The organism is Streptomyces sp. NPDC001903 (assembly GCF_042891345.1).
In the GTDB taxonomy this organism is placed as follows: Bacteria; Actinomycetota; Actinomycetes; order Streptomycetales; family Streptomycetaceae; genus Streptomyces.
On record NZ_JBIASZ010000030.1, the window covers coordinates 1 to 57,375 of the forward strand.

Below are 57,375 nucleotides of genomic sequence, written 5' to 3' on the forward strand. Positions count from 1 at the left end.
AAGAAGATCTCCTCGTGGGCCGCCATCCTCTTCGCCCCCACCCTGGTCGGCACCATCTACGGCATGAACTTCGAGACCATGCCCGAACTCCACTGAGCCGCGGGCTACCCCTTCGCCATCCTCCTGATGGCCGTCGTCTGCACAAGCCTCTACGTCATCTTCAAGAAGCGCGACTGGCTGTAGGGGCCGGGGTGGGGCCCGTGGTGTTGTGCCAGGTTGCGCGGTGTTCGCGGGCGGCCGATTCGGCGCGGCGGATCGCCGATGCCGGCAGGGGGACGCGGCACAGGGCGTCCAGGGTCTCCAGCATCCGGCCGGCGAAGCGGCGGCCGAGCGGGGTGAGGCGGCCGGAGTCCAGGATCACGGCCGTCGCCTCCCGGGCTCCCGAGCGCCAGCGGGCGAAGCGGGTGTGGGCGACGGCCCGCAGGGCCGGGTCCGGCTCCGTCTCCCCCCGCCTGCCCCAGAACTGGGCGACCGCCAGGTGCGCGTACGCCCCGTGGAAGAGGCCGAGCAGCGGGCGGGGGTCGGGGCGCCACGGCGCGTAGTACCGCTCCTCGGGGTGCTGCCGACCCTCCTCGAACAGGTCGAAGAGGTGCAGCAGGGCCGCGAACTTGTTGTGCTGCATCTCGTGCGCCAGCGTCACGGCGAGGACCGTGCCGCTCGGCGGCAGCGACAGGGCCATGGAGCCGAAGGTCTCCGCACTGCTGCCGCTGACGATGCCCCGGGCCGGGGCGCGCAGGGGCACCAGGAGCCAGGATCCGGCGGCCAGTTCCGCGTAGGCCTCCGGGTGGTCGGCGCGCAGCAGCCCGCAGGCCGCCTCCGCCTGCGTCGCCCAGCGGCGCGCCTCCTGGGCGTCGGGGTGGGACGCGCGCCCCGCGGCAGCCGGGAAGGAGGGCGGGTCGAGGGTGTCGAGTACGAGGGCGGCGCCCGGGCCGAGCGTGGCCAGCGGCCTCGCCCCCCGCCAGCGGTCGCCGCCGTGGTACGGATCCCCGGTCACCGGCACCGGGGCCTGCGGGACCGGGGCGTCCGGGATCGCGAGCGAGGCCCGGCCCGCGGTCCCCACGCGCAGCTCGACCTGGTCCCCGGGGCGGGCGCCGGGGAAGTGGGCCCGGCCGAGCGAGGGGAGCGGCACCCAGGGGCCCGGCGCCGTCAGCGGCCATCGCACGCGGGCGGGTACCCGGGCGCGTACCGCCGCCGCGGCGGCGAGCGCCGTGAGCCGGTGCACCGGGGCGCCGGCCCCCTCGGGCCGCCGCGTGAGGCGGGCGAGCAGGTCGACGAGCGCGGGGCCCGCCGCGGGGTGTGTCAGTACGGCCGTCGCGGCGCCGGGATCCGCCCGGTGGGCCCTGTCCAGCAACTCCCATGCACTCTCCGACCGTTCGGCCGGCTCACCCCCGGCCTCCAGGGCGGCGCTCTTGATCGCGTACAGGCAGGCGAGGCGCCGGCTGTGCTCGGCCCGGGCGAGCAGGCGCATCGCCTCCGCTCCGCCGCCGCCCGCGGCGAGCCCGTCGAGCAGTTCGCCCGGCAGACGGTGCGGCGACGGCGTCATACCGCCTCCGCCGGCGCCGGACGGGCGGAGGCCAGGCCCGTCACGTCCCCGGCCAGCCGCCCTCGTACCCGCCCGATCAGGGCCGTCAGGTCGGCGCAGTACACGCTCGGGTTGGCGAAACCGGTGTCGTGGCGATAGCGGTTCGCGTAGTGGCCGCCGCCGCACACGGGGTGCAGCGGGCAGGCGCGGCACGTGGCGCACAGCCCGTCGGCGCCCCACTGGCGGGCGGCGATCCCGGGGTGGCGCAGCAGTTCGTCCAGGGAGTGGCGCCACACGTCGAGCCCGGTGCGCGCCGCTCCCTGGTACACGGTGCGCAGGGTGTCGTCCTGGGCGAGGGAGCCGTCGGTCTCCACCACCGCGTAGCGCACCGGGGCGAGCCCGAGGGCCTCCGTCTGGGGGGCGGCTCCGAGCAGGAGGGCCATGAGGTCGTCGAGGAGGCGGACGTTGGTCTCGCGTACGGGGGCGCCGTACCAGCGCTCGAAGACGGTCCACAGCCAGTTCGCGTACGGGGTCCGCCGCCCGGCGGGATCCACGCCGGGCGGCGGCGTGTGCCAATTGCCCAGCGGCAGCAGGAAGTCGACGGTGGGCGGGCGGTGGACGAGCAGTTCCTCGTAGGTCCGCACGGGGTCGTTGCGCAGATCGATCGTGCACAGCAGCGCCGCGAACAGCGGCCGGTAGCGGTCGGTGTCGAGCAGGCGCAGTGCGGCCTGCACCCGGGCGTGGCTGCCGCGGCCGTCGGCGCTGCGGCGGTGCCGGTCGTGGGCGGCGCGCCCGCCGTCGGTACTCACCCCGATCCGCAGGTCCAACTCGCTGAAGAGGGCGAGCCGTTGCTCGGTCAGCCGCACTCCGTTGGTCTGCAGGGCCAGGTGGAGCCGGACCCCCGCGCCGACGGTCCGGCGCAGCACGGCGACGGTGCGGGCGAGCGCCTCGTCGCCGGCCAGGAGGGGTTCACCGCCGTGCAGGACGACGCCGGCCTCCGTCAGTCCGTGCGCGGCCAGGTGCTCGGCGATCCGCTCGGCCGTACGCGTGAGGGTGGCCGGCGCCATGGCGCGCGGCTGCGTACGCCAACTCTGGTCCTGCGAGCGGTACATGTAGCAGTAGTCACAGGCCAGGTCGCAGCGGCTGTGCACCTTGAGGACGAAGGAGTGGAGCGGGTACGGAACCCAGCCGGCCGCCTCGCGCGCCAGCACGTCGGCGGCGCCCGGCCAGGGCGGCCGGCCCGGGCGCAGTGACGGTCGACTCATCCGCTCCCCCCCGAAAGCGTGCGCCGATCGGTCGCGCATCGGTACGTGCGCACTCCGTTCGTCCAGTATTCGGTTGGGGTGCGCCGACCGTCAACATCACGAACGAGCCAACGGGGGGCACGGGGAGCAGAGTTGGCGCAGTTCCGGCGCGTTCGGCGGTTGCCCCGGGGGCGAGTGGCGGCGCTACCCTGGGAAGGACACCGGCGAGCCGGTCCGCAGCGACCTCCGGGAGTGGACGTCATGACCGATGCCGAGGGCGCCGCCCCGACCCCCGCGGACCGCGACGTGGAGTCCGTCGTCCTGGACATCGCCGGGCTCTCGCCCGAGGAGGTCGCCGCCCTCCCCGACTCGGCGCTGGGCGCGGTTCTGCGCCGGGTGCGCGACACGGCGGGCGACCCCTTCGTCACCGGGTTCTCGGAGAGCCTGTGACCGGTCGCCATGCGGTGCGGCCGGCCGCGTACCGGAGCGTGCGGATCCTCCGGACGCCACGGGCGTCCGACGGGGAACGAGGGGGCGCGGCCCCTATACTTGCACCCCTGCATGCCCGTTTTGTCCACCGTCATTCGCTGTCACCTCGCCGAGCGGAGAGGTCATGCCAGACGCCAACCCCCAGCGCCACGCGGGTTCGTTCGCCGTCTTCTACACCACGTCCGAGAACCTCGGGCTGAGCACCACCCTGCGCAACGCGGCGGACATCCTCGCCGAGGGCAACCGCAGCGTGCTGCTCGTCGACGGCCGCCCCGGTGCCTCGGGGGACGGGGCCGCGGTGCCCGAACCGGGGGCCGGGCAGGTCGCCGCAGTGGGGCGCTGCGCCCCGCGCGAACTCACCGCGCTCTTCGACGACCCCGTCGCGGCACGTTACGACCACGTCCTGATCGAGGCGCCCGTCCCGGCGGCTCCCGGCGACGAGGCTCCCGGCAGGCTGGTGGAGTTCGCCGACGCGCTCGTGGTCTGCTTCGCCCTCACGGCCTGGTCCATCGACGGCGCCGCCGCCCTCGCCGAGGAGCTGTCCGGCCGCCGCGCCGACCGGCCCGTACGGCTGCTCACCCTCGGCCTCAAGAGCGACATCGGGGTGCACGACCGGCTGCGCGAAGGGCGCGAGCGGGTGCGCCGCAAGTTCTCGGCGCTCGCCCTGGCCCGCGGCGCGGCTGAATACCCCTTCCTGGAGATCCCGTACAACCCCCTCTACCTGGACAGCCGAAGCCTCGCCGTCGAGACGGAGGACGCGGGCAGCGTCGTGGGCCTGCGCCCCGCCTACGAGCAACTCGCCGACTGGCTCCGCGCCCGCCGCGAGGCCCGGCTCACCGAAGCCACCGTCGTCCACTCCGGGCGGCACGTCGCCTGGGCGGCCTGGCTGCGCGACCGGCTCGGCGAGCGCGGGGTGCGCACCGAGCTGCGCAGGGTCGACACCTACACGGGAGAGCGTCCCGGGACCGGCACGGCCCTGCTCTTCCTGTCACCGGGCGACGCGGACGACGCCCTCCTCGCGCAGATCGGCGCCCTCTCCCACACCGACGTGCGGATCGTCCTGGTCGACGAGGCCTTCCCGAACGCCGAGGCCTCGCACCACGAGCGCATCGACCTGCGCGACACCACCGAGGACGAGGCGCTGCGAATCCTGTACTCCGGCCTCGGACTGGGCCCGGGGCGGCCCCGCGAGGGCGCCACCGGCGCGCGTTTCCCGCGGCTGCCCGAAATCACCAACATCACCTCGCGCCGCGGCGGCTTCACCGACCGCGACGACCTGCTCACCTCCCTCGAAGAGCAGTTGCGGGAGGCCGGCCGCGACGGCGCGGCCCTGGTGCTGCACGGTCCCAGCGGCTGGGGCAAGAGCGAGACCGCCCGCGAGCTGTGCCATCGCCACGGCCCCGGGTACGACGTGGTGTGGTGGGTGCGCTCCTGGGACCCGCAGCGCCTGCGCAGGAGCCTGATCCGGCTCGCGGGGCGCCTCGGCACGGCCGAGGACCGGCTCGGAGCCGTCGCCGCCGAAGGGGACATCTCCCCGCTCCTCAACCGCCTCTCGCGCCCCGACACCGAGAACAGCTGGCTGATCGTCTACGACGGGGCGACGGACCCCGCCGAACTGAACGGGCTGCTTCCGATCCCGCACGAGCGCGGCCATGTGCTGGTCACCAGCCGCGTCTCCCCGGCCCGGGACGAGCCCGACGACACGCGCCCGCCGTACCTGACGTCCTGCGCCATGCCGGCCATGACCCAGGCCGAGAGCTGCGACCTGCTGAGCGAACGGCTGCCGGAGCTCACCACCGACCATGCCCAACAGGTCGCCGGGATCGTCGACTTCGTCCCGCTCCCCCTGCAGCTGGCCGCCCGCTGCCTCGCCGAGCGGGCCGCCTCCCACCGGCGTGAGGACCACATGACGCCGGACGCGGCGGCCCGCGCGGCCGTCGCGGACCTCCTCGCCCAGTACCGGGCCGGCAAGACGGAACTCCTCGGCGAGAGCGCGACCGGGGCCGTGTCCTCCCTCGCCGTCATGGTGCACGTCGCCCGGCAGTTCGCCCGGTTCACCCCGGGCGCCGCCGCCTGGCGTACCGAGCGTCCCGCCGCCGACGCGCTGGACTGGCTGCTTCAGGCCGCCTCCCTGCTCACCGGGCGCGGCATGGGCCTGGAGCTGCTCCGCTCGCGCCGCCTCCTGTCCGAACTGGCCCGCGACGACTCCTCCGGACCCCTGCCCCCCGATGGCGACGGCGGCGTCCGCCACCCCGACCAGGTGCAGCTTCCCGACGAGCACATGGTGAGCGTCGCCCTCTGGGCGCTCGCCCAGGTCGGCCTGCTCGACGTCGAGTTCGACCGCCGGGACCAGCCCCTGACGCAGCACCACGCGCTGCGCGACCTGATCCGGGGCGGCATGGACGCGGAGGCCCGGGAGCGCATCGAGTCCGTCCTGCGCGGTGTCCTGGCCGAGTACGTGCGACAGGACGAGGACCTGCCTCCCGACTGGGCGCGCGAGGTGTACTCGCTCAGACTGTGGGAGGACGACCGGCCCCGCGTGCGCCGCTCGCTGCTCCGGCACCTGCAGGCGCTCGGCGCCCGCGCCGAGAGCACCGACCTCGCCCGCCTCCTCGACATCGCCGGACGGGCCCGCGAAGCGTGGTGGACCGACGGGGACGAGCCGACGCCCGAGTACCTGCGCCTGCTCAACCTCACCGCCCGCGCCCACCGCCTCGCCGGTGCGTACGACACGTCCCGCGCGCTCTCCCGGGAGGCCCTGCGCGGCCACCGCAGGCTCCTCGGCCTCGTCCACCCCCGCACCCTGCTCTCGGCCGACTCGCACGCCGCGACCCTGCGGGCCCTGGGCCGGTTCCAGGACGCCTTGATGGAGCTCCGGCCCTCCGTGGAGGGCCTGACCCTGCTGCTCGGACGCCAGCACCCCGCGACCGTCCAGGTCGAGCACAACCTGGCCCTCAACGAGGCGCTCACGGGACGCGTCGCCGCCGCCCTCGGCAGGGTCCAGGAGCGCTTCCGCTACCAGCAGGCCGTCAAGGGCAAGGACGACCCGGCCGCCTGGGCCGAGGCGGACCTGCTCGCCTACCTGTACCGGGCGATGGGGCGTGACGGCGAAGCCCGGGACCTGCTGCGCCAGCGGCTGCGCCGGCACGGCGACGTCTGGGACGGGGCGCGGCTGAGGACGGAGGTCGGCCTCGCCGTCAGCGAGCGCCGCCTCGCCGACGGCTTCCCCGCCGCCAAGGACCCCCGCTACGGGTACGAGATGGCCCACGAGCGCGATCTGCGCGCCTTGAAGCTGTACGTCAGCCGCTTCGGCGCCGACCGGATCGACACCCTGCGCTGCCAGTTCAGCTACGCGGCCGACCTGCACGCCCTCGGCAAGGCGGACGAGGCGGAGCTCCAGGCGCGGCTGTGCGGCAACTCGCTGGCCGAACGGTTCGGCGTGGCGCACCCCTACACCGCGCTCAGCGACGTCCGCCACGGCGTCTACCTGCGGGCGACGGGCGACCTGGCGTCCGCGGAGGCGACCGGCCGCCACTCCCTGACCCGGCTCGCCTTCAAGCTCGGCCAGGCGCACGCGTGGGTGGCCGCCGCCGAGAACTCCCTCGCCGCCACCCTCGCCGCGGCGGGCCAGACGGAGGAGGCCGCCGAGCTCGCCCGCAGCGCCCTGGACCGGCTCCGCGACCTGGGCATCGCCCACCGGCCCGACGGTCGGCGGGTGAAGGCGCACCACGCCCGCCTCACCGCGTCGGGCACCTCCCGCCCGGTCCCGCAGTCGGGCTTCGACATCGATCTGGAGCTGCCCGGACTGTAGGACTTCGAAGGGACCTGTAGGAACCTGAACACCCATAGGAACCCGAACCGAAAGGCGACGTGCACGTGGCAGCCCCCGCACCGCATGGCACCCAGACGCTGACGGAGCACCACTGGGCTCCCGAACGGCACGGCCGGATAACCTCGTTGTGCGAGGAGGCGGTCGCCTCGACCCCCGGGATCAGGTCGCTGTCCCACTTCGGCAACGGCATCCTCGACTTCGTGATCTGCCGCGCCGAACGGAGCCCCCTCGGCGCCATGATCGGCGACCCCGGCGACGAACGGGACGAGGAGTCGCTGTCCGGCAGCCGGCTGCTGCTCTCCGCCCAGGACGTCGGCGTTCTCCTGCAGCCGCTCGGCACCGGAGAGCTGATGCGCACCGTCGTCGCCAACAGGGGGGGCTCCCTGTGGGGCGGGCGCGTCAAGCCCGGCGAGTACCTGGCCGCGGTCGCCGACACGGCCGACAGCACCGACGCCATGGACACCGCCATGAACGCCCTGGTCACCCGGATCCGTACCGAGGTGCACCGGCTCTCCGACGAGCTGCCCGGCGGAGACCCGGCGGCCAAGCCCGGTCTCTCCTCCGTCGACGGCGGACGCACCCCGCTGCGCGTCGACTTCGGTACGGCCGCCACGCCCGAGCCCGCCTACGAGGAGCGGCTGCGCGCCCTGTGGCTCGGCCATGTGAACACCACCGACCTGCAGTACGCCGCCTACTACCGCGACTGGACCCTGGTGTGCGCGGGCGACGTCTTCGAATCGGACGACCTCGGACCGAAGTTCCTGAGCGTCAGCGTCCGCACCCGGCGCAGCGCCTACCGCGAGCTCTCCAGGAGCCTGCGCGGCCATCTGATACGCCTCGCCGACGCGCTGGGCCTGGTCGCCCCGGCTCAGGCGGGCCTTCCGGCCGTGGAGCGGCTGATCCTGGACGTGCAGGAGGGCGCGGTGTACCTCGTCTGGATCTCGCCCCGCGAGTTCCTCGTCGGTGTCACCCTCGACCAGACCCAGGTCGCCAACGCCGACGCGCAGCTGCAGCGGCTCGCGGGCGCGGTACGGGGGCTCACGACACCCCCGCCGCGCTGAGCGTGCCCCACACCTCCTCCGCGAGCACTTCGACGGTACGGGCCGCCGTCAGCGGGTGAGGGGGGCCCGGGCTGCCCAGCAGATGCACCGGAAGGACCTCGACCGCGCTCTCGTACTCCCGGCAGATCCTGCGCAGTTCGTTCCACTGGCGCTCGGTCGGCGCACCGGGCACGGCGGCGCGGTGCCAGGCCGCCACCGCGCCGCGGAAGTTCTCGGTCAGCGCACGGACCAGCGTGGCGCAGCCGAGCACGCCGAGCTCCGCCGAGGTCGCCGTCGTACGCCGTTTCACGGCCTTGCCGGCGACGCGCCGGGTGACGGTGTCGAGCACCGCGAGCGCCTCCTGGAACCGGCTCCGTACCGGTCCCGGCAGATCCAGGGCGGCCGGCTCCGGCTCGGGCGGGCCCTCGACGAGCAACGGCGCCGGCGCTCCCGGCGAGGACGCGGTCCGCTCGCCGGCGGCCGGCAGGGCACGCCGCCGGGGCTCCGGGGCCCACGAGGTCATCGCCCGGCGCAGCTCGGCGAGTTCGGCGGTCTGCTGCTCCAGGTCGCGGCGCATCCGCTCGCCGAGCTGGACCAGGCCCTCCTCGCGGCGCCCGTCCGCGAGCCGCCCGTCCAGCTTCCGCAGCGCCTTGTCCACGCTCTCCGCGAAGCCGCCCTGCCGGTACACCAGCGGCCGCGAGCCCAGCGAGCGCCCGAGGCGGTCCTGCATGGCCTGCGAGACGTGGCCGTTGACGACGAGCAGCACCTCGCACCGCCCCGGACGCACCGCACTGCGCAGGCCGTGCACCTGGGCGGCGATCCGCTCGGCGTCGTCGGCGACGAGGACGGAGCGGGTGAGGATCACCGCGAGGTAGGCGTTCGGCGCGGGAGAGAGCCAGTGCAGCACCTCCTCGCGGCTTCCCGGCGGGGACGACAGCCGGACCGGGACCGGATCGCGCGAGGCGATCCGCCACTGGCCGATGTCCAGGGCCTTGCGGACGTCCGCCTCGACCTGGCGCCGGGCGACCCCCTCGTGCAGATCGCGCACCGCCTGCAGCACCCTGGCGGCCGGCACCTCCCGTACCGCGCCCGGGCCGCCTTCGAGCCGGTCCTTGTCCTCGACGAGCTGCCAGGCCTGGCGGCAGGTCTTGAGGACCTCGCGGGGCACCCCTTCCGTCAGCTCGTACAGCAGCCGCAGGGCCTCCGCGTCGAACGGGCCGGCCGACCCGTCGGGCGACGCGCCGCGGGACCCCCCGCGGGACCCTCCGGGGGACGCGCTCCCGCCCCGGCCGGCGTGGACGTACGCGGCGACCAGTTCGCCGGTGAGCCGTTCGTCGAATCCGCTCGGCCACAGCTGCACCAGCCGCTCGTGCACGCTCTGCCGGAGCTCCCCCAGCCCGCTCGGAGAGACGCAGAAGACCAGCAGGCCGCCGCGGCTCGCGTAGATGTTGACGAGCCGTTCGAAGGCGTCCATGAACGTGCGCCGGTGCTCGTCGCGCCACTCGAGCACCTTTTCCAGGGAGTCGATCAGGAGGGCGTACGGCTTGCCGACCCGGCCGTGCAGGACGGCCTGCACCGCCAGCGTGTCGAACACCCGGTCGATGCCGGCGGGGTCCTCGTGTCCGCCCTGTCCCGCGGCGGGTCCGATGGCCTCGGTGATGCCGCGCTCACGCAGCGGCTCGGCGGGCTCGCCGCCGTTCAGCCACTCCCACACCATCCTGTTGAACGACGGGTCCTGGAGCAGCGCCAGTGCGGTGGCGAAGCGGCGGTGCTCGGTGACCTCGCCCAGCGTGCCGCGCAGATCCGCGTGGATCACCTCGGGGTCGTAGCGCAGTGCCGACACCACCTTGTCCGGGTCGAGACTGCCGCCCCGCAGCCCCGCCGCGATCTCGCCGAGCGCGCCCAGTCGCGCATCGCTGCCCTGGGTGTCGACGCGGTTGGCGGTCGCGTACGCGTAGTAGTTCCGGACCAGTTCCTCGAAGGCGCGCTTTCCCTGGGGCGTGTCGCCGGGGCCGCGTAACCGGTCCCGGTACATCCGCCCCATGTCCTGCACCGGCTCGTCCATGATCCACATGGCCAGTGGGTCCGGCAGCCCGCTCAGATCCGCGTACACCTTGCGCAGCGCATGGCTCTTGCCCAGACCGAACTCGCCCACCAGGGCGATCACCCTGCCGCGCCGGCCCCCGGTCGGCCGGCTGCCGAGGTAGTCGTCGACCAGAGCGGTGAGCTCGGCGGTGGTCGGCGTCCCGATCGTCGCGTTGCCCGAGTCCGCCGCCTCGACGGGCACGTTCCCGAGGTCGGCCGATGGGCCGAGGCGCACGACCGGACTGAGGGGGAAGGGGTTGCTGTGCCAGATGTCTCCACTGTCTGGGGCCACGGCGGGCACTCCTCGTGTTTCCGATGACGGCGATCCGAGCGGCGGGCGGGTGGGGACGCGGGGGCGGGTCAGGGGCTCGCCGGCGGGGCGGGACCGTCGGGCGGGGAGTCGTCGGCCGGCGCACCGAACAGGCTCTCCCTGGCCTCGCGTCTGAGCCGCTCGGCGTGGTGGCTCAGCTCGTGCGCCGTGATCCGGACCGGTTCGCCCGCGCGTATCTGGTGTTCGGCCGCGGCGTGGTAGACGAGCCGCAGCTCCCTCACGTCGACGGGCTCCCACTCGGTCAGGAGCGTCGCGTCCGGGTCGGGGTGGCCGGAGCGGGCGGCCTGGCTGAACGCCACCCTGTCCTCCCCCTTCAGGTGGCCGAGTTCGAGGTGCGTGACCGCGGGATGCCTCACCACCTCCTTGACCACCTCCTTGGCCCGGTAGGTCGCTCCGTGGCTGATCTCGACGAAGAGGACGATCCGGCTGCGCGCGTGCTTCAGGCACGTCAGGAGGAACTCGCTGCGCACGCCCGGGTCCTTCCAGGCGATGTGCGGCACGATGACGAAGAGGAGCGCGTCCTGCTGCTCCAGGAGCTCGCTGATCGCCTCGAACGCCTCGCCCGGGGGCCATTTGGAGATGCCCGTGTCGACGTGGGTGAGTTTCGCGCGCAGCTCGCCGACGACCTGCTTGACGATGCCGGCGTTGATGGCGGGAATGGTGGCGAACCGGCCGTTGTCGTCCAGGCTGATGACGTCGCCGATGTTGTCGTAGCCGGCCGTCATCGCGACGACCTGGTTCAGGGGCGGGTCCGGGTCCATCCGCTCGATGTGCTTCTGCGCCTCGTGGACGCACCGGTGGATGAGGGTGGTCTTGCCCATGCCGATCGGGCCCGTCACCACCACCAGGGAACCGTAGTTCACCCCGCTGTCGACCACGTCCGGGAGCCTCTCCAGCCACTTCCGGAAGACGTCCACCTGCGCCTTGGCGTGATCGACGTCCACCCACTGCTCGCAGTGGCTCGTTTCGCTCCAGGGCACCAGCGGGTAGTCGACCCGGGGCGGGGACTCGGCGTTGCGCAGGGCCTGCCTCTTCTTCGGTACGCGCACGCTGTACGGGTTGTGCTGCGGAGGCACCGTCATGCGGCCGCTCCCGGGGTCGTGCGAGCCAGCCGCTCGCGTGCGGTACGCCATCTCCAGTGGAACGCGCGTCTGTTGAGGTCCGACACGTCGCTCAGCTTACGGTCCACGGACTGCCGTTCCTCCTGCGCCCGCCGGGTACGCGCATCGGTTCCCAGCCGCCGGTCGCCGCTGAACTCGGGCAGCGGCGAGGCCAGCGGCAGTTCGTCCGCCAGCCGGCGGGCCTGCGCCCGCCGCGCGCCGGGCGCGCCGACCTGGGCGAGGGCTCCGCTCAGCGCCTCGCGCGCGGCCAGCACCGCCGTGTGGTCCGCCGCCGGATCGTCCTCGTAGTTCCTGAGGTATTCCCGGGCAGCCGACCGGAAGGAGGTCCTGCCGCTCTCCAACTGCTGCTTCAGCAGGCGGCGTTCGGTGGAGACGCGCTCCCAGGCCTGTCCGCCGAGGGGCAGCAGGGCGCCCACCGCGAGGAGGGGGAGCGAGGTCAGGAAGGTCTCGAGCCAGCCACCCTCCGCCTTCTTCTCCTCGGCTGCGGCCCCCGGGGTGTCGGAGGCGGCCCCCATCAGCGCCGAACAGGCCCGGGCGAAGTCGCCCTGGCGGTGCACGGACCACTCCTGCGGTGTCATGCGCCGGGAGGAGGCCGCGGGCAGGACGGATTCCGCGGCCATGGCGGAGCCGGGGGCCGACGCCCCGGGCTGGAGGAGGCCGAGGCGGGTGGCGGCCGTGACGAGATCCGCCCGGTGGGAGGCGTCGAGGCAGTACACGAGCTGGACGTCGCGCTCCTTGGACCCGGCGGGCGCGGCGAACGCCGGGGCGGCCGCCGCCAGCACGAGGACCACGGCGGCGATCCCGAGCCCCCTCCGTCCGTGACGCGTTCCCTGCCTCATGCGCACCCTCCCCGTCCGGCCGCTGCCCCGCGCCGCTCCTCGACTCTTCCCCTGGGCCCCGCATGGTCGCCGCCACCGCCCCGGCGGTGGTCAGGCGGGCGACCGCCCCTTGGCCAGCGGCTCCCGCTCCGCTCTCCCGGAGGGACGCTCCCCGCCCGCGCCGAGTTCCGGGCCGAGTTCCGGGCCGCCGCGCCGGCGCCACAGCCGTGGTGGATGGTCGAGCAGCACCTGCGAGGTGCCGTGGAGCAGGTTGACGACCAGCACGGCGGGGCCGACGACCGAGACCGTGCCGGGGAAGTCGCGTTCCAGGGCGAGGGCGATGAGAACGGCCGTGATGCCGTTCTGCTGGCCCAGTCCGAGTGCGATCCGGTCCCGGCGCTCCAGTCCCCGTACGAACAGGGGCATGACGCCCAGGGCGACCACCGCCTGCGCGCCGAACGCGGCCACGCCGAGGGCCAGTCCGGGCAGGAGCGCCACTCCCTGGGCCAGGAACAGGCCGAGCGCCAGGAACGCGGCCAGATAGGCTCCGGCGACGGCCCGGTCGACGATCTTGTCGAACGCCCCCGTACGGACGACCAGACCGGCCAGCGCCACCGCGAGCATCAGCATGCCGGCCGCGGCGAGCGCGAGCATCGCCACCACCAGTGCTCCGGTGAGGACGGCCTCGGTGCGCCGGCCCGGCGGCGTGCCCGCGAGCGCCGCGGCCGCCTCCCTCGAACCGGCGAGTGCCCGCAGCGCCCGGCGCCCCGCCCACCACAGCAGGAGCACCCCGGCGAGCAGCGCGGCGTTGAGGAGCAGGCCGCTCACATAGCCGCCGGCCCCGCCGCCCGCGACGGCCGGTGCGCCCTCGTGCCCCGCAGCCGTGTAGGCGTAGGCCGCGACGTACAGCGTCAGCAGCACCGTCATCGGGTCGTCGAACGAGGCCCATGCCGTGAGCAGCGACCGGGCGCGCGGCGACATGCGCTCGCCCTTGGCGAGGGCCGCGACGGACAGCGGATCGATCTGGGCCACCGCGATGCCGAGCACCAGGTACTCGGGCCGGTCGAACACCAGCACCATCACGCCCGCGATGAGGGAGGCCTTCAGCACGACGCCGAGCGTCACGGCCGCCACCACGCCGGACAGGTCCGAGCGCAGGGCCCCGAGATCGATCGAGTACGTGGATCCGTACAGGCCGACGGCGAGCAGGAGCCCCGTGCCGTAGAGATAGCCGCCGCCGGCGACCAGTGCCGCCGGCTGCGTGAACAGCCCGATCGTCACGCCGACCACCAGCGCGCCGAGCCCCCCGATCACGACTCCGGGGACCGCTTGCGGCAGCTGCCAGGAGCGGACACGTCCGAATCTCGCCACAGCCTCTCTCCCCCCTCGCGGCCCACGAACGTCGCTCTCCACCCCCACGCGTCGGCGCCGCGGAGCCAGGTAAATCGTAGGGGGCGCGGGCACCGGATCGATAGCCGGACTCCCGCCTTCTGTACGGGAGTTGACTCTTCGAGCCGAACGGACGACACAAGATGGCGCACCCCGACCGATTCCGCGCGCTCTTGCCAGGAAGATGCCCGGTCCGGGGCGTCGCCGAACGCCGGCCCGAAGGCCGTCTCGGCGCCGGCGCCGGCGTCTACGGGAACGGGGGACGGCGCAGGGCGTCCACCTTTTCCTCCAGGATGGCCAGGGCCGCTTTCAGGGCGGCGATGTCGGACTTGTCCGCCGACTGTTCGGGTTCCGCCAGTTGGACCACCAGGGCGCCGCCCGGCTCCAGGGTGACCTCCTTGGTTTCCGTGACGTCGTCGCCGCCCTGGTGGCGGACCGCCGCGTCCAGGTCCGCGCGGCGCAGGCCGTTGCGGCGGATCACCGCGGTGAGCCAGTGGCCGTCACGGGCCAGGGTGGTGGGGGTGCCCTCCAGGAGGCGGCCCAGCCACTCGTAGCGGGCGGCCGCCCTGACCACCACGTTGTTGGCCGCGAGCAGTACGGCCGCGCCGAAGGCCGCCCCGAGGACCGAGTCGTCCGGGCCGATCACGGCGTTCTGCACGACGTTGGCCAGCAGCAGCATGACCACCAGGTCGAAGGTGCTGAGTTGGGCGAGCTGGCGTTTGCCGACGATCCGGAGCAGCACCAGGATCAGTACGTAGACCCCGATGGTGCGCAGCGCCTTCTCCAGGTACGGGATGTCGCCGTGCAGGAAGGGCGTGAGGGCGTCGTGGGCGGCGTGCACCCCGCCCACGCTGGCACATCCGGCACGGCCGCTGCGTCAGCGACCCGCCGTGGCCGAACGGACCAGGACCTCGGCCGCGGTCAGCCCGCTCTCCCCGCCCCAGGTGAAGGTGAGGCCGCGCTCCTGCGCGGCCTCGGTCAGCCGCCTGCCCAGCACGTCCGTGGCCAGGGCCAGGGCCTGGATCCCGTCCACCCCGTGGATCTCGTACGTGCTCTCGTACAGGCCATCGAGCCGGCAGGGGCAGATCCAGTCGCCGGCCGGGTCCGGATCGGGGTACGGGGCGCCCAGCCGGAGGGTGACGGGGAAGGTTTCGCCGTCCGGCGTGACCGCTTCGAGGGGGCGGGTCGCGATGGTCGCGTGGTTCTTCATGCGTTCGGCCTTCGGTCGACGGGTCGGCTGATCGACTGGGTGGGGCCAGTTTCCCTCGGTCTCCGTCGGTTGCGCGTATGGCCGGCCGCCCGCCCCGGCGAGGAGGCGGGCGGCCACGCGGCCCTCCCGCCTTACGGCTTCGGCAGGGTGCAGCCCGCGCGGGTCAGGTCGATCTTGTTGCCCGCGCCGACGCACGCGGCGATGATGTAGGTCTCCTGGGCGTAGTTGATGCCCTGCCGGACGGTGACCTTGCCGGTCTCGTCCACCTCGCACGGGTTGTTGTCCGTGCAGCGCTGCCCGTCCTCATTGCCCGTGTTGTTGACCGCGACGACCTTGCCCGTCGCCGTGTCGATCACCGGGGAGCCCGAGGTTCCGCCGATCGTGTTGCAGGACGAGGTGTAGCGGACCGAGTCCTTCCAGGTCCACTCGCCCTCCTTGAGGCGGTACGCGAAGCCGTCCACGTTGCAGCTGTAGGTCCGCTTCCAGTACCCCGACACGACCTTGATCGCCGTGCCCTGCACCGGGTGGGCGTCGTTCAGGGTGAGCGCGGCGATGCCGTACTGGCTCTGGATCTGCGCGTACGTCTTGGTCAGCTGGTAGATCGAGATGTCCGTGTCGGTCATCGTCGCGTACGCGATCTTGCTGGCCCGCAGCGTGGCCACGCGCGATCCCGACGCGTTCAGCAGCGAGAACGAGCGGCTGGACGACTGGTCCTTGATGACCTCGCCCGGCCCCGGGAAGCCGGACTCGATGCAGTGCCCGTTGGACAGGACGAGCGCGGGGTCGTTCGGCTGGGAGCCGGGGACGCGGACGACGGAGCCGGAGCAGTTGCTGAGCGCGACGGTGCCCGCGTAGTTCACGGCGACGGCCGCCGCCGCCTTGTCCTGGGGTGTTGACGCCACGGCCGGTGCTGCCGCCGCTCCTATCAGGAGCAGCGAGAGCACGGCGCCGACGAGAGGCTTGCGCATGTGGGGGTTCCCCTCTGATGACGATGCAACCGAAGATCCTCCGGTTGTCATGTGCATTGTTGGGACACGCGCATCAACAGGCAAGGATGTGGCCAGAGTTGGCGGGTTTCAGGCTTCGCAGGACGCCCGTCAGCGCAGGAGGCGGTCCCGGAGCAGGGCCGCCGTCGCCGGGGTGATCCCGACGCGCGTCGTGAGGTACTCGGCCGGGGAGCCGTAGCGCGTGGTCAGGTCGGCGAGGACGAGGGACAGGATCCGCGCCGGGGCGCGGCCGTACGAGGGCCAGCGCATGGTGCGGCCCGGGTTGGCGGCGTGCCAGTCGGCCGTGAGGCGGGCGGTCGCCAGCTCGGTGAGCGCGAAATCGGCCAGGATCTCCTCCTCGGACACGTCGAGGAGGGTCAGGACGAACGCGGCGATCAGACCGGTGCGGTCCTTGCCGGAGGTGCAGTGGAAGACCGTCGGGCCGGGACCGGCGGCGATGAGCTCGAGGGCCCGGCGGATCTCGTCGGCGCCGTCCTCGGTCACCTCGGCGAACCGGTCGGCCAGGTACCGCCAGGGGTCGATGTCCGGGTCGATCGCGGCCTGGTCGTACGGGCGGTGCTCGATGCTGAGGTTGGCGTACGTGAACCGCTCGGGCTCGGGGATCCGACCCTTGGCCTCGATCTCCCAGGGGTAGCGCAGGTCGATGACCGTGCCTATGCCGAGGCCGAGGAAGCGGTCCCAGTCGGCCCGGGCCTCGGCCCCCGCCAGTTTGCCCAGGGAGTCGGACCGGTAGAGCGCGCCCCAGGCGACCGTACGGCCGTCGGCGGAGCGGTAGCCGCCCAGGTCGCGGAAGTTGTGCAGGCGTTCGAAGTCGATGTGGCGGCGGTGCGGGGGCGTGCGCGTACCGGTGTTCGGGTCGGACAACTGGGGCTCCTCCGTGTGCGGTTGAACCCCAGGATGCCCGATCGCCCCTCAGTGCTTGCGCGCGAGCGTGAGGCCGTCCGCGATCGGGAGCATCACCGACTCCATGCGCTCGTCGGCGCGCACGTGCGCGTTGAACTCCCGGATGGCCAGGGCGTTGCCCTCGGCGCCGGCGTCCACCGCCTCTCCCCCGTACAGGACGTTGTCGGCGAGGATCAGCCCGCCGGGCCGCAGGCGCGGCACGAGCTCGTCCCAGTACGCGCGGTAGCCGGGCTTGTCGGCGTCCAGGAACACCAGGTCGATCACCGGCTCCTGCGGGAGCGCGCGGAGCGTCCGAAGCGCCGGGGCGATCACGAGCTCGATCCGGTCGCCGACCCCCGCCGCCTTCCAGGCCTCCTGGGCGATCGACGTCCACTCCTCGGAGACGTCGCAGGTCAGCACCCGCCCGCCCGGAACCAGGCCCGCGGCCAGGGCCAGCGTGGAGTAGCCGGTGAAGGTGCCGACCTCGACGATCCGGCGGGCGCCGATCATCTTGCCCAGCAGGGTGAGGAGGACGGCCTGCTCGTGCGGGACCTGCATCTGCGCCTCGCGGCCGAGCTCGCGGGTCCGCTCGATCAGCTCCTCCTGGACGGGGCTGCGCGGCTCGGCCTGCGCGATCAGGTACGCGTACACCTCGGGGGTGAGGTGCACCGTCTTCACTTCGTCGACGTCCCTGTCCATGCCGTACGTCCCTTCACGAGTCCCGTGTGCAGGCCTTCGGGACTGCCCAACGACACCGCACCCGCCCGGCAACGGCCCGTCCTCCCGGGCAGCCGCCCTGCCGGCCGGCCGTCAGGCCACCGGGTGGAGGGCCGCGTACTCCAGGGGGGCCGACGGGTCGATCGTGACCGTGAGCGGGGCCGGCCGCGCGTCCGCGCGGACCAGGAGGTCGCCGATCGCCGCGATCATCGCCCCGTTGTCCGTGCACAGCGTCATCGGCGGCACCCGCAGTTCGATCCCCGCCGAGGCGCAGCGCCGCTGCGCCAGGGCCCGGACGCGCGAGTTGGCCGCCACCCCGCCGACCACCACCAGCGTCTTCACCCCGTACGCCGTGCAGGCCTCGACCGCCTTGCGGGTCAGCACGTCGGCCACCGCCTCCTGCAGCGAGGCCGCCCCGTCGGCGACCGGCAGCCGCTCCCCGCGCTGGCGGTGGCCCTCGGCCCAGCGGGCCGCGGCCGTCTTCAGCCCCGAGAAGGAGAAGGAGTACGCGTACGGGTCCTGCCCGCGCGGCCCGCCCGTCAGCGGACGCGGGAACGGGACCGCCTTCGGGTCGCCGCCCCGCGCCGCCCGGTCGATGGCCGGCCCGCCCGGGTACGGCAGGCCGAACACCCGGGCCACCTTGTCGAAGCACTCCCCGGCCGCGTCGTCCAGGGTGTCCCCGAGGTGCAGGATCGGCTCGCGCACGAGGTCCCGCACGAGCAGCAGCGAGGTGTGGCCGCCCGAGACGATCAGCACCACGCAGGGTTCGGGCAGCGGCCCGTGCTCCAGGGTGTCGGCGGCGACGTGCCCGGCCAGGTGGTGCACCCCGTACAGCGGCACGCCCAGCGCGTAGGCGAGGGTCTTGGCCCCGGCCAGTCCGACCTGGAGCGCGCCGGAGAGGCCGGGGCCGGTGGTGACGGCCACCGCGTCGAGCTGATCGGCCCGCAGCCCGGCCTGCTCCAGGGCCCGTCGCACCACCGGGCCGAAGGCGTGCAGATGGGCGCGGGCCGCGATCTCGGGGACCACCCCGCCGAAGCGGGCGTGCTCGTCCATGCTCGACGCGACGGCGTGCGCGAGGAGCCGGCCGCCCCGCACGATGCCCGCGCCCGTCTCGTCGCAGGAGGACTCGATGCCGAGCACCACCGGAGAACCCGCCATCACACCTGCACCCGACCCTTATTGCGAATAGTTCGCAATAAGGGTACTAGCCGCGCGGGACCACCGTGGCCAGTACGGACGGCAGCGGGTACCAGTCCGCCGAGGCGATGGACGCGTGGTGCGCGGCCATCAGGTCGACCCGGTCCCGGGCCTGCGCCTCGGTCGGGTGCACCCCGTCGATGGCGGGCGCCACGCCGGCGGCGTCGGTGGCGATCAGCAGGTAGTGGTTGCGGTCGTACCAGGCGGTGTCGATCGAGCCGCCCGCGTACGCGCTCGCGTCCCCGTCGAAGACCACGAACCAGGGGCGCAGCGCCGCGTCCGCGTACCGGGCCCGCGGGTCGCCGGCCTCGGCCCGGTGCACGGCGGGGAAGGCGGCCGCCTGGTCGAGCCGGCCCGCGGCGGCGAGGGAGCGCAGGTACTGGGCGTACTCCCGGTCGGTCCACAGGGTGTCGTTCGCGTTGCCCTCCTCCAGCGTGCCGGGGATCAGCTCCACCAGGAACTTCCCGGCCATCGCGGCGCGGGTCGGCCAGGCGCCGGCCCGGGCGGCGGTGTCCAGGTCGGGGTGGCCGGCGGCGAGCCGGCCCGGGCGGTAGAGGGCGTCGCCGAGCTTCGAGTTCAGCAGCGCGTCGAGCTCGGCCGGGCCGCGCCCGAGGTTGGCGGCGAAGCCGTCCTTGAGCTCCAGCTTGAGGACGACCGGGCGGTGGCCGGGGTGGGCGTCGTGCCAGCTGCGGATGTCGGAGAGGCAGCCCGCGAGGTTCTGGTTGCGGGACTTGGTGCGCAGCTGGCCGGGGCTGGTGGCGTTCTCGCAGTTGTTGTCGTTGCCGAAGGGGTTGTCGTGGGAGACCCGAAAGGAGCTGCCGAAGAAGTTGGTCCACACGTCGAGCTCCAGCATCGCCGCGCCCGAGTCCAGCGCGTCCGCGAAGTACGGGTACTTGGCCTTCTCGTACGCGTTGTGCACACCGACGCCGGTCGATCCCGCGTACGGGAGGTCGGCGGCGGTCCCTGCCGGCCCGGCCCCGGCGGCCCCTGCCGGGGCCGTACCGAGTACGAGGGCCAGGGCCGCCAGGCCCGCCGTCACCGCGCCCGCCATCCGGTTCCGCAATCCCATGTTTTCGGCTCCTGTCCGCCCGGTGGATGCACTGCGTCGCAACTCGCCGCGAGGGTAGGCCAGTTGGGTGACGGGCGGAAGGACGGCGGATGACCGGGAAAGGCCGGGGGCCGCGGCTGTGAGGACGGACACGTTCCGGCCCGGAACTGCCGTCGTCGCGCCGTCCGTCGAACAGGGGGCCGATCGGGACGCGATCGGCGTTTGCGGGCGGGAGCGGCACATGTTCACCAGGGTTCGCGGGCGGGCCGTACGGGTCTGCCTGCTCGTCGGCGTGGGCTGCGCCGTGCTGATGGGGTGCGCCGGGCTCCTGTGGAAGCTGCACGGCGTGACGGCCCACCTGGCGGACGGGGATCCCGCGGAGGGCAGCTACGTGCAGAACCCGCAGGAGGCCGACCGCACGGCGGCGGCCGTACGGGAGGGCCCGGCGCGGGAGGCGCCCCCGCAGGCCCCGCAGGCCCCCCAAACCCCGCAGGCGCCCGGGGCCGCTGCAGGGCGGGACCCGGCCCGGGATCCCGCCGCACCCGCCCCGGCCGCGCAGGGCACGGGCGGCCCCCCGGCCGGCGTGCACTGGCGGTCGGGCGGCTGGCGGCCCTCCGACCCGCTGGTCGCGCGGCCCGCCGCGGCGGAACCGGCGATCGGGGCGCTGTTCTCCCCCGGCGAGGACGCGGACCAGGACCACCACTGTTCGGCGAGCGTGGTCCACTCCCCCGGCGGCGACCTCGTCGCCACCGCCGCCCACTGCGTCTACCGCGGGATCCTCGGCTTCCGCACCAACCTCGCCTTCGTCCCCGGCTACCGGGACGGCCTGGCCCCGTACGGGGTGTGGGTGCCCACGCGGATCGACGTGGACCCCCGCTGGATCGAGGACCAGGACCCCGACTACGACGTGGCCTTCCTCCGGGTGCGCCGGCCGGGCCACCCCGGTGAGCGGCTGGAGGACGCCACCGGGGCCCAGACGATCCGGTTCGGGCCCGAACTGCCCGCGCCCGCCCGGGTCGTGGGCTATCCGAACGACACCGAGCACCCGGTGGAGTGCTTCAACACCGCCCGTGCCGAGGGGCCCGCGCAGTTGCGGCTGGACTGCGCGGACGTTCCCGACGGCACGAGCGGTGGTCCGGTGCTGACCGACGCGCACACCCTGATCGGGGTGGTCGGCGGCCGCGACGGGGGCGGCGACGAGCTGACCTCGTACAGCAGCCTGTTCGGCGACGGGGTGCGCGCCGTGTACGAGCGCGCCGTGGCGGCCCGCTAGACGGGACGCCCTACGCCCCCGAGTCCACCGGGGCCTTGTGGTGCGGCGGGTAGTCCGCGGTCTCCGGGGCCGTCGGCAGCCGCCACTTCGACAGGACCCGTATCACCGTGCCCGGGCTCAGCAGGACGTTCGGCGAGAGCGCCAGCGACAGCACCCCGAAGAAGGGCCGGGAGATCTCCGGGTCGGCGTTGGCGCCCACGATCACCCGGGACATGTATGCCTGCAGGACCTTCGTCGCCCGGTCGGGCGGCGGCCCCTCGGTCTCCGGGTAGCGCATGTCCTCGCTGGTGGCGATCTGCCAGGCCACGTCGGAGGCGGCCGCGGTGCGCCGCTGGATGCGCCGGGCGGCCGCGGCGATCTCCCGGGGCGCCAGGCCCCGGATGGCCCCGGCCAGCGCGTCCGCGGCGAGGGCCGCCACCGTCATCCCCTGCCCGTACACGGGGTTGACCCGGCAGAGGGCGTCGCCGAGGACGAGGAATCCGGCCGGCCAGCGGTCGAGCCGCTCGAAGTGGCGCCACTCGTTGGCGGTGTTGCGGTAGCTCGTCGGTGTGGACAGCGGTTTGGCGTCGCGCAGGGCGTCGTACAGCACCGGGGTGCGCAGGGTCCGGGTGAATTCGAGGAACTCCTCGTCCCCGGTCGGCGGGGCGTGTTCGCCGTTGCCCGTCAGCGTCACGAGCCAGCGGCCGTCGTCGAGGGGCACCAGCACTCCGCCGCGCGGGTTCTCGGGGCGGCCCTGGACGTAGATCCCCTGCCAGCGGCGGGCCGGGTCCGGCGGGATCTCGTAGTAGCGGCTGGAGTAGCCGAGGTGGGAGTCGTAGCGGGTGGTCGCCGGGGCCGGGTGGCCGAGGGCGGCCAGCCAGGCCGGGGCGCGGGAGGTCCGGCCGGTCGCGTCGACCACGAAGCGGGCGGGCAGCGGGTCGCCCTCGCGCAGCCGTACGCCGGTGACCGAGCGGCCGTCGGGTCCGGCGAGGAGCCCGGTGGCCATCGATCCGGAGCGGACCCGGATGCGCTCGTCCCTCAGCACCTCCCGGCGGACCGTCCAGTCGATCAGCTCCCGGCTGCCGATCAGGATCCGGGACCCGGGAACCGGCTGGAACCAGTCGGCCGGGCTCAGCCACAGGAAGTCCCGCGGCGTCTCCATCAGGGCCGCCCCGGCGGCCAGCAGCTCGCGGGTGACCCCGGGCAGCAGCCCCTCCATCAGGTCCAGGCCACGCGACCACAGCACGTGCACGTGCCGGGACTGCGGCACACCGGACCGGAAGGCCGGCCCGGTGTCCGGCAGTTCGTCCCGTTCCACCACGGTCACGCGCGCGAACCGCTGGGCGAGCGCCCGCGCCGCCAGCATCCCCGCCAGGCCTGCGCCGAGGACCACCGCGTGATCGTGGGCTTCGTGGGCTTCTGGGTGGTTGTCCGTGTCGTCGTCCATGGCGCCGAGTCTCCCGTGCCGGCCGGCCGGCGGATCAGGTCCCGCCCGGGGCGCCCCGAGGCACCCCGGGGGCGGACGGGGGGCTCACGGAGGGGCGCCCGTACGGCGGCCCGTACGGCGGCCCGGATCCGGACCGCCGCCCGCTCAGCGCGCGAGGAAGCCGTACGGGACGGAGGTCAGCTTCTCCGAGGCCGCCCAGAGCCGCTCGCCGGACGCGTCGTCCAGGGTCCACTTCGCCCGCCAGGAGCGCACCGGCGCCCCGCGCCAGCCGAGCCGCGGTCCGTAGAACGCGTCGGGGCGCACCCCGGGGGCGGTGGCCGCGTACAGCGTGGGCAGCGCGCCGGAGGCGGCGGACTGGGCGAGGACGGCGGCGCCGAGGCCCATCAGGCGCGACATGGGCCGGTGGCCCTCCTGCCGCGAGGCACCGGCGTGCAGGTTGGTGGAGGCGTAGCCGGGGTGCGCGGCCGCCGCGACGATCCCGGAGCCGGCGGCTTCCAGCCGCCGGGCAAGCTCGTGCGTGAAGAGGAGGTTCGCGGTCTTGGAACGGCCGTACGCGATCCAGCGCCGGTAGCCGTGCTCGCCGTTCAGATCGTCGAGGTCGACGTCGCCGAGCGCGTGGAACCCGCTGGAGACCGTGACGATCCGGGCCCCGGGGGCCGCGGCCAGCAGCTGGGGCAGGAGCAGGCCGGTCAGCGCGAAGTGGCCGAGGTGGTTGACCCCGAACTGGGTCTCGAACCCGTCGGCGGTCCGCCCGTACGGCAGCGCCATCACACCCGCGTTGTTCACGAGCAGGTCGAGGGAGCGGCGGCGCTGCCCGTGGACGTGGGCGAATTCCCGTACGGAGGCCAGGTCGGCCAGGTCCAGCGGGATGAACTCCACCTCGGCGCCCGGGACTTCGGCGCGCAGCCGGACCACCGCGGCCCGCCCGCGCGCCGAGCTGCGGCAGGCCAGCACCACGTCGGCGCCGCGCCGGGCGAGCTCGCGGGCGGCGACGTAGCCGATACCGCTGTTGGCTCCCGTGACGACGGCGGTGCGGCCGCTCTGGTCGGGGATGTTCTCGGCGTTCCAGCCAGGCATGTGAGCTCCCTCGCGACGGTGGGTTGCACGGTGCGGTGACCATGGGGTTACCGAGGGTAGACCTCGCCCTTCGCGGGGGTGGAGCCGGGGGCCGGTACCCCGGCCAGTAGGCTGCGGGTCCACCCGCCCGCTCCCCTTCCCGTTCCCGAGGTACCGCGCAGTGAGCTCCGCACCGCCGTCCCCCCTGCCCGTGTCGGTCGTCGGCCTCGGCGCCGACGGCTGGGCCGGGCTCACCGCCGCCGCGCGGTCCGCGCTGACCGGGGCCGAGGTGCTGATCGGCGGGCCGCGCCAGCTGGACCTGCTGCCGGCCGAGGACTGCCCGGGCGAGCGGGTGGCCTGGCCGAGCCCGCTGCGGCCCGCCGTGCCGAAGCTGATGGCCGAGCACGCGGGCCGCCGGATCGCCGTGCTGGCCAGTGGCGACCCCATGTTCTACGGGATCGGCCGGGCCCTGGCCGAGGAGCTCGGGGCGCAGCGCCTGCGGGTCCACCCGCACCCCTCCTCGGTCTCGTACGCCTGCGCCCGCCTGGGCTGGCCGGTGGAGGACACCGAGGTGGTCACGGTGGTCGGCCGCCCGGTGGCCCGGCTCGCGGCCGCGCTGTACGAGGGACGGCGGGTGCTGGTGCTCAGCGCCGGAGCGGCGAGCCCCGACGAGATCGCCGCCCTGCTCCGGGAGCGGGGCTTCGGCCCGAGCCGGATGCGGGTACTGGAGCAGCTCGGCTCCGAGCGCGAGGACACGTACGAGGGCCGGGCCGAGAGCTGGGACCGCGCGCCGGGCGACCCCCTCAACGTGGTGGCCGTGGAGTGCCGCCGGGACCGGCGCGGCCCCGTCCCCCGGCTCGGCGCGACCCCCGGCCTGCCCGACGCCGCGTACGAGCACGACGGCCAGCTCACCAAGCGCCACGTCCGGGCGGCCACGCTGTGCGCCCTCGCCCCGGCCCCCGGCGAACTGCTGTGGGACATCGGCGGCGGATCCGGCTCCATCGGCATCGAGTGGATGCGGACGCACCCCACCTGCCGGGCGGTGGCCGTGGAGCGCGTCCCGGAGCGGGCCGCCCGCATCACCCGCAACGCGGCCGCGCTCGGCGTCCCCGGGCTGCGCGTGGTCACCGGCGCCGCGCCCGAGGCGCTGGCCGGGCTGCCCGCTCCCGACGCCGTGTTCATCGGCGGCGGGCTGACCGCGCCGGGCCTGCTGGACGCGGCCTGGGCGGCGCTGGCCCCCGGTGGCCGGCTGGTGGTCAACACCGTGACCCTGGAGTCGGAGGCGGTCCTCACCGAGCGCTACCGGCGCCACGGTGGCGACCTGGTGAAGCTGGCCGTCGCGCACGCGGTGGCGGTCGGCGGTTTCACGGGCTGGCGGCAGGCGATGCCGGTCACCCAGTGGTCCGTGACGAAGCCCTGGCCGGACCATCCCACGACGCAGGACCAGAACGAGGAAGAGGACCAGACGACATGACCGTGTACTTCATCGGCGCGGGCCCCGGCGCCGCCGACCTGATCACGGTGCGCGGTGCACGGACGCTCGCCGCCGCCCCCGTCTGCCTGTACGCGGGCAGCCTGGTCCCGCGCGAACTGCTGGCCGAGTGCCCGGCGGACGCCCGCCTGGTCGACACCTCGCAGCTGAACCTCGACGAGATCATCGCCGAGTGCGTACGGGCCCACGCGGCGGGCGAGGACGTGGCGCGGCTGCACTCCGGCGACCCGTCGATCTTCAGCGCGGTGGCGGAGCAGATGCGGCGCCTCGACGCCGCCGGCATCCCCTACGAGGTGGTGCCCGGCGTACCGGCGTTCGCCGCGGCGGCGGCCGCGCTGAAGCGGGAGCTGACGGTGCCCACCGTCGGCCAGACGGTGATCCTGACCCGGATCGCCCAGCAGGCCACGCCGATGCCGCCCGGCGAGGACCTGGCCACGCTCGGCCGCAGCGGGGCGCTGCTGGTGCTGCACCTGGCCACCCGTTATGTGGACCGGGTCGTCGCCGAGCTGCTGCCGCACTACGGGGCCGAGTGCCCGGTGGCGGTGGTGGCCATGGCCAGCCGCCCCGACGAGCTGATCCTGCGCGGCACGCTGGCCGACATCGCGGCCCAGGTGAAGGAGGCCGGCCTGGTCCGCACCGCGGTCATCGTGGTGGGCCGTACGCTCGGCGCCGAGCAGTTCCGCGACAGCCACCTGTACTCCCCCGAGCGCGACCGGCATGTCTGCTGACGCAGCCCCGGCCCACGTCCTGGTCCTGGGCGGCACGACGGAGGCCCGGCGCCTCGCGCAGGCGCTGGCCGCGGATCCCTCGTACCGCGTGACCACCTCGCTCGCCGGCCGGGTGTCCGCGCCCGTGCTGCCGCCGGGCGAGGTGCGGATCGGCGGTTTCGGCGGCCCCGGGGGCCTGGCCGCCTGGATCACCGCCCACCGGGTCACGCACCTGGTCGACGCCACGCATCCCTTCGCGCAGCGGATGAGCTTCAACGCGGCTGCGGGCGCGGCGCTTTCGGGCGTTCCCCTGCTGGCGCTGCGCCGCCCCGGCTGGTCCCCCGGCCCCGGGGACGACTGGCACTTCGCCGGCTCACTCGCCGAGGCGGCGGCGCTGCTGCCGGAACTCGGCGGCCGGGCCTTCCTGACCACCGGGCGCATGGGCCTGCACGCGTTCGCGCACCTGGCCGACACCTGGTTCCTGGTGCGCTCGGTGGACCCGCCGGACACGCCGGTCCCGCCGCGGCTCGAAGTCCTGCTCGACCGGGGTCCGTTCACCTTGGACGGCGAGCGGGAGCTGCTCGCCCGGCACCGGATCGACGTGCTGGTCACCAAGGACAGCGGCGGCTCCGCCACCGCCCCCAAGCTGACCGCGGCCCGTGAGGCCGGCATCCCGGTCCTGGTGGTCCGCCGTCCCCCGGTCCCGGAGGGAGTCACGGCGGCGGAGTCCGTGTCGGCGGCCCTGGAGTGGCTCGCGGCGGCCCCGGCCTGACCCGCCCGACGGTTGTCAGTGGGTGGTCCTACCCTCACCGGTATGAGCCCCACCACCTTGCTGATCCACGACGGCTCCGCCGCACCCCATGCCCCGGTCACCCGTATCGGAGGCCTGCCGCTGGCTCCCGCCGGCAGCGAGTGGCCCACGTGCACGGCCTGTTCCGGGCCGCTCGGGTTCATCGCGCAGCTGGTCCTCGACGGCGGGCGCGGGGTCCTCGCCGTCTTCATGTGCGCGAACGCCCCGGGCACGTGCGCGGAGTGGAGTGCGACGGCCGGCGGCAACAGGGCGTACCTCTTCCCGCCGGACGGGCTGGTTCCCGTACCGCTGCCCGCGCTCCCCGCCGCCGAGGCCGACGGGAGCGACGAGGACGACGGGGACGACGGGGACGACGACAGCGACGAGGACGACGAGGACGTCCGGCAGCTCGGGGCGGTCCGCACCGTCGAGCGCGTCACGGTGGACGAGCCGGAGTACCGGCTCGCCGCCAAGGCCTGGTCAGAGCGGAGCGGGCGCCCCGCGAACGAGGCGCTCGGCCGGCTCGGCGGCACCCCCGACTGGCTCCAGTACGACGAGACGCCCGACTGCACGGGCTGCGGCGCCCCGATGGAGTTCATCGCCCAGCTGGAGGAGGGTCCCGACCCCCTCACCGCTCCCAACTTCGGCTCCGGCAGAGCCTATGCGCACGTCTGCGCACCTTGCGGGCGGGCGGCGTTCCTCTGGCAGTGCTGAGAACGCCGCCCGGCCCGGCGGTCAGGCCTCCGGATAGCGGCGCGGGGTCCACGTCACGCGGGAGCCGTCCGGGCGCTCGGTGACCTGGGTCTGCGAGGAGCCGATCAGCAGGATCGTGCGCATGTCCACCTCGGAGGGCTCCAGTTCGCCGAGCGCGAGGACGCGGACCGACTGCTCCGGGCCGCCCACGTCCCGGGCGACGACCACCGGGGTCTGCTCCGAACGCAGCTCCAGCAGCAGCTCCTTGGCCTGGGCGACCTGCCAGGTCCGGCTGCGCGAGCCCGGGTTGTACAGGGCGAGCACCAGGTCCGCCGCCGCGGCGGCGCGCAGCCGCTCCGCGATGACCTCCCACGGCTTGAGCCGGTCCGAGAGGGAGATGGTGGCGTAGTCGTGGCCGAGCGGGGCCCCGGCCGCGGCGGCTGCCGCGTTGGCGGCGGTCACCCCCGGCAGGACCCGTACGGGCACGTCCTTGTACTCGGGCTGCCCGGCGACCTCCAGGACGGCGGTGGCCATGGCGAAGACGCCCGGGTCGCCGCCGGAGACCACGGCCACGCGCTTGCCGCGGCGGGCCAGGTCGAGCGCGAACTCGGCGCGCTCCGACTCCACCTTGTTGTCGGAGCCGTGCCGGACCTGCCCCGGCTTGGCGGGGACCCGGTCCAGGTACGTGGTGTACCCGACGAGCACCTCGGCGTCGGCCAGCGCCCGCCGCGTCTCGGGGGTGAGCCAGAGCGGCCCGGCCGGGCCGGTGCCGACGACCACGACCTCGCCGGGGCCGGACGGCACGCTGCCCGGATTGCCGATGCGGCTGGGCACGACGGCGACGGCGAAGTACGGGACGCTGTCGGGGTCGGTGTCGGCGAGGACGCCGGTCCGCTCCCCCTCCATGGTGGCGCGCTCCACGTACCGGGCCTCCGCGAGGCGGCCGCTGCCCTCCATGGCCCGGCGCACGGCGGGGAAGGTGCGGCCGAGCTTCATCACGACGGCGGAGTCGGTGGCGGCGAGGCGGGCGGTGAGCTCCTCCTCGGGCAGGGTGCCGGGCAGGATCGTCAGCACCTCCTCGCCCTCGACGAGCGGGGTGCCCAGGCGGGCCGCGGCGGCGCTGACCGAGGTCACGCCGGGGATCACCTCGGCCTCGTAGCGGTCGGCGAGCCGCTTGTGCATGTGCATGTACGAGCCGTAGAAGAGCGGGTCGCCCTCGGCGAGCACGGCGACGGTCCGCCCGGCGTCCAGGTGCGCGGCCAGCCGGGCGGCGGAGGCCTCGTAGAACTCCTCCATCGCGCCCTGGTAGCCGCCGGGGTGGTCGGTGGTCTCGGTGGTGACCGGGTAGACCAGCGGCTCCTCGACGTGGTCGGCGCGCAGGTGCTTCGCGGCGATCGAGCGGGCGATCGAGCGGCCGTGGCGGGCGCTGTGGTACGCGACGACATCGGCCTCGGCGATGACCTCGACGGCCCGCAGGGTCATGAGGGAAGGGTCGCCGGGGCCGAGCCCGACGCCGTACAGCTTTCCGGTACCGGTGCCGGCTGCGGTGCTCATTCTTCCTCGCTCGCGATCGCGTTGACGGCGGCGGCCGCGATGGCGCTGCCGCCGCGCCGGCCGCGCACGATCAGGTGGTCGAGCCCGGAGGCGTGGGCGGCGAGCGCGTCCTTGGACTCGGCGGCGCCGATGAAGCCGACCGGGACGCCGATGACGGCGGCGGGGCGCGGGGCGCCCTCCTCGATCATCTCCAACAGCCGGAACAGGGCGGTCGGCGCGTTGCCGACGGCGATCACGGAGCCTTCCAGCAGGCCGCGGTCGCGCCAGACCTCGAGGGCGGCGGCGCTGCGCGTGGTGCCCATCTTGGCGGCGAGGGCCGGGACGGCCGGGTCGGACAGGGTGCAGATCACCTCGTTGTCCACGGGCAGCCGCTTGCGGGTGACACCGCTGGCGACCATCTGCACGTCGCAGAGGATCGGCGCGCCGGCGTGCAGCGCGGCCCGCGCGCGGAGCACGACGTCCGGGGTGTAGCCGAGGTCCTGGGGCAGGTCGGTCATTCCGCAGGCGTGGATCATGCGCACCGCGACCTGGGCGACGGAGGCGGGCAGCCCGGAGAGGTCCGCCTCGGCGCGGATCGTGGCAAAGGACTGGCGGTAGATCGCCGCGCCGTCCTTCTCGTACTCGAACACTGTGTACTCGCTCATTTCTTCGCTGCGTCGTGGGAGGTGGTACGGCGTACGGCCGCGAGGGCCGCGGGAAGTTCGGAGGCCGGGACGCCCCGGAGCGGGGCGCGGCCGGTCGCGGTCAGGTCGTACCCGTCGGCGGTGGCGACCACGTCGGCCCAGGCGGTGCCGCGGGGGTGCCCGCACCGGCGTTCGCAGCCGGACCAGTGCACGGGCAGCGGGCGGGTGCCCGGTGCCGCCTGCACCACGACGGCGCGCGCGTCGGCGCGTACGTCCGCGCGGGATTTCGCGCAACCCGGCTTCCCGGTACAGGCGGTGACGGACCGCCAGGGATCGCCGGGAGCGGTCACGAGCCCGGCCGCGGCGAGCTCGGCGAGCGCGCCCGCGGCGGCTCCGGCGGGCAGGCCGGGGACGACGATCCCGCGCCAAGGGGTCAGGCGGAGCCGGCCCGTGAGCCCGGCCAGCCGGCGCCACTGGGCGGTGGTGAGGCGGCCCAGCGGCGCGAACACGCTGAGCGCGGCGGCGCCTTCGGGGCCCTCGACCACACCCGGCTCGGGGGGCGGTCCGCTCGGGGCGGCGCGGTCCCGTACGACGGCGGCCGGGATACCGGAGGCGGCGAGTCGTGCAGCCAACTCCTCGGAAAGCATGGCCTGTTCGGCAGGAAGCTCCGACACCCGCCAGGCCCGGGTACCGGCCCGGCGGACGGCGTCCAGGAAGTACCCGGCGGCCGCGAGCGCGGCCCGCGGACCGTCGGCGGCGGCCACCAGCAGGGCGTCCGCCGGGTCGGCCGTCCACAGCAGGGCCCGGTCCCCGTCCCCGGCGGCGGCCAGGTTCACATCGGCGTCGAGCGAGGTGACGTCCCCGCGGCCGTCGTCGAGGGCGAACAGGAAGCGCCCGGACAGCCCGGCCGCCGGCGCGCTCGCGCACAGCAGCCGGTCCAGCTCCGCCACCCAGGGCGCGACGTCGGGCAGCGCCCGCCGGTCCAGGCCCGTCAGCGGCGAGGCGACGATGTTGCGGACCCGCTCGTGGGTGGGCGCGGGCAGCAGCCCGGCCCGTACGAGCACGCCCTGCAGCTCGCCCCCGCAGCTCGCACCGAGCCCGCGCAGCTGCGCGTTGCCCCGCGAGGTGAGGTCGATGTGCCCGTCGCCGAGCCGGTCCGCCGCATCGGCCAGGAGCAGGGCCGCGCCCGCGTCGAGCATCCCGCCGGGTATCCGGATCCGGGCCAGGTGCCCGTCGTCCGCCGCGTGCAGCCGCAGCGCACCGGGGCAGGCGTCACCGCGGTCACGTATGACCGGTTCGTCCCGCGATGCGGCGGAAGGGGGCTGGGGCGGCATGGCGGCGAGCATACCCACGATTGCCCGACCCCGGCCTGTGTCCGTCACCACCCGCCCCCGCGCCCCACCCTCCGCCCGACCTGCCCCGATCCGCTCCGCGGGCGTCGGACACCCCCACTCCCGGCCAGGGAGAACGCCACCTAAGATGACCACCGGCGGAGCCACGTGGCCCGCTGGGAGGAAGCCCGGTGCGAATCCGGCGCGGTCCCGCCACTGTGAACCCGCGGAGCGATCCGCCGGGTGAGTCAGGAACTCCCGCTGTCCTCACTGCCCGGGGCGCGGAAACCCCGAGGAAGGCATGCCGCCGCATGATCCTGCTGCTGTCGACGTCCGACACCGATCTGCTCAGCGCCCGCGCCGCGGACGGCCCCGTGCCGTACCGGTTCGCGAACCCCTCCCGCCTTCCCCTCGAAGACCTCCCCGCCCTGCTCGACGGCGTCGACCTGGTCGTCGTACGCCTCCTCGGCGGGCTGCGCGCCTGGCAGGACGGGCTCGACCTGCTCCTGGCGCCGACCCAGACCCGCCCGGTGGTCGTCCTCACCGGCGAACAGGCCCCGGACGCCCAGCTGATGGAGGCCTCGACGGTCCCGATCGGCATCGCCGCCGAGGCGCACGGCTACCTCGCCCACGGCGGCCCCGCCAACCTCGACCAGCTGGCCCGCTTCCTGTCCGACACCGTGCTGCTCACCGGCCACGGCTTCGAGCCGCCCGCCGCGGCGCCCACCTGGGGCCCGCTGGAGCGCACCCCGGTGCGCCCGTACGGCCCGCGCATCGCCGTGCTGTACTACCGCGCCCACCAGATGAGCGGCAACACCGCCTTCGTGCACGCGCTGTGCGACGCCATCGTGGAGACCGGCGGGACGCCCGTACCGCTGTACGTGTCCTCCCTGCGCAGCCCGGAGCCGGAGCTGATCGCCGAACTGGAGTCGGCGGACGCGATCGTCACCACGGTGCTCGCGGCCGGCGGCACCAAGCCCGCCACCGCCTCGGCCGGCGGGGACGACGAGTCCTGGGACGCGGGCGCGCTCGCCGCCCTCGGCGTGCCGATCCTGCAGGCCCTGTGCCTGACCGGCTCGCGCAGCGCCTGGGAGGAGAACGACGAGGGCCTGTCCCCGCTCGACGCCGCGACGCAGGTCGCCGTGCCCGAGTTCGACGGCCGCCTGATCACGGTCCCGTTCTCCTTCAAGGAGCTCGACGAGGACGGACTGCCCTCGTACGTGGCCGATCCCGAGCGCGCCGCCCGCGTCGCCGGCATCGCCGTGCGGCACGCCCGGCTGCGGCACATCGAGCGCCGCGACAAGAAGATCGCGCTCGTCCTGTCCGCGTACCCGACCAAGCACTCCCGCATCGGCAACGCGGTCGGCCTCGACACCCCGGCCAGCGCCGTGGAGCTGCTGCGCACGCTCATCGCGGGCGGTTACGACTTCGGCCCCGTCGAGGAGATCCCGGGCCTGGTCTCGGGCGACGGCGACGAGCTGATCCGCGCCCTGATCGAGGCCGGCGGCCACGACCAGGACTGGCTGACCGAGGAGCAGCTGGCCCGCAACCCGGTCCGGATCCCCGCGGCCGACTACAAGCGGTGGTTCGCCGAGCTCCCCGCCGAGCTGCGGGGCAGCGTCGAGGAGCACTGGGGCGAGGCCCCGGGCAACATGTTCGTGGACCGCTCGGCCAACCCGGAGGGCGACATCGTCCTCGCGGCGCTGCGCCGCGGGAACCTGCTCATCCTGATCCAGCCGCCGCGCGGCTTCGGCGAGAACCCGATCGCGATCTACCACGACCCGGACCTGCCGCCCTCGCACCACTACCTGGCCGCGTACCGCTGGATCCAGGCGAGCGCGCAGGACGGCGGCTTCGGCGCCGACGCGATGATCCACCTGGGCAAGCACGGCAACCTGGAGTGGCTGCCGGGCAAGAACGCCGGCCTGTCGGCGGCCTGCGCGCCCGACGCGGCGCTCGGCGACCTGCCGCTGATCTACCCGTTCCTGGTCAACGACCCGGGCGAGGGCACCCAGGCCAAGCGCCGCGTGCACGCGACGCTGGTCGACCACCTGGTGCCCCCGATGGCGCGCGCGGAGTCGTACGGCGACATCGCACGCCTGGAGCAGCACCTGGACGAGTACGCGCAGATCTCCGCGATGGACCCGGCGAAGCTTCCGGCGATCCGCGCACAGATCTGGACGCTGATCCAGGCCGCGAAGCTCCACCACGACCTGGGGCTGGAGGAGCGTCCGGACGACGACGGATTCGACGACTTCCTGCTGCACGTCGACGGCTGGCTGTGCGAGGTCAAGGACGCCCAGATCCGCGACGGTCTGCACGTCCTGGGCGGCGCTCCGACCGGCGACGCCCGGGTCAACCTGGTCCTCGCGATCCTGCGCGCCCGCCAGATCTGGGGCGGCACGACGGCCCTGCCCGGCCTGCGCGAGGCGCTCGGCCTGGACGAGTCCGCGGCCACCCGGACGACCGCCGACGAGGCGGAGGAGGCGGCCCGCGCGCTGGTCCAGGCGATGGAGGACGCCGACTGGGCGCCGGAGGCGGTGGCCACGGTCGCCGCGGACCACTCCGCGGACGTCGCGGCGGTCCTGGACTTCGCGGCCCGCGAGGTCGTCCCGCGCCTGGCCGGCACGACGGACGAGATCGCGCACGTGGTGAGCGCGCTGGACGGCGCCTTCGTCCCGGCGGGTCCCTCGGGCTCCCCCCTCCGCGGCCTGGTCAACGTCCTGCCCACGGGCCGGAACTTCTACTCCGTCGACCCGAAGGCCGTCCCCTCCCGCCTCGCGTGGGAGACGGGCCAGGCACTGGCCGACTCGCTCCTCACCCGCTACCGCACGGACAACGGCGAGTGGCCGGCCTCCGTCGGCCTGTCGCTGTGGGGCACGAGCGCGATGCGCACCTCCGGCGACGACGTCGCCGAGGCCCTCGCCCTGCTGGGCGTCCGCCCGGTCTGGGACGAGGCCTCGCGCCGCGTCACCGGCCTGGAGCCGATCCCGCTCGACGAGCTGGGCCGCCCCCGCATCGACGTGACCCTGCGCATCTCGGGCTTCTTCCGCGACGCCTTCCCGCACGTCATCGGCCTGCTGGACGACGCGGTACGACTGGCGGCGGGGCTGGACGAGCCCGCGCAGGAGAACTTCGTCCGGGCCCACGCGCAGGCCGACCTGGCCGTCCACGGTGACGAGCGCCGCGCGACCACCCGTATCTTCGGCTCGCGCCCGGGCACGTACGGCGCCGGCATCCTCCAGCTGATCGACTCCCGCGACTGGCGTACGGACGCCGACCTCGCGGAGGTCTACACGGTCTGGGGCGGCTACGCGTACGGCCGCGGCCTGGAGGGCCGGGCGGCGCGCGAGGAGATGGAGACGGCGTACAAGCGGATCACGGTGGCCGCGAAGAACACGGACACCCGCGAGCACGACATCGCCGACTCGGACGACTACTTCCAGTACCACGGCGGCATGGTGGCCACGGTCCGCGCGCTGCGGGGCACGGCCCCGGAGGCGTACATCGGCGACTCGACCCGCCCGGAGACGGTCAAGACCCGCACGCTGGTGGAGGAGACGTCCCGCGTCTTCCGCGCCCGCGTGGTGAACCCGAAGTGGATCGAGGCGATGCGCCGCCACGGCTACAAGGGCGCCTTCGAGCTGGCCGCGACGGTGGACTACCTCTTCGGCTACGACGCCACGACGGGCGTGGTGGCGGACTGGATGTACGACAAGCTGACGGAGACGTACGTCCTGGACCCGACCAACCGCGCCTTCCTGGAGGAGGCCAACCCCTGGGCCCTGCACGGCATCGCGGAACGCCTCCTGGAGGCCGAGTCCCGCGGCATGTGGGAGAAGCCGGACCCCCGGATCCTCGAATCCCTGCGCCAGGTCTACCTGGACACGGAAGGCAACCTCGAGGCCGATTCGGAGTAGTCCGCTCCGCGGCGCCCGCACCTGCCGAGCCGTCCTCCTCGCCCCCGCCGTGGGCGAGGAGGACGGCTTTTGCCGTGCGCGTATCCCCCACGAGGCACCTGCGGCCCAAAACGGCTCGCGCGTCACCTGAAGCGGTGAACTCCTCCTTGTCCCGGCGGCGAAAGGGGTAGGGCCCTGCTGATCTCGTGCGGGGGGCCGCAGGCAAGGGCCCCCGCGCCCCGGACGAAAGGTCCAGCCCGCCGTGACACAGCCGTTTCAACTGCCGGATTTCTACGTGCCGTATCCGGCGCGCCTCAATCCCCACCTGGAGACCGCGCGAGCGCACACCAAGCGGTGGGCCCGCGGCTTCGGGATGCTGGAGGGGTCCGGCGTCTGGGACGAGCGGGACCTCGACTCGCACGACTACGCGCTGCTGTGCTCCTACACCCACCCCGACTGCGGCGCCGACGCGCTCGATCTGGTCACCGACTGGTACGTGTGGGTCTTCTTCTTCGACGATCACTTCCTGGAGGTCTACAAGCGCACCCAGGACCGCGAGGGCGCCAAGAAGTACCTCGACGGGCTGGCCGCCTTCATGCCGATGGACCTCGCCGACGGGTTCCCCGAACCGACGAACCCGGTCGAGGCGGGCCTGAAGGACCTGTGGTCGCGGACCGTGCCCGCGATGTCCATGGACTGGAGGGAACGGTTCTCCGAGTCCACGCGGAACCTCCTCGACGAGTCGATGTGGGAGCTCCACAACATCAACATCGGCCGGGTGGCCAACCCGCTCGAATACATCGAGATGCGCCGCAAGGTCGGCGGCGCCCCCTGGTCCGCCGGGCTGGTCGAGTACGTCTGCGCCGAGGTGCCGGCGCGCGTCGCGCACGCGCGCCCGCTCGAAGTGCTCCGCGACGCCTTCTCCGACGCGGTGCACATCCGCAACGACATCTTCAGCTACCAGCGCGAGGTGGAGCAGGAGGGCGAACTCTCCAACGCCGTCCTGGTCCTGGAGACCTTCCTGGACTGCACCACCCAGGAGGCCGCCGACCTGTCGAACGACCTGCTGACCTCGCGGCTCCAGCAGTTCGAGTACACGGCCCTCGCCGAGGTCCCCGCGCTCGCCGCCCGGCACGGCCTCGACCCCGTCGAGATGGCGTCCGTACTCGCCTACGCGAAGGGCCTGCAGGACTGGCAGTCCGGCGGCCACGAATGGCACATGGTCTCCAGCCGCTACATGAACCAGGAGGCCGGGGGCGGCGCGGCGGCCGCCCCGCTCACGCTGCCCTTCCTGCCCACCGGACCGGGCACCGCCGCCCTCGACCTGCGCTCGCTCCTCGTCCCCCGGGCCATGGAGCTGCGCCGGCGCAGCTTCACGCACGTGCCGTTCCGCAAGGTGGGCCCCTCGCTGCTGCCCGACTTCTCCCTGCCCTTCCCGCTCACCCTCAGCCCGCACCTGGACCTGGCCCGCCGCGACGTCGTGCGCTGGTCCCGGGAGATGGGCCTGCTGGAGCCGCAGCCCGGCGACCCCGGCTCCGACATCTGGGACGAGGACAAGCTGGTCGGCATGGACTTCGCCCTGTGCGCGGCGGGCATCGACCCCGACGCGACGGCGGAGGCCCTGTGCCTGAGCTCGCAGTGGCTGACCTGGGGCACGTACGCGGACGACTACTACCCCAGGGTGTTCGCCGGCTCGAAGTCCCCGGGAGCCGCGCGGGCGGCGACCGACCGGCTGATCTCCATGATCCCGGTCGATCCGGCCGAGGCCCCGGAGCCGGTCACCGCGATGGAGCGGAGCCTGAAGGACCTGTGGGCGCGGACCGTCGACGGGATGGACCCCGCGATGCGCGCCGCGTTCCGCGGGCACGTGACAGGGATGCTGGACAGCTGGGTGTGGGAGATCGGCAACTCCGTCGTGAACCGGATCCCGGACCCGGTCGACTACGCCGAGATGCGCCGCTTCACCTTCGGCTCGTACATGACGATGTTCCTCGCCAAACTCGGCCATGAGGGCGACGGGGTGCCGCCCGAGGTCTACCGGGACGGGGTGATGCGCTCGCTGGAGAGCGCGGCGGCGGACGTCGGGTGCATCACCAACGACCTGTTCTCGTACCAGAAGGAGATCGAGGTGGAGGGCGAGGTGCACAACCACGTCCTCGTCACCCAGAACTTCTTCGACATCGACTACCCGAGGGCGTTCGCGATCGTCGCCGACCTGATGGTGCAGCGCACCGAGGAGTTCGAGCACATCCGCGACCACCAGCTGCCGGTGCTCTACGAGGACCACGGCCTCGGCGCGCGGGAGCGGGCCTCGCTCGACGCGTACGTGCGGGAGTTGGAGGACTGGATGGCCGCCGTCCTCAACTGGCACCGGAACGTGCGCCGTTACCGCGACGAGGACCTGCACCCGAGGGCCGGCGGCGGGAGCTCGGGGGCGCGGCTCGGGCAGAGCTCCCCGTTCGGGATGGCGGCGGCCCGGATCTCGCTGCCCGCCTGACCGCGGCCGGGCCCGGCACGCCTCGCCGCGCCTCGCCTCGCGGCGCCCCGCCTCAGAACTCGTCCGCCGTGTGCGGCAGCAGGGGGGTGTGCAGGGCCGCGTCCAGGGCCGCCGCGGCGCCGGGGGTCCGCTCCGCCACCAGCCCGGCGGCGACCAGCTCGGCGACCCGGGTCCCGCCCAGGTAGCAGGCCGCGAGGTCCCGTACCTCCAGCTCCAGGTCGGCGGGGGCCCCGGCGGGGTCGTACGTCGCCCCGCCCGGCCCCGCCTTCAGCCGGAACCGCCCCGCGTTGGCGGGCAGCCGCACGTCGGCCAGCTCCAGCACCACCTCCACCGGCGCGGCCCAGGACCGCCGGGTCAGCGCCGCCCGTACGTCGACCAGGCGCAGCCAGAGCGCCGGGAACTGGGCGGTGATCCTGACCTGGTCCCGGTCGGCGGCGAACCGGAGCAGGGGGTCGTCCAGCGGCCGGCCCCACGCGGAGACCTTCCCGGTCAGGTCGAGGCCGGCCAGGCAGTCCCACAGGGCGGCGGCCACCGCCGGGGTGTCCGCCTCCAGTTCGTCCACGCGGACCAGGCCGGGGCTGCGGGCGGGGCCGCCGTCGGACTCGTGCTTCGTGCGGTAGAGCACGTACCCCGCGATCGGCTGTCCGGGATCGCCGAGGACGATGATCCGAGGAGGGCTCAACTCCTCGTCCTCCTCGTCCTGTTCGCTGAGCCAGGACTCGTTCCAGCGCTCCGCGTCGCGGGTCGGGCGGCCGGCCCGCCCGGCGCGGGCGGCCTCGTGGTACGGCCCGATCACCGCGAGTGCCTCCCGCGGGTCGAGCAGCCTCAGCGGGCGCGGGTCCGGGTCGATGCGCAGGGCCAGCGGGCGCGTGGAGTCGATCTCGATGGTGGCGCCCTGGGTGGCCGAACCGTAGCCGAAGCGGCCGTAGATGGCGGATTCGGAGGCCCACAGGGCGGCGACCGGGCTGCCCTCGGCCCCCGTGCGCCGCAGCTGCTCGTCCATCAATGCGGTGAGCACGCCGCGGCGGCGATGGGTGGGGGCGACGCTGACGAAGGTGAGCCCGGGGCAGGGCAGGTCCGCCCCGGGCACCGAGAGCCGGAAGTCGTGCGCGGCCATGAACCCGACCAGCGCGCCCCCGTCGTAGGCGCCGAGCCGTGCGCAGTGGCGCAGGAGGGTGTGGTGGCGTGCGCGGCCCTCCTCGTCGGGGCGGTCGTGGAAGACCAGGTACGCGAGCTCCAGAGCGCGGTCGATGTCGGCTTCGGGTACCTCGCGGATGTCCACCATGATCGGGAGACTAATCGGTCATCGCGGACCGGTCACCTCATATGGGCCGGGGTGGCCGGCGGGCGCCGCTACCGCGGACCCGTCCAGCCCGCCGGGACGTGGCCCAGGCGGACGCGCTGCGGGTGGTCGCCGACGGGGACGGACACCCGCTTGGTCCCGGTCGCGAAGTCGATGGCGGTGACCTGGTCCGCGCCGCTCTCGGAGATCACGCAGGCCGTGCCGTCCCCGTCGACGGTGGCCCAGTACGGCTTGTTCGCGGGCACCAGCGGCCCCTCGGTGAGGGAGGCGCGGTCCATGACGGTGGCGTAGTCGTCCATGGTGCCCGCGACGCAGAGCCTGGTCCCGTCCGGGCTCATGGACATCCCGTGGTGGCGGGAGTCGTTGACCCAGGTGGTGCGGTCGGGGTTGGTGGCGGGGTTGCGGGGAAGCTCCCTGATCCGGGTGATCCGGTCGGCGGCGACGTCGTACTCGACGACCCCGTTGAAGAAGGACACCTGGAAGTAGAGCTTCGACTCGTCGGGGCTGAAGGACATCGGGCGGACGGCGTCGGAGAGGTCCGGGCGGCCGAAGGCGTCGAGCCGCTGGCGCATGTCGATCACCCGGACGGTGCGGAAGGTCTGCGCGTCGACGACGGTGATCTTCCGGTCGCCCTTCGTCCAGTCCAGCCAGGGCGCGTCGAGGGCGGAGGTCACGTCCCCGATGGAGCTGTTCCACAGGAAGCGGCCGTCGCGGCTGAAGGTGTTCTCGTGCGGTTTGTCGCCGGTCGGGAAGGAGCCGAGTTGGCGGCCGGTGGCGATGTCGAGGACGTGCACGGTGTTGGCGGTGGAGGCGGAGACCGCGACCCGGGTGCCGTCCGGGGAGACCGCCATGTGGTCGGAGCGGAAGCCCGCGACGGGGAAGCGCCAGTTGATCCGGCCCGTGCGCACGTCGATCGAGACGACGTCGGCGAAGCTGGGGCGGGAGGCGACCACGGCGGTGCCGTCGGGGGTGGTGTACATGTCGTCGACGAACTGGTCGTGGCCCTCGCCCGCGCCGGCCCGGATGCCGAGGAAGAAGGCGAGCTTGACCGGGTTGAGGTGGATCTCGCGCAGCCGCTCCTCCTTGTCGGGGATCATGTCGAGCCGGCCGATCTTGGCGAGGTCGCCGGTGGAGGCGAGCACGTCGGCGGTGCCCTCCCAGTTGTTGCCGACGAACAGCACCTCGCGGACGCCGGGGCCGTCGGCCGCCGCGGGCCCCGCCACGAGCGCGGCAGCGGCCAGCACGGAGCCGGCGAGGAGCGTACGTGCGAGGGTGCGGGCGGTGCGGGGGGTGCGTGCGGTCCGGGACATCCGCTCAACTCCGTTAAAGGAAGGCGCTGTTACCGGCCGGTAAAATAGGCGGGACGGCGAAAGGGCGCAACCCCCGCGGGGTCGCGCCCTGAGTCGTTCTCCGGCGCCTTTCCGGCGCCGCCTTCAGGCGACCGAGCCGATCCGGCCGATCACCGTCTTCGAGGCGTCCGGGTGGATCGGTATGTGCGCCCCGGTGAGCGCCGCGCCCGATCCGCCGCGGCGGTTGGCGACGATCTCGGCGGCGATGGACAGCGCGGTCTCCTCCGGGGAGCGGGCGCCGAGGTCCAGGCCGATCGGGGAGCGCAGCCGGGCCAGCTCCAGCTCGCTCACGCCGACGTCCCGGAGCCGCTTGTTGCGATCCTCGTGCGTACGGCGGGAGCCCATGGCGCCCACGTAGGCGACGGGCAGCTTGAGGGCCAGTTCGAGGAGCGGGACGTCGAACTTGGCGTCGTGGGTGAGCACGCACAGGACGGTCCGCCCGTCCACCGCGCCCGCCGAGGACTGGGCCTCGAGGTAGCGGTGCGGCCATTCGACGACGATCTCGTCCGCCTCGGGGAAACGGTTCTTCGTCGCGAACACGGGCCGGGCGTCACACAGGGTGACGTGGTAGCCCAGGAACTTGCCGATCCGCACCAGGGCGGAGGCGAAGTCGATCGCACCGAAGACGATCATCCGCGGCGGCGGGACGCTGGACTCAACAAGCACCTTCAGCGGCTCTCCGCAGAGCCGCCCGTCGGCGCCGATCCCCAGTACGCCGGTCCGGCCCGCGTCGAGCATGGCGCGGGCCTCCTCGGCGATGGTGCGGTCCAGCTCGGGGTGTCCCCCGAAACCGCCCTCGAAGCCGCCCTCGCCCCGGACGAGCACGGCGCGTCCCAGGAGCTCGGCCGGCCCTTCCGCGATCCGGGCGACCGCCGCGGCCTCCCCGCGGGAGGCCGCCGCCAGCGCGGCCGCGAAGACCTCGCGCGCCGCGGATCCCACCGGCACCGGGGTGATGAGGATGTCGATGATCCCGCCGCAGGTCAGACCCACGGCGAAGGCATCGTCGTCGCTGTACCCGAAGCGCTCCGTGACGGTCTCGCCGTCCTCCAGCGCCTGCTGGCACAGCTCGTACACCGCGCCCTCCACGCATCCGCCGGAGACCGATCCGATGGCCGTGCCCTCGCTGTCGACGGCGAGTGCGGCTCCGGGCTGCCGGGGCGCACTCCCGCCGACCGCCACCACGGTGGCGACGGCGAAGTCACGTCCCTGCTCGACCCACCGGTTGAGTTCTTCGGCGATGTCCAGCATTGCGGCCTCCTCGGAGGGGTTCGGTTACCAGTATCGGATGCGTGGAGGGTCAGGGCCGGATCACCGGCTCCGCCTTACTTCACCCCGAGCCATGCCTCGATGGGGTGCTCCGCGAAGAAGACCACGAAGATCACGGTCAGCGCCCACATGAAGGCACCGATCTCACGGGCCTTGCCCTGTGCGACCTTGATCGCCACGTACGAGATCACGCCCGCGGCGACACCCGCGGTGATCGAGTACGTGAAGGGCATGAGCGCCACGGTCAGGAAGACCGGGATGGCGGTGGCGCTGTCGGCCCAGTCCACGTGGCGGGCGTTCTGCATCATCATCGCGCCGATGACCACCAGGGCCGCGGAGGCGACCTCACCCGGGACGATCTGGGTGATCGGGGTGAAGAAGAGGCAGGCCGCGAAGAAGAGGCCGGTGACCACCGAGGCGAGGCCCGTGCGGGCACCCTCGCCGACGCCGGTGGCGGACTCGACGAACACGGTCTGGCCGGAACCGCCGGTCAGGCCGCCGATGGCGCCGCCGGCGCCGTCGATGAACAGCGCCTTCGACAGGCCCGGCATGCGGCCCTTGTCGTCGGCCAGCTTGGCCTCGGTGCCGACGCCGATGATGGTGGCCATCGCGTCGAAGAAGCCGGCGAGCACCAGGGTGAAGACGATCATGCCGATCGTCATGGCGCCGACGTCGCCCCAGCCGCCGAAGGAGACCTGGCCGAAGAGCGAGAAGTCCGGCATCGAGATGGCCGACCCGTCCAGGGTGGGCGCACCGTTCTTCCATGCCTTCGGGTCGACGTCGGCGACGGCGTTGACGATCGCGGCGACCACGGTGCCGCCGACGATGCCGATCAGGATCGCACCGGGGATCTTGCGGGCCTGCAGCATGAAGATGGCGAGCAGGGTGATGCAGAAGATCAGGACGGGCCACCCGGCGAGCTGGCCGACCGGACCGAGCTGGACCGGAGGGGCGAACTCCCCGCCGTTGCCGACGAAGCCGGCCTTCACGAGGCCGATCAGGGCGACGAACATGCCGATGCCCATGGTGATGGCGTGCTTGAGCGCGAGGGGGATCGCGTTCATGATCATCTCTCGGAGGCCGGTGACGACCAGGAGACAGATCACGACGCCGTACATCACGCACATGCCCATGGCCTGCGGCCAGGTCATCTGGGGCGCGACCTGCGAGGAGAGCACGCCGGAGACCGACAGGCCCGCGGCCAGGGCCAGCGGGACCTTGCCGACGAAGCCCATGAGGAGCGTGGTGAGGGCCGCGGCGAAGGCCGTGGCGGTGATGAGAGCCTTCTGGCTCATGGTGTCTCCGGCGACGTCCTTGCCGGAGAGGATCAGCGGGTTGAGCAGGAGGATGTACGCCATGGCCATGAAGGTCGTGACGCCGCCACGAATCTCATTTCCGACGTTGGACCCTCTATGGGTGATGTGAAAGTACCGGTCGAGCCAAGAACGCCCGGCGGGGGTGCGAGAGCCGTCGCCGGCCTCTTCCGCGGTGGTCTTGGGCTCCACAGACGACTGGGTCATGGTGCCTAACTCCCAAGGTTCAAAGGGGCACCCGCATGGAGATTGAAGACGCGGGATTTGGGAAACTCCGTTTGGCTGCACGACCCGGGGTGACGGCCCGAGGCGACGCGAAATGCACTGCGTGTACTGCGGGTACTGCGGGGGTTCTGCGGTACTGGGGTGGTGCGGCGGCGGCTCCGGGGTGCCGGGGCCACCGGGTGTTGCGGTGGGGGTACTGCCGGTGAAACGACCGCGAGCGGTGCGGTTTTCCGTACTCCGGACTTCTGGCTCCGGGCGGTGGACAGGAAGTGTGACGTTCCCGGTGTCACACCGCCCGGAGAGTCTGTGGGGGTCCGGGGGCCTCGCGGCCCCCGGACCAGGCCGTCCTAGAGGGTGCCGGTGAGGGCTTCCGGACGGATCGGCGTCTTGTTGAGCTCCAGACCGGTCGCCGCCCGGATCGCCGCGAGGACGGCCGGGGTGGACGACAGGGTGGGGGCCTCGCCCATGCCGCGCAGGCCGTAGGGCGCGTTCGGGTCGGCGAGCTCCAGGACGTCGACCGGAATGGTCGGGGTGTCGAGGATGGTCGGGATCAGGTAGTCCGTGAAGGAGGGGTTGCGCACCTTCGCGGTCTTCGGGTCCACGATGATCTCCTCCATGATCGCGACGCCCAGGCCCTGGGTGGTGCCACCCTGGATCTGGCCGACCACGGAGAGCATGTTCAGGGCCTTGCCGACGTCCTGCGCGGTCGCCAGCTCGACGACCTTGACCAGGCCGAGCTCGGTGTCCACCTCGACCACCGCGCGGTGGGCGGCGAAGGTGTACTGGACGTGGCCGTCGCCCTGGCCGGTCTTGAGGTCGAAGGCGACGGTCGGCCGGTGCCGGAACTCCAGCTCCAGGTCGATCGCGTCCTCGCCCTCCAGGATGTCGGCGAGGTCCGCGAGGACCTCACCGCCGTCGGTGACGACCTTGCCGCCTTCGAGCAGCAGCTCGGCGGTCGCCCAGGCCGGGTGGTAGGACCCGTTCTTGCGGCGGCCGATCTCCAGGACGGCCTCGCGGACGGCCTCGCAGGTGTTCTTCACGGCGCCACCGGTCATGTACGTCTGCCGCGAGGCGGACGTGGAACCGGCGGAGCCGACCTGCGTGTCGGCCGGGTGGATGGTCACCTGCGTGACGCCCAGCTCCGTACGGGCGATCTGCGCGTGGACGGTGACACCGCCCTGGCCGACCTCCGCCATGGCCGTGTGGACCATCGCGACGGGCTCGCCGTTGATGACCTCCAGGCGCACGCGGGCGGTGGAGTAGTCGTCGAAGCCCTCGGAGAAGCCGACGTTCTTGATGCCGACCGCGTAGCCGACGCCGCGCACGACGCCCTCGCCGTGGGTGGTGTTCGAGAGGCCGCCGGGCAGTGCGCGGACGTCCGCGCCCTCGCCGGCGGTCTCCCACTGGCGCTCCGGCGGCAGCGGGCGGGCCTTGACCCGGCGCAGCAGCTCGGCGACGGGCGCCGGGGAGTCCACGACCTGGCCGGTGGGCATGATCGTGCCCATCTCCATGGCGTTCAGCTGGCGGAACTCGACCGGGTCCATGCCCAGCTTCGCCGCGAGCTTGTCCATCTGAGCCTCGTACGCGAAGCAGGCCTGGACGGCGCCGAAGCCGCGCATCGCGCCGCAGGGCGGGTTGTTCGTGTAGAGCGCGATCGCCTCGATGTCCACGTCCTCCAGGACGTACGGACCGACCGAGAGCGAAGAGGCGTTGCCCACGACCGCCGGGGAGGCCGACGCGTACGCGCCGCCGTCCAGGACGATCTTGCACTTCATGTGCGTGAGCTTGCCGTCCTTGGTGGCGCCGTGCTCGTAGTACAGCTTCGCCGGGTGGCGGTGCACGTGGCCGAAGAAGGACTCGAACCGGTTGTAGACGATCTTGACCGGCTTGTTCGTGGCCAGGGCCAGGAGGCAGGCGTGGATCTGCATCGAGATGTCCTCGCGGCCGCCGAAGGCACCGCCGACGCCCGAGAGCGTCATGCGGACCTTCTCCTCGGGGAGACCGAGGACCGGGGCGATCTGCTTGAGGTCCGAGTGCAGCCACTGGGTGGCGACGTAGAGGTCGACACCGCCGTCCTCGGAGGGTACGGCGAGGCCGGACTCCGGGCCGAGGAAGGCCTGGTCCTGCATGCCGAAGGTGTACTCGCCCTCGACGATGACGTCGGCGCGCTTGCGGGCCTCTTCCACGTTGCCGCGGATGATCGGCTGGCGGTGCACGATGTTCGGGTGCGGGACGTGACCGGAGTGGTGGTCGTCGCGGCCCGGGTGGATCAGCGGGGCGTCCGCGGCGAGCGCCGAGGCCTCGTCCGTGACGACCGGCAGCTCCCGGTAGTCGATCTTGATCTTGGCGGCCGCGCGGCGGGCGGTCTCCGGGTGGTCGGCGGCCACGAGGGCGACCGGCTCACCGTGGTGGCGCACCCGGCCGTTGGCGAGCACCGGGGTGTCCTGGATCTCCAGGCCGTAGTTCTTCATCTCGGCCGGCAGGTCGTCGTACGTGAGCACCGAGTAGACGCCCGGCATCGCGAGCGCCTCGGAGATGTCGATCGAGGCGATCTCGGCGTGGGCGACGGTGCTGCGCAGGGTCTGGCCCCAGAGCATGTCCTCGTGCCACATGTCCGAGGAGTACGCGAACTCGCCGGTCACCTTGAGGGTGCCGTCCGGGCGGAGCGTGGACTCGCCGATGCCGCCCTTGTTGTGCTTCTGGGTGACGTTGGTCGGCGTGCCGGCCGGTACCGTGCGGGTGTTCTGAGCCATGGTCAGACCGCCTCTCCCTGACGTGCGGCCGCCAGGCGGACCGCGTCGAGGATCTTCTCGTAGCCCGTGCAGCGGCAGAGGTTGCCGGACAGGGCCTCACGGATGTCCTGGTCGGACGGGGAGCTGTTCTGTTCGAGCAGCGCGTCGGCCTGCACCAGCAGACCGGGGGTGCAGAAACCGCACTGCACGGCGCCGGCGTCGATGAACGCCTGCTGGATGTTGGAGAGCTCCACGCCCTCGCCGGTCTGGGAGTCGCCGGCCCGCGAGCGGAGCTCGCTGTTGGGCCCGTGCGCCTGCCACTGCTTGGCCGCGTCCAGGGTGACGCCCGCCTTCGAGCCGCAGCCGCCGCCGGTGCCGCAGGCACCGCCGTGGCCGTGCTCCTCGCGCTGCTTGGCGAACTCCGCCAGGCCCTCGACGGTCACGACGTCGCGGCCCTCGACCTGGCCGGCGGCCACCAGACAGGAACAGACCGGCACGCCGTCGAGACGGACGGTGCAGGAACCGCACTCGCCCTGCTCGCAGGCGTTCTTCGAGCCCGGCAGGCCCAGGCGCTCGCGGAGCACGTAGAGGAGGGACTCGCCCTCCCAGACGTCGTCCGCTTCCTGCTGACGGCCGTTGACGGTGAAATTGACGCGCATGATTACGCAGCCCCTTCGAGCGAGCGGCCGTGGCCGGTTCCGCGGTACTGCTCCCAGGTCCAGACGAGCTGGCGGCGAGCCATGATGCCGACCGCGTGACGGCGGTACTTCGCCGTGCCGCGGACGTCGTCGATCGGGTTGGCCGCGCCGGTGGCGAGGTCACCGAACTGCTTGGCGATCGACGGGGTGATGACCTTGCCGGACTCCCAGAAGCCGCCCTCTTCGAGCGCGGCGTTCAGGAACTCCTCGGCGGCCTTCGCACGGATCGGGGTCGGCGCGGCCGATCCGATGCCCGTGCGGACCGTGCGGGTCTCGGGGTGCAGCGCCAGGCCGAACGCGCAGACGGCGATGACCATCGCGTTGCGGGAGCCGACCTTGGAGTACTGCTGGGGACCGTCCGCCTTCTTCACGTGGATGGTCTTGATGAGCTCGTCGGCGGCGAGCGCGTTGCGCTTCACGCCGGTGTAGAACTCGTCGATCGGGATCAGGCGCGAGCCCCGTACGGACTCCACCTCGACCTCGGCACCCGCCGCGAGCAGCGCGGGGTGGGAGTCGCCGGCCGGCGAGGCGCAACCGAGGTTGCCGCCGACGCCGCCGCGGTTGCGGATCTGCGGGGACGCGACCGTGTGCGAGGCGAGCGCGAGACCCGGGAGCTCCGTCCGGAGGTTCTCCATGATCTGCGTGTACGGGACGGAGGCGCCCAGACGGACCACGTCCTCGCCGACCTCCCACTCCCGCAGCAGACCGATGCGGTTCAGGTCCAGGAGGTACTCCGGCCGACGGTGGTCGAAGTTGATCTCGACCATGATGTCGGTGCCACCCGCAATCGGCACAGCTGTGGGGTACTCGGCCTTAGCGGCGAGCGCCTCCTCCCAGCTGGCGGGGCGAAGGAAGTCCATGTGCGGCTCTCTTCTTCTTCATCGTGTCGTTCACTTCAAGCCAGGAGGCCCTCGGGCCCTCGACTGGTCGTTCACGTGCTGTTAACGCGGTGTGGAGTCAGTACACAAGCCGTGCGTCCTTCGGGTGCAGTCACCGAAACCATGAAGGAGTTGGCTGGCGGCCTCCCTCGTCTTGTAGATTCGTATGAAAGGCAGGATGCAACGACCTGCCCGATTTCCAACGGCAACATTCGAGACAGATCGGCGGCGACACCATGCGGCTGCGCGCACTGCTGGAAACCGAGGCGCTGGGGCTGCGGCTGCTGGGCGGCGAGGACGAACTCGACCGGACGGTCCGCGGCGTCATGACGACCGACCTACGGGATCCCAGCCGATACCTCACCGGGGGCGAACTCGTCCTCACCGGCCTGGCCTGGCGAAGAAATTCGGCCGACTCCGAGCCGTTCGTACGAATCCTCGCGAGCGCGGGAGTCGCGGGCCTCGCGGCCGGCGAGGCGGAGCTGGGGGACATCCCCGACGATCTCGTTTCAGCCTGTCGGCGCAACCGGCTGCCGCTGTTCGCGGTGAACGAAAACGTTGCATTCGCCACGATCACGGAGTACGTGGTGCGGCAGGTCTCCGGTGAGCGCGCGGGCGACCTCGCGGCCGTCGTGGACCGGCATCGCCGCCTGATGACGTCGGGCCCCGCGGGCGGTGGACCCGACGTGGTGCTCGATCTGCTCACCACCGACCTCGATCTGCGCGCCTGGGTGCTGTCCCCCACGGGCCGGCAGATCGCCGGAGCGGGCGAACCCCTGGCACCGGGCGTCTGTGCGGCCCTGGCCGGCGAGCACCTGGCGGCGGTCCGCACCGGGCGCAGGGGCCCGCACCGGATCTCCATCCAGGGTATTACGTACTCCCTCTTCCCGATCAGGGGAGCGGGCCGCGGCCCGGGCGCTCCCGGCGCCCGTGACGTGCGCGAAAGCGTGCTCTCGGACTGGTTGCTCGCCGTCGAGGCGGACGCCGGGGACTGGCCCGCCGAGCGGCTCGACCTGCTCCAGGGCGTGACCCAGCTGATCGCCGTCGAGCGGGACCGGCGCGACGCGGCCCGCACGGTGCGCCGCCGGCTCGCCCAGGAGGTGCTGGAACTGGTCCAGACGGGCGCGGCGCCCGCCGAGATCGCCGCCCGCCTGCGGGTCGCGGCCCCGGTGCTGCTGCCCGGGCTGGGCAGCGCCCCGCACTGGCAGGTCGTCGTGGCGCGGGTCGACTGGGACGGCGGGGACATCCCCGGCGGCCCGGTGGCCCAGTCGCTGCTGGAGGAGATCCTGGTCGACCCGTCCGTCTCGGGGCCCGAGCCCTCGGACCGTATCGCCGTGGCCCACGCGGGCGACGAGGCGATCGCCCTCGTGCCGCTGCCCGCGCTCCCCGCGGAGCCCGGCGAGGAGAAGGGCCCGGACCGCGCCCTCCACGCCGACGAGCTGCTTTCGGCCGTACGGGAACCCCTGCAGGCGGGCCTGGCCGACGACGGCCGGCTCACCCTGGGCGTCAGTGCGGCCGTGCACTCCGCGGAGGGGCTGCGCGGGGCGCTGGAGGAGGCCCGGCACGCCCGCCGGGTCGCCGCGGCCCGCCCCGGCCGGGTCTGCGCGGCCGGCCACCACGAGCTGGCCTCGCACGTCCTGCTGCTGCCCTTCGTCCCGGACGACGTGCGCCGCGCCTTCACGGCCCGCCTGCTGGACCCGCTGCGGGACTACGACCGCCGCCACCGCGCGGAGCTCATCCCGACGCTGGAGGCCTTCCTGGACTGCGACGGTTCGTGGACGCGCTGCGCGACGCGGCTGCACCTGCACGTCAACACGCTGCGGTACCGGGTCGGGCGAATCGAGCAGTTGACGGGGCGTGACCTCTCGCGGCTGGAGGACAAGCTCGACTTCTTCCTGGCACTGCGGATGAGCTGAGCGGATCCGGCCGGCGGGCCGCCCCGCGCGGCCGGGAGCCGGCGCGAGGCGGCGAGGGGCGCCTGACACGTCGTCCGGACTTTGTGAAAGAGTTCACCCGACCCCTTGGCCGAAGGCTCCGATCCGTGCTCTCATTTCGCCCCAGGGCTCAACGACGTGCTGCTTGGTTGCTTTGGGGAGGGCAATGTGGCGGATACCGCCATGTCCGGTGCCGGATCTACCGGGGGAGACGACCCCCTCCAGCGGGCGATATGGCGGCTGCGCTCGCGCGGCTGTTGGACCGACGCGGCAGCCCTGCTGACCCCCCACCTGCACGACGCCGGGGCGGCCGTGCAGCGGACGGCTCTGCTGGTCGAGCGGTGCCTGTTCACCGGTCAGGGGTGGGCGGAGGCGGAGGACGCGCTGCGGGTCGCGGAGGCGGTGGCCCACGACGACGACGAGCGGGGCGCGGCGGCGTGCGAGCGGGGGCAGCTGGCGTACGCGGCGACCGTGCTCGGGGTCCGCGACCGCTCGGACGAGGCCCGTTCCGCGCTGGGCCGGGCGGCGGCGCTGCTGTCCCCCGGGTCCCGGACGCGCCCGCTGCTGGACTTCCGGCGGGGGCTGGTGGCGGAACACCTCGCGGACGCCCCGCAGTCGGCCCGGCCGGCCTACCGCCGGGCCCACGCCGGGGCGCTGGCGCACGGGGACACGCTGCTGCTGTCCTTCACCTGGCGCCACCTCGCCGCGCTGTCCCTGCGGGACGGGGAGGTGGCGGAGGCCCGCAAGGGCTTCGCGGAGTCCCTGCGCATCCGGGAGGACCTGGGCTTCCTGATCGGCACCGCCCCCGCACTGGCGGCCCTGGCCGAGGCCGAACCGGAGCCGGAGGCGGCCCGCCTGCGCGCGGAGGCCCGCCGCCTGTTCCACCTCCTGGGCGGCATCCCCACCTGGCTGGCCGACCAGCTGCACCCGGACAAACCCAGCCCGGCCGGCGTCTGAGGCCGGGGAGGCCGCGGCGAAGCCGCGGGGAACGCGGAAGAGCCGGCCGGGCCGGCCCCCCGGCCCCGGCCCCGGCTCAGCGGGCGGTGAAGTGGCCGCGCAGCAGGGGTTCCACCAGCGGGAGGTCGCCCGCGATCAGGGCCTCCAGCAGGGCCGTGTGCTCGGCCGCGTCCACCACGAGCTCCGCCCGCCGGGCCCGCGGAACCCCCGGGAGCGGCCACTGGGACCGGCGGTGGAGGTCCTGCGCCACGGAGACCAGCTGCTCGTTCCCGCCCAGGGAGAGCACCTCCCGGTGGAAGGCCCGGTCCGCTTCGGCGTACCCCGCCGGGTCGCCGTCCGCCGCGGCCGCCGCGGCCCTGGCCGCGGCCGGCCGCAGCGCCGCCCAGGCCTGCGACGGGACCGTGCGGGCCAGGCCCAGCACCACCGGCACCTCCAGCAGCGCCCGTACCTCCGCCAGCTCCGCCAGGGCCCGCGGCGTACGCGACAGCACCCGGAAGCCCCGGTTCGGGAGGCATTCCACCGCCCCCTCCAGCGCCAGCTGCTGCATCGCCTCGCGCACGGGCGTCGCGGAGACGCCGAAGCGCTCCCCCAGGGCCGGCCCGGAGTAGATCTCCCCCGGCACCAGCTCCCCGTCGACGAGCGCGGCGCGCAGCGCGTCGAGCACCTGTCCGCGCACGGAATGCCGCAGTACCTTCTGCGGCAGCACCTTCTGCGCCGGGATCAGAGCCGCCACCCTGCCGTGGGCCGCTTCGTGCACTCGGTCCTCCTCGGGGTCTCGACCTGGTACGAGCATCCCGAGGATAGGCGAATCGGCCCGGCAGGCGCTGGCACGACCGCCCTAGATCAGATAAGGTAAGGCTTACCTTTGTCTCTTTCGGCCGCGTGAATCGGTGGTCCCGCCATGTCCGACAGCACCGTCGTCGCCCCGCCCCCGACCGGCTCTCCGGTGGCGGACGCGTACGCACGCCTGTCGAAGGCGTACCCCCGCCTCCAGGTCGTCGAGCGCGCGGCGCACGAGCCCGCCCCTCGCGGTGTGGGGTGGATCGGCGCGGACGCGCTCGCGGCCGGCGGGGCCGAGGTGGACGGCTACCTCGCCTGGGACGACGCCCAGGTGCTGCGGGACTACGGACGCCAGGCCCGCCCCGACGTGGTGGCCACCTTCGGGCTGCACCGGTACGCGTGGCCCGCGTGCCTGCTCATCACGGCCCCCTGGTTCCTCGACCGCCGGGTGCCCCGGCTGTCGGCGCGGGACGTGGCGTTCCACCGGACCCGGGGGCGCATGAGCGTGCGCGTCGAGTCCTTCTCCTGCCTGCCGGACGATCCGGCGGCCGCTCTCCCCGGGGCCCGTGTCGTGCCCGACGAGGAGGCGCTGCGCGCCGAGGTGCGGGCTGCGGTGGCCCACCACCTCGAACCGCTGCTGGAGGGCTTCGGCACGCGCATGCGGCGCGGCCGCCGCGCCCTGTGGGGCATGGTGACCGACGAGATCGTCTCGGGCGTCTGGCACCTCGGCAAGCTCGTGGACGAGGAGCACCGGGCCATGGCCGAGCTGGAGGCGCTGCTGCCCGGCCGCACGGCCCCGTACACGGCCGGCGCGGCGTTCCGCACGCTCTCCGGCCCGCGCGGCGAGCAGCTGCCCACCCGGGACCGGGCCAGCTGCTGCCTCTTCTACACGATCCGGCCCGAGGACACCTGCACCACCTGTCCCCGCACCTGCGACGCGGACCGCATCGTCCGCCTCACGGCTGCCGCCTGACCTCTGAACCCACTCGTACGACTGACCGTAATCGAACTCAACTCCGGCCAGACGAGCGGTAGTTCGAACTACAACACCCTATCCGGCGGGCCCCGCCCCCCGATGGCGTCCACTTGCCCCGAAACCCGCATGCCGGGCCGATCTCCTGCGTCACCATGGCTCCCGGAAGGCCGCACACGCGAGGCAGAGGCAAGGGACACCCGCATGAGACTGACCGACATATCGCTGGACTGGCTGCTGCCCGGCAGCCTGCTGATCCTGGGCGTACTTGCGGCAGTTGCGGTACTGGCCCGGGGCAAGCGGGAAGGCGACAAGGCCGCGGCCGAAGACACCTGGGAGCGCAGCGAAGAGCGGCGGCGGCGCAAGGAAGCCGTCTACGGAACCGCCTCCTACGTCCTGCTGTTCTGCTGCGCGGCCGTGGCCGCCGCGCTCTCCTTCCACGGACTGGTCGGCTTCGGCCGGCAGAACCTGAACCTTTCCGGGGGCTGGGAGTACCTGGTCCCCTTCGGTCTCGACGGCGCCGCCATGTTCTGCTCGGTGCTCGCCGTGCGCGAGGCGAGCCACGGCGACGCGGCCCTCGGTTCCCGCATGCTGGTCTGGCTGTTCGCGGGCGCGGCCGCCTGGTTCAACTGGGTGCACGCGCCGCGCGGAATGGGCCACGACGGCGCCCCGCAGTTCTTCGCCGGGATGTCGCTCTCGGCGGCCGTCCTCTTCGACCGCGCGCTCAAGCAGACCCGCCGGGCCGCGCTGCGCGAACAGGGCCTGATCCCGCGGCCGTTGCCGCAGATCCGGATGGTCCGCTGGCTGCGGGCCCCCCGGGAGACCTTCGGCGCCTGGTCCCTCATGCTGCTGGAGGGGGTCCGTACCCTCGACGAGGCCGTCGACGAGGTGCGCGAGGACAAGCGCGAGCGGGAGCAGGACCGCCACCGCCGGCGCGATCAGAACCGGCTGGACCGGGCCCGCATCAAGGCCCTGGGCCGGCAGAACCGGGCGTTCGGACGCTCCCGCGCCCGTCAGGTCGACGTACCGGGGCTGGCCCCCGGATCGGGCTCCGCGCCGGTCGGCGCGGAGCCGGCCATAGCGGAAACGGGACAGCTGCCCGCCCCGCGCCGCCGGCCCTCCCTGCAGGCCGTGCAGGGACCCGAGACCGTTGAGGTGACCGGCACCCGGACGGTGGACCTCACCGCCGAGGACGACACCCAGACGATCCCGCGCCTCGACTCCCTCGAACGCAAGCTCAAGGACCTGGAGCAGCAGTTCGGCTGAGACCGTGCGCAGGAAGGACCCCGGAGGGCCCGCCGGTCAGGCGGGCCCTCCCTCGTACCCCGGGCCGTACGTCCCCTCGTAGGCCAGGCCGCCGAGGGCGCCGGCCAGTTCGAACCAGACCACCTTGCCCCCGGCCTGCACGGGCGCGTCCACGCCCCAGGCGTCGGCGAGGGACTGCACCAGCATCAGCCCCCGGCCGTGCGTACCGTCGTCGGCGGTCGGTACGTACGGCCGGGGCCGGCGAGAGGCGTAGTCCCGGACCTCCACCCTCAGCCGGTCCGCGGCGAGCCGCGCGGACACCTCCGCGCCCTGGTCGGTGTGGACGAGGGCGTTGGTGACGAGCTCGGTGATCAGCAGCTCCGCCACCTCGGCGGTGTCGGCCGGGCACCGGTGGCGCATCAACTCCCGTAAGGCCCGGCGCACTTCGCCCACGGCCTTGAGATCCGCCCGGCGTATGCTTCGGGTGATCTCCAGCTCGTCCACCGCTCTCCCGTCCTCGACGGACGGTTCACGCGGTTCTGGCCGCCCTCTCCTCCACTGCTTCCCGGTCTTCGCCCCCACCCGCACGGCGATGCCCCTCCCCCGCAAGTTCCCGTGGATCTCGAACTGGTCTACGGGGATGCATGCCCGCCGGGGCAATCCGCACTCCTGCGGGCTCAGGGGCGCGGCACGTTGCGCAGGTTGGATCGAGCCATCTGGATCATCCTTCCCACGCCACCGTCCAACACGATCTTGCTGGCGGAAAGTGCGAAACCGGTCACCATCTCGGCACTGATCCTGGGGGGAATGGACAAGGCGTTGGGGTCGGTCACCACGTCCACCAAGGCGGGTCCCTTGTGCCGGAACGCGTCCTTCAAAGCCCCCGCGAGCTGCTTGGGCTTCTCGACCCGGACCCCGAACGCGCCCGCCGCGCGGGCGATCGCCGAGAAATCCGGGTTGTGGTTGGTCGTTCCGTACGAAGGAAGGCCGGAAACCAGCATCTCCAGCTCGACCATCCCGAGGGATGAGTTGTTGAAGAGGACCACTTTGACGGGCAGGTCGTACTGCACCAGGGTGAGGAAATCTCCCATCAGCATCGAGAAACCGCCGTCGCCCGACATCGACACCACTTGACGGGCGCGGTCGGTGAACTGTGCGCCGATGGCCTGCGGGAGGGCGTTGGCCATGGATCCGTGGCTGAAGGAGCCGATGATGCGCCGCTTGCCGTTCGGGGAAAGATAGCGCGCCGCCCACACGTTGCACATGCCCGTGTCGACGGTGAACACGGCGTCCTCGTCGGCGAGTTCGTCGAGGACGGAAGCCACGTACTCCGGGTGGATCGGGGTGTGCTTCTCCACCTTGCGGGTGTAGGCCCTCACCACGCCTTCCAGCGCGTCCGCGTGCTTCTTCAGCATCCGGTCCAGGAAGCGGCGGTCCGTCTTGGCCTTGACCCGGCTGTTCAGGGCGCGCAGGGTCTCCCGCGCGTCACCCCAGACGGCCAGGTCCAACTGCGAGCGGCGGCCGAGGTGTTCGGGGCGGATGTCCACTTGGACGATCTTCACGTCGTCGGGCAGGAAGGCGTTGTACGGGAAGTCCGTGCCGAGCAGGATCAGCAGGTCGCACTCCTGCGTGGCCTCGTAGGCGGCGCCGTAGCCGAGCAGGCCGCTCATGCCGACGTCGTAGGGATTGTCGTACTGGATCCACTCCTTGCCGCGCAGGGCGTGCCCGACGGGCGCCTTGACCCGGCCCGCGAACTCCATGACCTCGGCGTGCGCCCCGGCGGTGCCGCTGCCGCAGAACAGGGTGACCTTCTCGGCCTCGTCGATCAGCCGGACCAGCTTCTCGATCTCCCCGTCGCCGGGGCGTACGGTCGGCCGCGCGGTCACGAGCGCGTGCTCGATGCTCTTCTCCGGGGCCGGGAGCGAGGCGATGTCGCCGGGCAGCGCGACCACGCCCACGCCGCTGCGGCCGATGGCGTGCTGGATGGCGCTCTGGAGCACGCGGGGCATCTGCTGCGGGTTGGAGATCAGCTCGCAGTAGTGGCTGCACTCGGTGAACAGCCGGTCGGGGTGGGTCTCCTGGAAGTAGCCGAGGCCGATCTCGCCGGAGGGGATGTGGGAGGCGAGCGCGAGGACCGGGGCCATCGAGCGGTGGGCGTCGTAGAGGCCGTTGATCAGGTGCAGGTTGCCGGGGCCGCAGGAGCCCGCGCAGGCGGCGAGCCGGCCGGTGATCTGGGCCTCGGCCCCGGCGGCGAAGGCGGCGGTCTCCTCGTGCCGGACCTGGATCCACTCGATGCCGCCGGTCCGGCGGATGGCGTCGACGACGGGGTTCAGGCTGTCGCCCACGACCCCGTACATCCGGCGCACACCGGCGCGTACGAGGATGTCGACGAACTGCTCGGCCACGTTCTGCTTGCCCATGGAAAGGCGCCCTTTCGTTGCCTGCCGGGTACGCCCGTCCATCCATGCACACTCCGCGCGGTCACGCCTCCCATACGGCGGCGGCCGTCCGGTCGTCGGCGTACCCCTTGAGGCGCAGCTGGGTGTCGGCGAGGAAGGACGCGAGGCCCGGGGGCTCCCGGTCGGCCCAGCGGGCCGCGAGTTCGGCCGGAAGGAGGCCCTCCTCGCGCATGGGGTCGGCGAGCCCGCCGGAGCACAGGAGCAGGGTGTCGCGGGGCCGGGCCACGGCGGCGCGGAACCGGAACCCGTCGGCGCCGCTCTCGGCCGGCTCCGCCTGCTGCGGCTCCAGGTCCTCCCAGGCCCCGCCGCGCAGCCGGAACAGGCCTCCGGCGCCCGAGCCGAAGCAGACCCGCGTCTTGCACTCGGGATCGATGGGGAGCAGCAGGACGCGCAGGCCGGCGGTGTAGGCCTCCTCCGGGAGCCCGAGTTCGGCGGCGTGGGCGCGCAGGCGCCCGTAGCCGCGGTCGGTGAGGCGCTGCAGCCCCGAGCGCAGGGCGTCGCGCCGGCCAGAGCGGATGTCGTCGGCCAGGCGCTCGCGGCTCCGGCCGACGGCCGAGGCGATCCACCGGCACAGCTCGGCGGCGGCCTCGGCGGCTCCGGGGGCGGCGCGGTCGCCTCCGGCGAGGGCGACCAGGACGAGGGCGTCGTCGCCGGTGCCGAAGCGGGCGGTCAGCAGGAAGTCCCGCCGGGTCTCGCCGCGGAACCGGGCGGAGTCCCCGCGGACGGAGGTGGCGCGCAGGGTGTACGCCCCGTGGCGGGCCCCTTCGAGGACGGTGTCGGGCACGAGCTCCTCGAGCGCCGCCGGATCGGCGAGCGGCAGGGCCCCGGGCTCCGCGGCATAGGTGGGGGCCCGGTCCCCGAGGAACCCCGTCACGGGCCGCTGACCGCCTCCCGGCCCCGCGTCGGATCCGGACCCCGCGCCGGACCAGGGCTCACCCGCGACGGGGGCACCGACCAGGGGCTGGGAGGCGGCCGGCGGCTGGGGGCCAACCCGGGGCTGGGGGCCAACCCGGGGCTGGGAGTCGGCCAGGGGCTGGGAGTCGGCCAGGGGCTGGGGGCCGGCCACGGGCCGGGGGTCGGCCTCGGCGGCCGCACCGGCCCCGCCGCCGGGGACCTCCCACGGAGCCGGGGGCTCGGCGCCGGAGCGGGTCCCGCGGTCCCCGCTCGTCCCGGTGACGGGGGTATCCCACGGAGCCGGGGGCTCCTGGCCGGAGCGCGGATCCCGCGCGGGGTCGGAGCCGGGCGGGGGCTCGTGGCCGGGCCCCGCGGCCGCCTCGGAATTCGTGCCGGTGCCGGGGCCCGGGTCCCGCCCGGGGAGGGGCCAGGTCCGCGTGCCGGAGTCCCCGTCGGGGCTCTGGCCGGGCGGGGCGCCCCAGCGCCACACCGGCAGGTCGGGCGGTTCCTCCGGAAGCACCGGAGGCACGGTGACGCTGCCCAGGCCGTATCCCGTCGTCCCGGGTTCCCGGGGGTCCCGCGGCGGCGCCGGCTCCGGGCCGGCCTCCCGGCGCGGCCCGGGCAGCACGGCGTACGGGGGCGGCACGGGTGCGCTCGGCGGCGGAACGGGCGGCGGAACGGGCCCCGGTGCCGAATGCGGCGGCCCGGGCGGCACCGGCGCAACCGCGCCCGCGCCCCACTCGGGCGGTACGGCCGGCGGCGTGGATCCGTGCGGCCCCGGCGCGCCCTGCGGCGGCCCGGGCGGCACCGCAGGGACGTGGCCCGGCCCCGCGGGCCCCTGGGGCGGGACCCGCGTGGTGAGGGACGACACCGAGTGGAAGCGGGAATCCAGGGTGTCGGCCGGGTCCGGGGTGGCGGCCGGGTCCGGGTCCGGGGTTTCGTACAGCTTCTGCCACCAGTCGTCCGCGCCCTGCTGACTCATGGGCTCATTCTTGGCCCCCTACAGCGGCAGAAAACGCCGAATACGCGAAAAGGGGTCCACCGGGCCGCCGCCCGGTGGACCCCTTTTCGTATCTCTCGTACGACCTAACGGATG

43 protein-coding genes, 2 pseudogenes and 1 riboswitch (1 of these 46 only partly in view) are annotated in these 57,375 nt (G+C 73.7%); of the genes and pseudogenes, 15 read left to right on the forward strand and 30 right to left on the reverse strand.

Annotation, left to right across the window (positions count from 1 at the left end; all coding sequences use genetic code 11):
- Positions 1-183: pseudogene (locus ACFYZS_RS38375) on the forward strand (CorA family divalent cation transporter); the annotation flags it as partial.
- Here ACFYZS_RS38375 and ACFYZS_RS38380 read toward each other — a convergent pair.
- Positions 161-1,543 (reverse strand): aKG-HExxH-type peptide beta-hydroxylase, encoded by a 1,383-nt coding sequence (locus tag ACFYZS_RS38380; protein ID WP_389023594.1) that lies wholly within the window; start codon positions 1,541-1,543, stop codon positions 161-163. The pseudogene ACFYZS_RS38375 and the gene ACFYZS_RS38380 overlap by 23 nt on opposite strands.
- Complete coding sequence (locus tag ACFYZS_RS38385) at positions 1,540-2,787, reverse strand: FxsB family cyclophane-forming radical SAM/SPASM peptide maturase (RefSeq protein ID WP_389023597.1); 1,248 nt, start codon at positions 2,785-2,787, stop codon at positions 1,540-1,542. Before ACFYZS_RS38385 ends, ACFYZS_RS38380 begins: the two co-directional genes overlap by 4 nt.
- A gap of 240 nt (positions 2,788-3,027) precedes the next feature.
- On the opposite strand from ACFYZS_RS38385, the gene fxsA reads away from it, so the two are divergent.
- The 3 genes from fxsA (at position 3,028) to ACFYZS_RS38400 (ending at position 8,148) form a co-directional block, all read left to right on the forward strand.
- A complete protein-coding gene (gene fxsA, locus ACFYZS_RS38390; protein ID WP_389023600.1) occupies positions 3,028-3,216 on the forward strand; it encodes an FxSxx-COOH cyclophane-containing RiPP peptide in 189 nt (62 codons plus the stop codon).
- Positions 3,217-3,379: 163 nt separating this feature from the next.
- The gene (fxsT, locus tag ACFYZS_RS38395; RefSeq protein WP_389023603.1) at positions 3,380-7,066 is read left to right on the forward strand and encodes an FxSxx-COOH system tetratricopeptide repeat protein; all 3,687 of its coding nucleotides are present in this window, start codon (positions 3,380-3,382) and stop codon (positions 7,064-7,066) included.
- A 65-nt stretch (positions 7,067-7,131) separates the two neighbouring features.
- Complete coding sequence (locus ACFYZS_RS38400; protein ID WP_389023606.1) at positions 7,132-8,148, forward strand: hypothetical protein; 1,017 nt, start codon at positions 7,132-7,134, stop codon at positions 8,146-8,148.
- On the opposite strand, the gene ACFYZS_RS38405 is transcribed toward ACFYZS_RS38400, so the two are convergent.
- The 11 genes from ACFYZS_RS38405 to ACFYZS_RS38455 form a co-directional block, all read right to left on the reverse strand.
- A complete protein-coding gene (locus ACFYZS_RS38405; RefSeq protein ID WP_389023609.1) occupies positions 8,126-10,504 on the reverse strand; it encodes a hypothetical protein in 2,379 nt (792 codons plus the stop codon). The genes ACFYZS_RS38400 and ACFYZS_RS38405 overlap by 23 nt on opposite strands.
- Positions 10,505-10,572: 68 nt before the next feature.
- On the reverse strand, positions 10,573-11,625 hold the full coding sequence (locus ACFYZS_RS38410) for a hypothetical protein (RefSeq protein ID WP_389023612.1): 1,053 nt from the start codon (positions 11,623-11,625) through the stop codon (positions 10,573-10,575).
- Positions 11,622-12,503 (reverse strand): hypothetical protein, encoded by an 882-nt coding sequence (locus ACFYZS_RS38415; protein ID WP_389023615.1) that lies wholly within the window; start codon positions 12,501-12,503, stop codon positions 11,622-11,624. Before ACFYZS_RS38415 ends, ACFYZS_RS38410 begins: the two co-directional genes overlap by 4 nt.
- Positions 12,504-12,593: 90 nt before the next feature.
- The gene (locus ACFYZS_RS38420) at positions 12,594-13,853 is read right to left on the reverse strand and encodes a hypothetical protein (protein ID WP_389023618.1); all 1,260 of its coding nucleotides are present in this window, start codon (positions 13,851-13,853) and stop codon (positions 12,594-12,596) included.
- Positions 13,854-14,118: 265 nt separating this feature from the next.
- On the reverse strand, positions 14,119-14,712 hold the full coding sequence (locus tag ACFYZS_RS38425) for a DUF421 domain-containing protein (protein ID WP_389023621.1): 594 nt from the start codon (positions 14,710-14,712) through the stop codon (positions 14,119-14,121).
- Positions 14,713-14,748: 36 nt separating this feature from the next.
- Positions 14,749-15,081 carry a DUF6968 family protein gene (locus ACFYZS_RS38430; protein WP_389023624.1) on the reverse strand — a complete coding sequence of 111 codons (333 nt, stop codon included), beginning with the start codon at positions 15,079-15,081 and terminating at the stop codon, positions 14,749-14,751.
- A 131-nt stretch (positions 15,082-15,212) separates the two neighbouring features.
- On the reverse strand, positions 15,213-16,049 hold the full coding sequence (locus ACFYZS_RS38435; protein WP_389023627.1) for a serine protease: 837 nt from the start codon (positions 16,047-16,049) through the stop codon (positions 15,213-15,215).
- 129 nt (positions 16,050-16,178) lie between these two features.
- A complete protein-coding gene (locus ACFYZS_RS38440) occupies positions 16,179-16,952 on the reverse strand; it encodes a tyrosine-protein phosphatase (protein WP_389023629.1) in 774 nt (257 codons plus the stop codon).
- 48 nt (positions 16,953-17,000) lie between these two features.
- Entirely contained in the window at positions 17,001-17,669 is a 669-nt protein-coding gene (locus ACFYZS_RS38445; protein WP_389023632.1) for an O-methyltransferase, read from the reverse strand.
- A 111-nt stretch (positions 17,670-17,780) separates the two neighbouring features.
- Positions 17,781-18,845: a tRNA (adenosine(37)-N6)-threonylcarbamoyltransferase complex transferase subunit TsaD gene (gene tsaD / locus ACFYZS_RS38450; protein WP_389023635.1), complete on the reverse strand. Its 1,065-nt coding sequence runs from the start codon at positions 18,843-18,845 to the stop codon at positions 17,781-17,783.
- 46 nt (positions 18,846-18,891) lie between these two features.
- A complete protein-coding gene (locus tag ACFYZS_RS38455) occupies positions 18,892-19,953 on the reverse strand; it encodes a phosphatidylinositol-specific phospholipase C domain-containing protein (RefSeq protein ID WP_389023638.1) in 1,062 nt (353 codons plus the stop codon).
- 220 nt (positions 19,954-20,173) lie between these two features.
- Between ACFYZS_RS38455 and ACFYZS_RS38460 the strand changes: the two genes are divergently transcribed.
- Positions 20,174-21,205, forward strand: coding sequence for a trypsin-like serine peptidase (locus ACFYZS_RS38460; protein ID WP_389023641.1), 1,032 nt, complete (start codon positions 20,174-20,176; stop codon positions 21,203-21,205).
- 10 nt (positions 21,206-21,215) lie between these two features.
- On the opposite strand, the gene ACFYZS_RS38465 is transcribed toward ACFYZS_RS38460, so the two are convergent.
- Both ACFYZS_RS38465 and ACFYZS_RS38470 read right to left on the reverse strand, forming a co-directional pair.
- Positions 21,216-22,631: an NAD(P)/FAD-dependent oxidoreductase gene (locus ACFYZS_RS38465; RefSeq protein ID WP_389023644.1), complete on the reverse strand. Its 1,416-nt coding sequence runs from the start codon at positions 22,629-22,631 to the stop codon at positions 21,216-21,218.
- A gap of 144 nt (positions 22,632-22,775) precedes the next feature.
- Positions 22,776-23,708: an oxidoreductase gene (locus ACFYZS_RS38470; protein ID WP_389023647.1), complete on the reverse strand. Its 933-nt coding sequence runs from the start codon at positions 23,706-23,708 to the stop codon at positions 22,776-22,778.
- 160 nt (positions 23,709-23,868) lie between these two features.
- On the opposite strand from ACFYZS_RS38470, the gene cbiE reads away from it, so the two are divergent.
- The 4 genes from cbiE to ACFYZS_RS38490 are packed head-to-tail and all read left to right on the forward strand — an operon-like array spanning position 23,869 to position 27,390.
- Positions 23,869-25,161, forward strand: coding sequence for a precorrin-6y C5,15-methyltransferase (decarboxylating) subunit CbiE (gene cbiE / locus ACFYZS_RS38475; protein ID WP_389023650.1), 1,293 nt, complete (start codon positions 23,869-23,871; stop codon positions 25,159-25,161).
- Positions 25,158-25,907 (forward strand): precorrin-4 C(11)-methyltransferase, encoded by a 750-nt coding sequence (cobM, locus tag ACFYZS_RS38480; RefSeq protein WP_389023653.1) that lies wholly within the window; start codon positions 25,158-25,160, stop codon positions 25,905-25,907. The genes cbiE and cobM overlap by 4 nt, the downstream gene beginning before the upstream one ends.
- Positions 25,897-26,658, forward strand: coding sequence for a cobalt-precorrin-6A reductase (locus ACFYZS_RS38485; protein WP_389023656.1), 762 nt, complete (start codon positions 25,897-25,899; stop codon positions 26,656-26,658). The genes cobM and ACFYZS_RS38485 overlap by 11 nt, the downstream gene beginning before the upstream one ends.
- A 42-nt stretch (positions 26,659-26,700) precedes the next feature.
- A complete protein-coding gene (locus tag ACFYZS_RS38490) occupies positions 26,701-27,390 on the forward strand; it encodes a hypothetical protein (RefSeq protein ID WP_389023659.1) in 690 nt (229 codons plus the stop codon).
- 21 nt (positions 27,391-27,411) lie between these two features.
- Here the strand turns inward: ACFYZS_RS38490 and ACFYZS_RS38495 are convergent, their stop codons facing one another.
- From ACFYZS_RS38495 to cobG, 3 genes are read right to left on the reverse strand one after another with little or no spacing between them, the layout of a single operon-like run.
- Complete coding sequence (locus tag ACFYZS_RS38495; RefSeq protein WP_389023662.1) at positions 27,412-28,923, reverse strand: precorrin-2 C(20)-methyltransferase; 1,512 nt, start codon at positions 28,921-28,923, stop codon at positions 27,412-27,414.
- Positions 28,920-29,567, reverse strand: a complete 648-nt coding sequence (locus tag ACFYZS_RS38500) for a precorrin-8X methylmutase (RefSeq protein WP_389023665.1) — start codon at positions 29,565-29,567, stop codon at positions 28,920-28,922. The genes ACFYZS_RS38495 and ACFYZS_RS38500 overlap by 4 nt, the downstream gene beginning before the upstream one ends.
- Positions 29,564-30,880, reverse strand: a complete 1,317-nt coding sequence (gene cobG, locus ACFYZS_RS38505; RefSeq protein ID WP_389023668.1) for a precorrin-3B synthase — start codon at positions 30,878-30,880, stop codon at positions 29,564-29,566. The genes ACFYZS_RS38500 and cobG overlap by 4 nt, the downstream gene beginning before the upstream one ends.
- Before the next feature lie 138 nt (positions 30,881-31,018).
- A riboswitch (cobalamin riboswitch) is annotated at positions 31,019-31,156 on the forward strand.
- 32 nt (positions 31,157-31,188) lie between these two features.
- Here cobG and cobN point away from each other — a divergent pair.
- Positions 31,189-34,797, forward strand: coding sequence for a cobaltochelatase subunit CobN (gene cobN, locus ACFYZS_RS38510; RefSeq protein ID WP_389023670.1), 3,609 nt, complete (start codon positions 31,189-31,191; stop codon positions 34,795-34,797).
- A gap of 241 nt (positions 34,798-35,038) precedes the next feature.
- The gene (locus ACFYZS_RS38515) at positions 35,039-37,273 is read left to right on the forward strand and encodes a germacradienol/geosmin synthase (protein ID WP_389023673.1); all 2,235 of its coding nucleotides are present in this window, start codon (positions 35,039-35,041) and stop codon (positions 37,271-37,273) included.
- A 52-nt stretch (positions 37,274-37,325) separates the two neighbouring features.
- Here the strand turns inward: ACFYZS_RS38515 and ACFYZS_RS38520 are convergent, their stop codons facing one another.
- The 7 genes from ACFYZS_RS38520 to ACFYZS_RS38550 form a co-directional block, all read right to left on the reverse strand.
- The gene (locus ACFYZS_RS38520) at positions 37,326-38,558 is read right to left on the reverse strand and encodes a GNAT family N-acetyltransferase (protein ID WP_389023676.1); all 1,233 of its coding nucleotides are present in this window, start codon (positions 38,556-38,558) and stop codon (positions 37,326-37,328) included.
- Positions 38,559-38,626: 68 nt separating this feature from the next.
- Positions 38,627-39,886, reverse strand: coding sequence for a YncE family protein (locus ACFYZS_RS38525; RefSeq protein WP_389023678.1), 1,260 nt, complete (start codon positions 39,884-39,886; stop codon positions 38,627-38,629).
- A gap of 123 nt (positions 39,887-40,009) precedes the next feature.
- A complete protein-coding gene (locus ACFYZS_RS38530; RefSeq protein WP_389023681.1) occupies positions 40,010-41,173 on the reverse strand; it encodes an XdhC family protein in 1,164 nt (387 codons plus the stop codon).
- Between the two features lie 74 nt (positions 41,174-41,247).
- Complete coding sequence (locus ACFYZS_RS38535; protein ID WP_389023684.1) at positions 41,248-42,711, reverse strand: NCS2 family permease; 1,464 nt, start codon at positions 42,709-42,711, stop codon at positions 41,248-41,250.
- Between the two features lie 365 nt (positions 42,712-43,076).
- Complete coding sequence (locus tag ACFYZS_RS38540) at positions 43,077-45,482, reverse strand: xanthine dehydrogenase family protein molybdopterin-binding subunit (protein ID WP_389023687.1); 2,406 nt, start codon at positions 45,480-45,482, stop codon at positions 43,077-43,079.
- Positions 45,483-45,484: 2 nt separating this feature from the next.
- The gene (locus ACFYZS_RS38545; RefSeq protein WP_389023690.1) at positions 45,485-46,120 is read right to left on the reverse strand and encodes a (2Fe-2S)-binding protein; all 636 of its coding nucleotides are present in this window, start codon (positions 46,118-46,120) and stop codon (positions 45,485-45,487) included.
- A 2-nt stretch (positions 46,121-46,122) separates the two neighbouring features.
- Positions 46,123-47,019, reverse strand: a complete 897-nt coding sequence (locus ACFYZS_RS38550; RefSeq protein WP_053689879.1) for a xanthine dehydrogenase family protein subunit M — start codon at positions 47,017-47,019, stop codon at positions 46,123-46,125.
- A 254-nt stretch (positions 47,020-47,273) separates the two neighbouring features.
- Here ACFYZS_RS38550 and ACFYZS_RS38555 point away from each other — a divergent pair, with 254 nt between their 5' ends.
- Positions 47,274-48,953 carry a PucR family transcriptional regulator gene (locus ACFYZS_RS38555; RefSeq protein ID WP_389023693.1) on the forward strand — a complete coding sequence of 560 codons (1,680 nt, stop codon included), beginning with the start codon at positions 47,274-47,276 and terminating at the stop codon, positions 48,951-48,953.
- Between the two features lie 186 nt (positions 48,954-49,139).
- Positions 49,140-49,928 (forward strand): hypothetical protein, encoded by a 789-nt coding sequence (locus ACFYZS_RS38560; RefSeq protein ID WP_030858071.1) that lies wholly within the window; start codon positions 49,140-49,142, stop codon positions 49,926-49,928.
- 76 nt (positions 49,929-50,004) lie between these two features.
- On the opposite strand, the gene ACFYZS_RS38565 is transcribed toward ACFYZS_RS38560, so the two are convergent.
- A complete protein-coding gene (locus tag ACFYZS_RS38565; protein WP_389023696.1) occupies positions 50,005-50,721 on the reverse strand; it encodes a GntR family transcriptional regulator in 717 nt (238 codons plus the stop codon).
- A gap of 108 nt (positions 50,722-50,829) precedes the next feature.
- Between ACFYZS_RS38565 and ACFYZS_RS38570 the strand changes: the two genes are divergently transcribed.
- Both ACFYZS_RS38570 and ACFYZS_RS38575 read left to right on the forward strand, forming a co-directional pair.
- Entirely contained in the window at positions 50,830-51,681 is an 852-nt protein-coding gene (locus tag ACFYZS_RS38570) for a (2Fe-2S)-binding protein (protein ID WP_389023699.1), read from the forward strand.
- A gap of 204 nt (positions 51,682-51,885) precedes the next feature.
- Entirely contained in the window at positions 51,886-52,947 is a 1,062-nt protein-coding gene (locus ACFYZS_RS38575; protein WP_389023702.1) for a DUF2637 domain-containing protein, read from the forward strand.
- Positions 52,948-52,983: 36 nt separating this feature from the next.
- Here the strand turns inward: ACFYZS_RS38575 and ACFYZS_RS38580 are convergent, their stop codons facing one another.
- The 4 genes and pseudogenes from ACFYZS_RS38580 to ACFYZS_RS38595 all read right to left on the reverse strand — a co-directional run.
- Entirely contained in the window at positions 52,984-53,346 is a 363-nt protein-coding gene (locus tag ACFYZS_RS38580; RefSeq protein ID WP_389023742.1) for an ATP-binding protein, read from the reverse strand.
- A gap of 257 nt (positions 53,347-53,603) precedes the next feature.
- Entirely contained in the window at positions 53,604-55,346 is a 1,743-nt protein-coding gene (locus tag ACFYZS_RS38585) for a pyruvate dehydrogenase (protein ID WP_389023705.1), read from the reverse strand.
- Between the two features lie 61 nt (positions 55,347-55,407).
- Positions 55,408-57,261, reverse strand: a complete 1,854-nt coding sequence (locus ACFYZS_RS38590; protein WP_389023708.1) for a protein phosphatase 2C domain-containing protein — start codon at positions 57,259-57,261, stop codon at positions 55,408-55,410.
- Positions 57,262-57,365: 104 nt separating this feature from the next.
- Positions 57,366-57,375 (reverse strand): annotated as a pseudogene (locus ACFYZS_RS38595) (S8 family serine peptidase) (it continues 3,474 nt past the right edge of the window).

Bases quoted from the DNA above. Each gene is read 5' to 3' on its own strand.
- ACFYZS_RS38380 (WP_389023594.1), bottom strand. From the start codon at position 1,543: ATGACGCCGTCGCCGCACCGTCTGCCGGGCGAACTGCTCGACGGGCTC.
- ACFYZS_RS38385 (WP_389023597.1), bottom strand. From the start codon at position 2,787: ATGAGTCGACCGTCACTGCGCCCGGGCCGGCCGCCCTGGCCGGGCGCC.
- fxsA (WP_389023600.1), top strand. From the start codon at position 3,028: ATGACCGATGCCGAGGGCGCCGCCCCGACCCCCGCGGACCGCGACGTG.
- fxsT (WP_389023603.1), top strand. From the start codon at position 3,380: ATGCCAGACGCCAACCCCCAGCGCCACGCGGGTTCGTTCGCCGTCTTC.
- ACFYZS_RS38410 (WP_389023612.1), bottom strand. From the start codon at position 11,625: ATGACGGTGCCTCCGCAGCACAACCCGTACAGCGTGCGCGTACCGAAG.
- ACFYZS_RS38415 (WP_389023615.1), bottom strand. From the start codon at position 12,503: ATGAGGCAGGGAACGCGTCACGGACGGAGGGGGCTCGGGATCGCCGCC.
- ACFYZS_RS38430 (WP_389023624.1), bottom strand. From the start codon at position 15,081: ATGAAGAACCACGCGACCATCGCGACCCGCCCCCTCGAAGCGGTCACG.
- ACFYZS_RS38435 (WP_389023627.1), bottom strand. From the start codon at position 16,049: ATGCGCAAGCCTCTCGTCGGCGCCGTGCTCTCGCTGCTCCTGATAGGA.
- ACFYZS_RS38445 (WP_389023632.1), bottom strand. From the start codon at position 17,669: ATGGACAGGGACGTCGACGAAGTGAAGACGGTGCACCTCACCCCCGAG.
- tsaD (WP_389023635.1), bottom strand. From the start codon at position 18,845: ATGGCGGGTTCTCCGGTGGTGCTCGGCATCGAGTCCTCCTGCGACGAG.
- ACFYZS_RS38455 (WP_389023638.1), bottom strand. From the start codon at position 19,953: ATGGGATTGCGGAACCGGATGGCGGGCGCGGTGACGGCGGGCCTGGCG.
- ACFYZS_RS38460 (WP_389023641.1), top strand. From the start codon at position 20,174: ATGTTCACCAGGGTTCGCGGGCGGGCCGTACGGGTCTGCCTGCTCGTC.
- ACFYZS_RS38465 (WP_389023644.1), bottom strand. From the start codon at position 22,631: ATGGACGACGACACGGACAACCACCCAGAAGCCCACGAAGCCCACGAT.
- ACFYZS_RS38470 (WP_389023647.1), bottom strand. From the start codon at position 23,708: ATGCCTGGCTGGAACGCCGAGAACATCCCCGACCAGAGCGGCCGCACC.
- cobM (WP_389023653.1), top strand. From the start codon at position 25,158: ATGACCGTGTACTTCATCGGCGCGGGCCCCGGCGCCGCCGACCTGATC.
- ACFYZS_RS38485 (WP_389023656.1), top strand. From the start codon at position 25,897: ATGTCTGCTGACGCAGCCCCGGCCCACGTCCTGGTCCTGGGCGGCACG.
- ACFYZS_RS38490 (WP_389023659.1), top strand. From the start codon at position 26,701: ATGAGCCCCACCACCTTGCTGATCCACGACGGCTCCGCCGCACCCCAT.
- ACFYZS_RS38495 (WP_389023662.1), bottom strand. From the start codon at position 28,923: ATGAGCACCGCAGCCGGCACCGGTACCGGAAAGCTGTACGGCGTCGGG.
- ACFYZS_RS38500 (WP_389023665.1), bottom strand. From the start codon at position 29,567: ATGAGCGAGTACACAGTGTTCGAGTACGAGAAGGACGGCGCGGCGATC.
- cobG (WP_389023668.1), bottom strand. From the start codon at position 30,880: ATGCCGCCCCAGCCCCCTTCCGCCGCATCGCGGGACGAACCGGTCATA.
- cobN (WP_389023670.1), top strand. From the start codon at position 31,189: ATGATCCTGCTGCTGTCGACGTCCGACACCGATCTGCTCAGCGCCCGC.
- ACFYZS_RS38520 (WP_389023676.1), bottom strand. From the start codon at position 38,558: ATGGTGGACATCCGCGAGGTACCCGAAGCCGACATCGACCGCGCTCTG.
- ACFYZS_RS38525 (WP_389023678.1), bottom strand. From the start codon at position 39,886: ATGTCCCGGACCGCACGCACCCCCCGCACCGCCCGCACCCTCGCACGT.
- ACFYZS_RS38530 (WP_389023681.1), bottom strand. From the start codon at position 41,173: ATGCTGGACATCGCCGAAGAACTCAACCGGTGGGTCGAGCAGGGACGT.
- ACFYZS_RS38535 (WP_389023684.1), bottom strand. From the start codon at position 42,711: ATGACCCAGTCGTCTGTGGAGCCCAAGACCACCGCGGAAGAGGCCGGC.
- ACFYZS_RS38540 (WP_389023687.1), bottom strand. From the start codon at position 45,482: ATGGCTCAGAACACCCGCACGGTACCGGCCGGCACGCCGACCAACGTC.
- ACFYZS_RS38545 (WP_389023690.1), bottom strand. From the start codon at position 46,120: ATGCGCGTCAATTTCACCGTCAACGGCCGTCAGCAGGAAGCGGACGAC.
- ACFYZS_RS38550 (WP_053689879.1), bottom strand. From the start codon at position 47,019: ATGGACTTCCTTCGCCCCGCCAGCTGGGAGGAGGCGCTCGCCGCTAAG.
- ACFYZS_RS38555 (WP_389023693.1), top strand. From the start codon at position 47,274: ATGCGGCTGCGCGCACTGCTGGAAACCGAGGCGCTGGGGCTGCGGCTG.
- ACFYZS_RS38565 (WP_389023696.1), bottom strand. From the start codon at position 50,721: ATGCTCGTACCAGGTCGAGACCCCGAGGAGGACCGAGTGCACGAAGCG.
- ACFYZS_RS38570 (WP_389023699.1), top strand. From the start codon at position 50,830: ATGTCCGACAGCACCGTCGTCGCCCCGCCCCCGACCGGCTCTCCGGTG.
- ACFYZS_RS38575 (WP_389023702.1), top strand. From the start codon at position 51,886: ATGAGACTGACCGACATATCGCTGGACTGGCTGCTGCCCGGCAGCCTG.
- ACFYZS_RS38580 (WP_389023742.1), bottom strand. From the start codon at position 53,346: ATGCGCCACCGGTGCCCGGCCGACACCGCCGAGGTGGCGGAGCTGCTG.
- ACFYZS_RS38585 (WP_389023705.1), bottom strand. From the start codon at position 55,346: ATGGGCAAGCAGAACGTGGCCGAGCAGTTCGTCGACATCCTCGTACGC.
- ACFYZS_RS38590 (WP_389023708.1), bottom strand. From the start codon at position 57,261: ATGAGTCAGCAGGGCGCGGACGACTGGTGGCAGAAGCTGTACGAAACC.